This window comes from Pseudomonas sp. SJZ103, assembly GCF_007828335.1.
Lineage (GTDB): Bacteria > Pseudomonadota > Gammaproteobacteria > Pseudomonadales > Pseudomonadaceae > Aquipseudomonas.
This window is the reverse complement of sequence record NZ_VIUN01000005.1, coordinates 112,146-169,433: the sequence shown is the minus strand read 5'-3', so window position 1 is coordinate 169,433 and position 57,288 is coordinate 112,146. Positions and strand designations below refer to the sequence as shown.

Below are 57,288 nucleotides of genomic sequence, written 5' to 3'. Positions count from 1 at the left end.
GCGACTTCTTCAAGTAGCCACGGTCAAACCCAGCTTCCAGACTAACTATGCTGGCTGTCAATTTCGACAGGTTTAATCCCACATGCTCCGGCACAACAGGCTTCCCAACCAAGAGGCGCTGTAAGGCCTTCTCGCAAGCGCCCAACCCTTTGCTCGCTCCGTCATCAGACCTCATCGTTAAACCTCCACTGAGTCAATCAGGCGGGCTTTGAACGCGATTAAACGCTCAATGTCGCCCTTCACAATTTGATACTCGCCCGAGCCTTCCGCGTAATTACACAACTCATCCGTCGCATCCTTAATCGCTGCATTGAGCTTATCGGGCTTGATGATCCCGCCCTCGCAAGACGTGCATTCCGCGTAGTCACCGAGCAAGAACGAGTCACAGCGGCCCACCTTTGAACAGCCACCCAGCAACGTCGGCCGATAACTAATTTCACCATTTTTGACCCGTTGTTCTGTGTCAGCGCGCACATCTTCAATCTGAATCTCACCCGACTTAACCCGCTCCTTCTGTTTCTCCATGTACGAGCCGGTGCCGCCGAACAGTGGCTCCTCATCAAATAGAAGATCGGCAATCAACTGGTTCGCCACGGACATGGGCATGGCCATCTGATACTCGAAAGCGAAGTGACTGCTTGGAAGCACAAAGTCTTTCTTCTTGTCGTCGTAGTAGCCGAAAACGGTGCGCAGATTGTCGTAGCCATTCGCGTAATAGCGTGACATTTCAATCGTCATGTGCTTGAACTGCGCCCGTAGCGTCGGCAAGGAAAGAAAACCGCTGCTGCTGCCATAGAATGCCAGCGAGCGCCGAAACTGATGACTTGTTAGCCGCCAGGGCTGGCCGACAGCAAAAGCTGGCTCATTGTAGAAGTCACGAGAAGTATCGCTTTGCGCCAGTTCCTGCAAGTCCTCTGCCTGGATCGACAGCGCGTGCAAAGCAGTTTCTTGTGTCGCTCTACACGCAAAGCGCGTCACGCCAATCTCGGCACTATTTCGCGTAACACCAACAATGGCAGGATTGAGAAACAGCGGGCAACGAGCGTCTAACTCGACTTTGTAGAGTTTGGCGAGGCCGCGACAAACCGCCTGGGCGACCCCGATCGCCCTGACGACTTCCTCCGGTGCGAACCATATGCTTTCTCGCTTGTAGCCGATGAACTTCGTGGTGGTCGAGAGGACGTTTACTGACTGCGGCTTATCACGTTCAATGCCCTGATCATCGACGACCACCGGCCTGACGACTTGATTGGACAAGCAGTGATAGTGGATGCGCATCACCTCCTGATCACGCATGCCGGTATAGAGGTGGATTACCGTTTTCAGCACATACTGCATCTGGATCAAGACCCGTTGCAGATTCCTCTTACGAGAACACTCAAACTCACCTACAAACACTGAAGTTAAACCGTGATCCTTGATCGCTTGCGCCATGTCGGGCCGCCAGTGTGCCCTGCCACCGATGCCCCGACTTCTCTGAGTTTGATAACAGATGCCGTAATACTCGTCAGCAAAGCAGGCGATAAAAGACTCGAACCCACCAATACCCTCAAAAAGCTGATCGAGCAGGTCGCTAGTAAGATTGATGAGCTTTAAATAGATTCGAGTGGGAATGACTGGATGCTGCTTGTTCTCGGGCCTTTTGCCTTTAAAAGTGGCGGGATTGAGCATGGCATAACCCAGCCGTTCTTCGCCCACCCTGACCAAGCAGTTCAAAATACCTGAAAGCCCCGTCTTTGTATGACTCATCGAGTTACTAAAAGCCGCCAGATAAACCGGCACGGTAAAGAGCTGCCGCAAGGACAGCACGCCAACCATGGGTTTCTGTTTCTGCTCATAGCAGAATTGCATGGCAGCGCGCAGTACTAGCCAATACTGGAGCAGTGTGCTCGCACCCAGCTTGCCGAGTCGCCCGCCACCGGCAAAATAGATTAGGCAATACAGCAGATATTTGGCTTCTTCTATCAGCGCCTGTTGCTCTGACCCACCTTCGTCGAACACCGTGTCAAACAAGATTCTGTGGATTTTTACTGCACTCAGCCGATAAGGATTAAAGTCCCATGTAGGCTCACCGTATACCGCCGTGGCGTTGCCGCTCACATCACGACAAAGAACGAAATCAGCCGCTGGCTTGCCGTAGAGTTGCGGCGCTTTATCTGGCTCACTGACAGGCGGAAACTGATCGTTGGAAAAGAGACTGCCGATGGACTGAACAACAGCGTTCAAAATGATACTCCCATTTTTTCATAACGGCTCAAGCGGCTTTCCCAGAAAGGCGTGAGTTCACCGTATTCAAAAACTTTGGTCTTGATTGCTTCGACCAACTGCTGCACTTCATCCGAACGCTTGCCAAGCGCCTCAAGGATGAACTCGATTCGGATCGACAATTCTTTATAGAGCGCTTCAGCGTGAGTCGTATCGGGCGCGGCTTTACGCACCGCATTAATCACATACTGCAAGCTCACAATCTTGTGCAGGTCTTCTTCATCGCTGTGACAGATATAGTGCTCGCAGTACAAGCAGCCGTATTGGCTGCCGCAGTTTGGCTCGATTGAAACAGCCCCTAAATCGCGCGCAGGGATCGGCTGATTAAACCCGTCACAGTGACCCGCCGCCGTAGGGATCTTGCCTTCTGCGGGCCTCTGGCTACGCTCAAACGCGACTTTGGCGGCACGGCGCATGGCCTGCCAGAACTGTCCGAACTCGGCTTCCTGCTGCTCAGGATTAGCATCGGAATAAGTCGAAAGATTCACCGCCACGCTGTGATTCAAGGTTGCCGCTACCGTGGATGGCGACACAGCAGCGGCGTGCATCCCAAGGCTTTTGTGCTTGCGCATCTTGCGCGGCGAAAGTATGGGCACCTTGGGGTCGAGGAAGGTGCCGTTGAGAGTTTTAAAGAACTTGGGCAGCAAATAAACTGCCCTAAATTCAGAAAATTCTTTACTAGCACTTACTCGTTCACCAGCTGAGGGCATCGAAAAGAACAACCGCTCATGCGTCGTGCCATTCAGAATCCACTCACGGAGCTTCAGGTACTCCTTGAGTAGTGGCAAACCCGTGCTCTGCCCGATGTTGTAGAGGGTTGCTTTCCCCCCGGCACGGAACTTCACAGCCGACAACTCTTTCTTGAGCGGAGACTTCTCAACGTCGAGCGCGTCTGCATAGTTAAACTGTTGAAACTCGGTCGGCGTGGCACCTGTGATCATCAGGAAAAGACTGGCATAGGCTTTCACAGCAAGACCCGCCACGTTAAGCCGGTGCCAATAGCGCTCATCTCGATTAGCCGCATCCAAAAACGCTTTTGCCTCTGCTAGGGCGCACTTTACTGTCGATTTAAAGGGTCGCTTTCGCCCCAGTTTTTCAGAAGCCGCCAGGTATTCCTCGGTCGTCGCAATCCGTCGCGCGCCGGCATTGTATCCAAGCGGCGATTCCTTGAATGGACCAACCCAACCGTGGTTTGATGGGAACCCAACCACCTCATAATCCCTAATACTCACAACCAAGGGATATGACTGCCTGGTCAGAACGAAAGCGCTGCATTGCCGGGCAATGGCTAAACAAACGTCCCGGTACACCTCAACATGGGCAGTTCTGGCGGGCTTCTCAGAGCCTCTCTCGGCAATGATCGAGACCGCACCCGCTAGAATATGGTGGCTGCTTTCTGGGTAAAGCAGTTCAATAATCATAGAAAAAAAGACCTGCATATTTTTCCCTGTGGCAGGCTTCAACTTCTGATGATTTATTTGATGATTCAGGTGCGCGGTATAGTCTCGATAGGCTTGCTGGGCTTGCGCAGCACTGGCAAAAAACTCCCTGTAGCCTTTCGCATTCAGCCAGTCGATAAGGTATTCGGTATTTCTCAATCGGGTTAGCACAGTCAGTTCACGCTGACCGACAAAGGTCTCCAGCAGCCTCATAATCAGTTCACGGCGGTTTTCAACAAAAGACTCAATCCCTACCGGTGTGCCGCGATCATCAAAAATGCTTTCATTCTTGCCACGGATGACATACGCAAAACTGCCAATATCAAACGGTTTCTTCAGCACCTTCGGAGAAAGTTGCAGACGCAAACGCTCAGGCTCGAAAAACTCATGGGTGACTTCACTCAGCGTAATAATCTGCGTATTGGCACGATACTCGAATTGCTGACGGCTATTCATCGTGCGCCTCCAAATTTAGCAACGCGTAGCCGCCATTGAACAGTTTTCCCTCCCAAATCTCTTGGGCAATAATCTTTTCGTGAGTCATTTTGAACAACTTTAGGTAGTTCTCTGTCGTTCCCCTAGACTCGTGGTGCAAGCGCTTCTGAATGAAGTCAATATCTTCGCCCGGCTTCAGCATTCCCTCCCGAACCAATGCTTGCAAGCGCTGGTAGAGTTGATAGGCAAAGGTCGCTCGCAGCCAGTGATATGAAAAGTCTTTCGGGAATGGGCTAGAGGCTTTTGTGATCAACTTGCGTTTAATCGTTTCCGTTACCTGTCCTGTCTGCGGCGATTTCACAATCGTATAGCGCGGATCGTTTTTGGCCATGTAGTAGCAGTTACCTTGATCGGAAAGAAACAAATACATATCGTCTTCAGCCACCAGCAGGCCGGGATGAATTGCCTCTAACTGAGCTAGAAATTTCTCCCTCCGCTTCTTCATCATTGGGCTTTTGGCAAGCGTGACCAGTTCTTCTGCAAGTTGCTTAGGAACGTGCAGGACTTGCGGCTTGTCGTATTTCGTATCAATGCCTGTGCGGGGGCCAGCATGTAATTTATAGGCACCCTCCCGCTCTAGTTTATCCTCTGTAAAGCCTTTCAAACTCTTCAAGCGCATGGTCAGAACAGTTTGCTTGCGGGCGCCCGTCATTAGCGAGGTCATCAGGATCAATCGCTCAACCGCAGACCATTCTTTTTCATTGCGAATGGCGGACAAAAAAGCACCCAACTCAAGATTAGAAAGCGGCCTAAGATCCTCGCCGTCTTCCCGAATGAACCCTAGCTGCACTGAACTAATCGGCGGCGTGCGTCGCGTTTGGCTGCGTTTTTCCGCATCTACAAACTTGACGCCTTTAAACCCCTGCACGATGAACCGTACCTGCTTGATCGTATCGACACGTTTCATGTCGAGATCATGCCAATGCTCGGAAACATACTTGTAAAATTGGTAGACAACGCCTGTGTATTGATTGATTACCTGATTACTGCGCGTGCCGTCGTTGATCAGGTGGTAGAAATATTTATATGTCGGACGAAGTGGAGGTCGAGCACCGGAGAAGTCGAGCCAATCAAAATTGTTATCCTCACAGAACAACAGGTAATCAAGCAGTTTGCTGGCACGCCGCCGAACATCGTCAGTACGCCGATTGATCGGAACCTTGTCACGCATTAGGCTCAGCAGATAATCATTAGCCTCTTTCCACGGATATCCATTTGAGTGAAACAGAAACGGGAAATTATATAAATCAGGGTAGTTATCTCCGCCAACCTCACCAACTTGATACACATTTTCAGAGCCACTCCCTTCAAGCATGATTTTTTTTGCGTCGGGCGTGTCACTGACGCAGAGACTTGAGAAGGCGTTTCGAAGGGACGAAAGAAGAACCAGGCGCGCTTCGTGCAGAGGATTTCGATAAGACATGACTCACCTTTAAAGTAGATGAGACGACAGTAGCGATTAGGCGTTTTCGATGCATCCCTACTAACTGCACTTCCTCACCCCGCCGCAGTGGGGTTGAAGGCCGTATTGCAACTGAAGCCGCTGTAGGCTGCCTTCTACCTCAAAGCAGGGAGTAGCGCGGTCATGAACAAAGAGCTTGAGAACGAGCTGCAAAAGCCCTATCCGCGCGATCACTTCTCAGGCTGTATCCCCGCTCACTAAGATTTTCAGAGGCGATCTGTCAACGATCCATGTTACAGAAGGAGGTCTTTGCGAAAACTGTCAATCACTTCTTGTTAAGTGACTCCACCCATGGGTCCAACTTATGGAATAGCTTGGGATACCTGCCCTTCAGATCCTTCTTCACTTCGGCATAGGTACTGCGCCAGAAGTTCGCCAGATCCTGCGTCACCTGCACCGGCCGCCGCGCCGGCGACAATAGGTGCAACTTCACCACCTGGCGCCCGCCGGCAATGCGCGGGGTGTCGGCCAGGCCGAACAGTTCCTGCAAGCGCACCGCCAGGATCGGCGGATGTTCGCTGTAGTCCAAACGCACCGATGAGCCAGACGGCACTTTCACATGCAGCGGCGCCAGCTCGTCCAGGCGTTGGGGCAGCGGCCAGGGCAACAGGTTGTGCAGGTAGCTGGAAATATCCAGGTTGGCGAAATGGCTCAGGCGCGAGACTTTGCCCAGGTAGGGCATCAGCCAGTGCTCCAGGCCGGCGAGCAAGGCGCTGTCGCTGACATCGGGCCATTCGCTGCTTTTGCCGGCGTCCAACTGGCGCAGCAGCAGGACGCGGGATTGCCATTGGCGCAGTTCAGGGGTCCAGGGCAGCAGCTCCAGACCTTTGCGCCGCACCAGGTTGACCAGCGCCTGGCTGCGTGCGGATTCGTCGAGACCGGTGAGCGGTTCGCGGCTGAGCACCAGCTCGCCGACTTTGCGCTGGCGTTCGGCGCGCAGCACGCCTTCGCGCTCGTCCCAGTCCAGTTGGTCGACGTTGCGCACTTGCTCGGCGAGGACCGTGTCGAACAGCGTCGGGTCAAAATCTGCCGCGAGGTAGATGCGTTCTTCGCGCTGGCCCTGGCGGCTGCCGAGGTCGGCGATCACCAGCCAAGGTTGTTTCATCAGGCTGTCGGCCTCGGCGAACAGTGCGGCGCGGCCGTTGGCCAAACGGTATTCGGCACCACCGGGGCGGCGTTGCTGGGCGACACGGTCCGGGTAGGCCAGCGCCAGCAACGCACCGAGCCAGCGCGGGTGGTCGGGGTTGGCCACCGGCCGGGTCGCCTGGCCTCTTAAATAGCCACGGTATTGCCGCGCCAGTTGCTTGGCGCGCTGCACGCCACCTTGAGTACCGCGCGCACGCTCTTCGCCGGACATCAGCGCCAGGCGGCTGTGCAGATCCGCGCCGCCACCGCGCAAAATATCGCGCTCGCCCAACAGTGCAGCGACATCACAGGCGGTGGCCGCAAGCCCCAGGTCCTGGCCGCGCAGCAGTAAATGGGCGATGCGTGGATGGGCCGGCAACTCGGCCATCTTCTGGCCATGAGCCGTGAGTCTTTCTTCATTCAAAGCCCCGAGGCGCACCAGCAAGTCCTGGGCCTGGGCATACGCAGCGGTCGGTGGAACGTCGAGCCACACGAGCTGCGTGGGCGTGACGCCCCAGCGCGCCAGCTGCAAGGCCAACCCTGCCAGGTCGGCCGCAAGGATTTCCGCACTGCCATACGCGGCCAGCCCTTCATGCTGGTCTTCGGACCACAACCGGTAACACACCCCCGGCTCCAATCGCCCGGCCCGACCCGCGCGCTGGGTGGCGCTGGCGCGGGAGATGCGCTGGGTGTCGAGGCGGGTCATGCCGCTGCCGGGGTCGAAACGCGGCACCCGCGCCAACCCGGCATCGATCACCACGCGCACGCCGTTGATGGTCAGGCTGGTCTCGGCAATGTTGGTGGCGAGCACCACTTTGCGTTTACCGGCAGGGGCAGGATCGATGGCTGCGCGCTGGGCGTTGAGGTCCAGTTCGCCATGCAGCGGGCAGAGCAACACGTCAGGGCTATTCCCCAGGGCGTCGGCCAGTTGCTGGTTGACCCGGCGAATTTCCGCCTGGCCCGGCAGGAACACCAGCACGCTGCCGGTTTCATCGTGCAGGGCTTCCAGAATGGTTTGCACCACGCGCGGCTCGATGAATTCACCCGGCTGGTACGGCCGCCCCCAGCGCATCTGCACCGGGAACATGCGCCCCTCGCTGCGCAGGATCGGCGCGTCGTCCAATAGGCTGGCCAGGCGCTCGCCTTCGAGGGTGGCGGACATCAGCAGGATTTTCAGCGGTTGCTCGTCGCGAAACACATCGCGGCCGTTCAGGCTCAGGGCCAGGGCCAGGTCGGCGTCGAGGCTGCGCTCGTGGAATTCGTCGAAGATCAGCAGGCCCACACCGTCCAGTGCCGGGTCGTCCTGCAGGCGGCGGGTGAGGATGCCTTCGGTGACCACTTCGATACGCGTAGTGGGCCCGACTTTGCTGTCGAGGCGGATGCGATAGCCGACGGTCTCACCGACTTTCTCCCCCAGTTCGCTGGCCAAGCGTTCCGCGGCGGCGCGAGCGGCCAAACGCCGGGGTTCGAGCATCAGGATGGTCTGCCCGGCCAGCCAAGGCTCATTCAACAAGGCCAAGGGTACGCGGGTGGTTTTACCGGCGCCGGGCGGCGCTTCCAGCACGGCTTCATGGCGATTCGCCAAGGCGTCACGCAGGGCGGGTAAAACATCATCGATCGGCAACGAATTCATACTGGCTCCAAAGCAGAGCGGCGAGTATAACGGCGAACTGCCGGATGCCGACGCTGGTCTCAATGGCAGTGCTATATAGTCCCGTATCAACCGTGTTCAGGAGAGTCTCCATGCGTATCGCTTCCCGTGTCATCGGCGGTGTCCTCGCCATCACCCTGCTGAGCCAACTGACGGCCTGCGGTTCGATTTTCTACCCGGACCGCCGTGGCCAGATCGACGGCAAGATCGACCCGACCATTGCCGTGCTCGATGCCGTAGGCCTGTTGTTCTACGTGATCCCTGGCTTGATCGCGTTCGGCGTCGACTTCGCCACGGGCGCGATCTATTTCGAACCCGGCAAGACTGCCCAGGTCGCCCCGGAAAAACTCCACGAAGCCATCGGCGCCGACGGCAAGGTCGACAACGCCAAGCTGCAAAGCATCATCCAGAAGGAAACCGGCCGCACCCTGCCGCTGGACGACCCGCGCATGATCCAGTTCAAGGGCAGCGTGCAACAACTGGCGTCCCTGGGCCTGCAACCCGCCGGCTAAGGAACGTTTATGACCAGCAGTCCCGAACACGCCCGGCTGTTACGCCTGGCCACCCGCGCCTCGGTGGGCGTGGCCTGTGCGCTGATCGTTACAAAGGCCATCGCCTGGTGGCTCAGCGGCTCGGTGAGCATGCTCGCCGGGTTGACCGACTCACTGCTCGATGGCGTGACCTCGCTGCTGAACCTGCTGGCAGTGCATTACGCCCTGCGCCCGGCCGATGACGATCACCGTTACGGCCATGGCAAGGCAGAGTCACTGGCGGGCATGGCCCAGGCGTTGTTCATTGGTGGCAGCGCGGTGTTGATCGCCTTGCAGGCGTACGAGCGTATGCAGCATCCGGAACCGGTCGGCGCGCCGTGGCTGAGCATTGGGGTGATCGTGTTTTCCCTGGTGCTGACCGTGGCGCTGCTGATGCTGCAACACCGGGTTGTGCGCGAAACCGGCTCCAATGCCGTGCGGGCGGACTCGTTGCACTATCGCTCAGACTTGCTGCTCAACGGCAGCATCCTGGTGGCGCTGGTGCTGGCGGGCATGGGCTTTCATCAGGTCGACGCCTGGTTCGGCCTGGGCATCGCTGCCTACATTTTGTGGAGCGCGATCCACATCGCCAAGGAAAGCTTTGCGGTGTTGATGGACGAGGAACTGCCGCCGGACGTCAGCCAGCACATGCTGGAACTGGCGCGAGGCGTGCCGGGGGTGCTGGGTGCCCATGACTTGCGCACGCGCATCTCGGGCAACCACTGGTTTGTGCAGTTGCACCTGGAGTTGCCGGGGGAGTTGACGTTGTCAGTGGCCCACGGCATCAGCGACCAGGCCGCCGATGCCATTCACGCAGCCTACCCGCGCGCCGAAGTGCTGGTGCACGCCGACCCGCGAGAAGTGGTCACGGGCGCCAAGGCCTAGTACTGCACCTGATACCCGCGACTGCTCAGGCAGTTGCCCTGGGCCTGGCGGTAGGTTTGCACCACCGCCGGGTCAGGGGCGTAGGTGACCGCCTGCGGGTCGAAGCCGCTTTGTTGCACCGCCCAGCGATAACAGTCGTAACCGTCCTGCTGCACTTGCGCCGGTGACTGCCCGTTGGTGGGATAGGCCACCACGTCATAGCCATTGCCTTGCGGTGCTGGCTGCGGCGCCGGCACTTGCGTCGGCGGTTGCACCACCACGTATTGCTGGGTGTTTTGTTCGTAGGCGTAGTAGGCGCCGGCGGCCAGGAACAACAGCGAGCCACCTACCCACACTTCGCGCGCATAGTCCGGCAGGTAATGCGCGCGGATGCCATACGGCGGCGCCACGACCACATAGCGCGGGCCTTGGGGGCGGTACCAGTAGCCGCCGGAGAAGAAGTAATCCTGGCCACGGTACGGCACGCGGTAATTGCGGTCGGGGAAGCGGTCGACGGTATAACCGGGCCGATACTGCGGGCCAGGGCCCCAGCCGTTGCCATGCCCATCGGGGCGACCTGGCCAGCGGTTGTCGTTGGGATGCCCGTTGTAGCCCGGCCGCGAACCTGGGCCACCGGCCTCCCAATTCCGGTTGTCGTCGTTGCGTCGAGGAATGTCACGGTAGTAACCCTGACGCGGCTCCTGGGTCTGGCGCACGGTATCGGGGCGACCCTGGATCGGCAGGTTATTCGCAGGCTGCGGGGCTGGCCGAGGCTGTTCGGCACCTTGCGGGCGACCTTGCCACTGCCCGCCACCGTGTTGTTGCTCGGCGCGATCAAAATGCGGGTTCTGTGGACGCGGCTGATTGTTTTCCGGCCGTGATTGATTGTTCTGCGGCTGCGGGCGCGGTTGGTTATTTTGCGGGCGCGGTTGTTCGTTACCTTGACCTTGCCGACCGCCCTCCGGCCCTCTTTCATGCTGGCCGCCCCCTTCAGGGCGTGGGTCTTCGGCCATCACTTGCGTGCCGACGGTGACCATCAGCAAACCTACACCTGCCATACGCCAGATGCGCTTCATGCTATTCCTCACTGCGGATAGGGCCTGGAAGGTCCGGCCTCATAGATGAGACTGGAAAAGCCTCGCCCGGTTCTGAGACAGGTTATCAGTCACAAGAACAATTTTCTTAAGGCAAAAGAAAAGGGGTGACCCGTCGGCCACCCCTTGAGAACTTCGTCCATGCTCAACGCTTTTGACGTTGGCTCACCTCACGCCGCCTTGTGGACAGTGTGCAGCCTGGAGGCCGGCTCAACCCTGCTGGGGTGGCGGCCGCAGCGCGCCTGATTGGGCGAGCTGCTGTGGACTATTGTCCAGGCGGTGATTCTGTTGATAAAGATACAGGCCCGCGCCCGACAGATGATTGCGAAGATTGCGTCAATAAACAGTGCTTGCGCAATTTTTAACCCTTCATGGATAATTCACCGCAATAGTTACGACAAAGGCCAACCCGATGAGCAAGCTTGACCGATACGACCTGAGTATTTTGGCGGAATTGCAGCGCGACGCGAGGATCTCCAACCAGGAGTTGGCCGAGCGCATCGGCCTGTCGCCTTCGCCCTGCTCGCGCCGGGTCAAGCAGTTGGAAGACGACGGCTACATCTCGCGCCAGGTCGCCCTGCTCGACCGCAAGATGCTCGGCCTGAGCCTCACCGCCTATGTGCTGATCGGCATGGACCGCCACACCCCCGAGCGTTTCGAGAACTTCGAAGCGGCCATCCGCACCCTGCCCCAGGTGCTGGAATGCAGCCTGGTCACCGGGATGGATGCGGACTATCAGTTGAAAGTGGTGGTGCCGGACATGGACCACTATCAGAAACTGCTGCTGGGCCACCTCACTCGGATCGAAGGCGTGACCAGCGTGCGCTCGAGCTTTGTGCTGAACCAGGTATTGAACAGCACCGAGCTGCCACTGACCCACCTGCGCACTTAAGATCGGTGAAGGTCAACTGTGGGAGGGGGCTTGCTCCCGATGACGGTGTGTCAGCCACAGATTAGCTGACTGACACACCGCCATCGGGAGCAAGCCCCCTCCCACATTTGGAACGCACTTCGATCCAGGTCAATGTTGCACCTGTGACGCTGCCGTATACTTGCCGCCTGCCCCGTTGGAAGAGCCCATGAACAACATCGACCCCGCCCTGTTCGAAGAATGGATGATGACCGGCCTGGTCACTATCCTGATCATTTTCATGGGCTTTATCGTCTGGGACCTGGCGAAGAAATCCAAGGCCGGGCGCTTTGGTTCGTTCATCCTGTTTTTCGTGCTGGGCCTGGGCGTGGCCGCGTTCATCATCAAGAGCGTGGTGATCGGCCTCATCGAGTCCGGCGCTTTATAAACGCGCGGGTACTTCCTTCCATTGGCCTTGGTCCAGGCCGTCGATTGTCCAATCGCCAATGCGCACCCGCACCAGACGCAAGGTCGGCAGGCCCACGGCGGCGGTCATGCGCCGCACCTGGCGGTTACGCCCCTCTCGAATCACCAGTTCAAGCCAGTACGTCGGTAGGTTTTTGCGAAAGCGCACCGGCGGGTTGCGCGGCCATAACTCGGGCTCATCCAAACGCCGGGCCTCGGCGGGCAAGGTTTTGCCATCGTTGAGTTCTACCCCGTCGCGCAGGCGTTGCAGCAATGCTTCGGTGGGTTCGCCTTCCACCTGCACCCAGTAGGTTTTCGCCAGCTTGTGCTTGGGGTCGGCAATACGCGCCTGCAACTGGCCATCGTTGGTCAGCAGCAACAGGCCTTCGCTGTCACGGTCCAGGCGACCGGCAGGGTAAATGCCGGGGATATCGATAAAGTCCTTGAGCGTCGCCCGCCCGCCCTCGTCGCTGAACTGGGTCAGCACATCGAAAGGTTTATTGAACAGGATCAACTTCGGCTCGGCCGGCGGCGCCTTGGCAACACGGCGCGCAGCAGAATACGGAGGTTTCACACCGGGGCGGCGCGAATCGGGACGGGTGGGACGGGACATGGCAAAGGAACATCTAACGGTCAGGACCGACAATGCTAGTGGCCTGACCGCTAAATGACCATCCCAACCGCTTAGCGGAACGGCGGCTCGTCGAAGCTGCGCAGCTTGCGCGAGTGCAGCGAGTTGAGTTCGGTGCGCAACAGGTCCACCGCCTCGATGCCGATCTTCAAGTGCTGGCTGACCGCACGTTCGTAGAACGCGTTGGCCGACCCCGGCAGCTTGATTTCGCTGTGCAGCGGCTTGTCCGACACACACAACAACGTGCCGTACGGTACGCGCAAGCGATAGCCCTGGGCGGCGATGGTGCCGCTTTCCATGTCCACCGCCACGGCGCGGGACAGGTTGATCAACGGCCGTTCCTGGGCCCAGCGCAGCTCCCAGTTGCGGTCGTCGTAGGTCAGCACGGTGCCGGTACGCAGGCGTTTTTTCAGCTCTTCGCCTTTCTCACCGGTGACATTCGCCGCCGCCTGCTGCAAGGCCATCTGCACTTCAGCCAGGGCCGGGATCGGGATGTTCGGCGGTACCACGCGGTCGAGAATCCCGTCGCGGCGCATATAGGCGTGGGCCAGTACGTAGTCGCCGATGGTCTGGGATTGGCGCAGGCCGCCACAGTGGCCAATCATCAGCCAGCAGTGTGGACGCAGCACCGCCAGGTGATCGGTGATGTTCTTGGCGTTGGACGGGCCGACACCGATGTTCACCAGGGTCACACCGTGGCCATCGCTGGCCTGCAGGTGATAGGCCGGCATTTGGTAGCGGTGCCACACCACGCCCGCGGCAATCGCCGACGCTTCACCGTGGTCCATGCTCTTGTCGATGATCACATTGCCCGGCAGCACCATGCGGATAAAACGCGGGTCGCTGCGCAATTGTTCCAGGCCATGCAGGATGAACTGGTCGACATAGCGGTGATAGTTGGTCAGCAGGATCCACGGCTGCACATGGCGCCAGTCGCTGCCGGTGTAATGCACCAGCCGACGCAGGGAAAAGTCCACGCGCGCTGCATCGAATAGCGCCAGGGGCAGCGGATCGGTGTTTTCCCAATCGTACAGGCCATCGGCGATGCCGTCGGTGGCGGCCGACAGGTCGGTGCTGGGGAACACGCGCGCCAAGGTCGCGGCGGTCACACCGGAGCCGGCCAGTTCGTCGCCCTGCTCCACCACGTACGGGTACGGAATGTTCTGCTGGCTGACGCCCACTTCCACCGTCACGGTGAAGTCGTGCATCAGCGGTACCAGTTGTTCCAGCAAATACTTACGAAACGCCGCCGGATGAGTAACGGTAACGCTGTAGGTCCCCGGTAACTGGACCTTGGCATACGCCCGGGTAGTCTGTGGGACTTCACCGTGGCAGTGGTAAGTCAGGCGCAGTTCCGGATAGCGAAACAGCGCGCGTTGTTCGGCGTCGGGTTCGACGCGGTCCTTGAGGTACTGCTTGAGGGCTTGATTGAGCGCGCCGGTAGCCCGCTCATGCAGGGCCGCCAGCCGATCCACGGCTTCTTCGGCGGTTTGAACGACAACAAAAGCTTCGGTCACGGTAAGCATCCTGTGTTCTGACTTGCAGGCCTTTATCTTGCCTGTATCCCTGTCAGACGCAAACCTTGAATTGGAGTGCCCTCGCAAGATGGCTGCAATCCCTTTGGGAGGGGGCTTGCTCCCGATAGCGGTGGGTCAGTTTATAGATAGGCTGACTGACACTCAGCCATCGGGAGCAAGCCCCCTCCCACATTTGGACCGTGTTTATTCAGATACATTGGGGCTTGAGCGCGCGACGATGGCCCCGACATCGACGCCACGCGGCAAGGTGCCGTAGACGCGGCCAGACGACTGGCCCAAACGGCTGGCAATAAAACCATCGCTGACCGCCCCATGACCGGCTTCCAGCAGCAACTTGGCCTGCAGCGCCACGGCGATGTCCTCGGTCAACTGCCGCGCGCGGTACTGGATGTCCTGGGTGTCCATGAACGCCGACTTCAGGTGTTCGATATGCCGCGCCAGTTGCTTATCACCATGCCCGTCACCGAGTTCGACAAACAGCGCTTCCAGCACGCCGGGCTCCTTGGACAGTGCGCGCAGCACATCCAGGCATTGCACATTGCCGGAACCTTCCCACGTCGAATTCACCGGTGCCTCACGGTACAAGCGCGGCAGGATGCTGTCCTCCACGTAGCCCGCGCCGCCCATGCATTCGGCGGCTTCGTTGATCATCGCCGGGGCGCGCTTGCAGATCCAATACTTGCCCACCGCCGTCACCAGCCGAGCGAACTTGGCTTCGCGCTCATCGCCCAGGTTGTCCAGGGCGCAGCCCATGCGCATGCTCAAGGCCAGCGCGGCTTCGCTTTCCAGGGCCAGGTCGGCCAGCACGTTTTGCATCAAGGGTTGCTCGCTGAGTACGCGGCCACCGACCAGACGATGGGCGCAATGATGACTGGCCTGGGTCAGCGCCTGGCGCATCAAGGCGCTGGAGCCGACCATGCAATCGAAACGCGTCATGGCAACCATCTCGATGATGGTCGGCACGCCACGCCCCTCTTCGCCGATCATCCAGGCCAGGGCGCCGCGAAACTCCACTTCACTGGAGGCGTTGGAGCAGTTACCCAATTTGTTTTTCAGGCGCTGGATGTAGAACTCGTTGCGGGTGTCATCCGGGCGGTGCCGGGGTAGCAGGAAACAGGTCAGGCCTTTGTCGGTCTGGGCCAGGGTCAGGAAGGCATCGCACATCGGCGCCGAGCAGAACCACTTGTGGCCCACCAGCTCATAGGCTTGCCCGGGCCCGCCCGCGCCCACTGGATAGGCGCGGGTGGTGTTGGCGCGCACGTCGGTGCCGCCCTGTTTCTCGGTCATCGCCATGCCGATGGTTACACCGGCCTTGTGGGCAATGCCGACATTGCGCGGGTCGTATTGGGTGCTGAGGATTTTCGGCAGCCAGGTCTGCGCCAGGTCGGGTTGCAAGCGCAGGGCCGGGACACAGGCGAAGGTCATGGTCAGTGGGCAGCCGGTGCCGGCCTCCGCCTGGCTGTGCAGGTAGGTCATGGCTGCGCGCGCCACATGGGCGCCAGACTGTGGATGGGCCCACGGCAGCGACGGCAGGCCATGCTCGACTGCCGTGCGCATCAGCTCGTGGTAGGCCGGGTGAAACTCCACCAGATCGATACGATGCCCATACCGGTCATGGCTGCTGAACAGCGGTTTGTTCTGGTTGGCCAGGAACCCGGCCGCCATCAGCGGCCCGCCGGCCAACGCTCCGTATGCATCGATGCGCGCCTGCGCCCAGCCGGCGCCAAAGCGCCGCGACCATTCTTGCAGGGGCACGTCGATGCGGTACAGGTTGGTGCCGTCCAGGGAGGGCGGCTGGTTGGTGACGTCGTGGGTTTCGGCGAACTGGTGCAGGTTCATGACGGGCCTCCTGGAAAAAGGCCCTGTCGAATGCGCACCTACCCATGAAGGCGCAGATCGATTGAGGCCGGTTTTTTCAGTTAAGCACCGTCATCCGGGTTAAAAAAGTGGCATACGCGCCGAATGCCCGGCGCTTTCGCCCTCTAGCGCGCTCAACAAGTGGCGTTCCAGTACCGCCTGCAACGCCTCGAAGCGCACCGGCTTGGCCAGGCGGTCGGTGATGCCGATGCCATGGCAGCGCTCGCGCTCAGACGTATTCAGCGACGTACTCAAGGCGATCACCGGCAATTCACCACAGCCCGGCAGTGCACGAATCTGACAGCACAACGAGAAACCGCCTTCAGGTATATCCAACAAGACGGCGTCGAAGTTTTGCCCCTGCAAGGCCGCCAACGCCGCCGGACCGCTCTCCACGGTTTTCACCCGGTAGCCCAACTTAAGCAACATGCCGCGCACCACCAACTGGCCGACGCTGTGGTCATCCACCAGCAATACCGCGCAATCCTGGGGCGCGCGTTGCCGGTCGGACGCCGGTTCTGCCTCGGGCGGCACCGGGCTGACTTTCACGTCCAGCTGGAAGCGGCTGCCCTTGTGCGGCTCGGAATGATGGGTAAGGCGTCCGCCCAACAGCTCGATCAATTGCCGGCAGATGGCCAGGCCGATACCCAGGCCGCCGTATTCGCGGGTCATGGAGCCATCGAGCTGGAAAAAGCGCTGGTACAAGGTCGCCTCGTCGAGGAAGGCGAAGCCAATACCGGTGTCGGTAACAATAAAGCTCAGGCGTACGCCGCCATCAGTGTGAGGTACACCCACCACTCGCAGGCGCACGGAGCCTTCGCGGGTGAACTTGAAAGCGTTGTCCAGCAAGCAATCCAGGCACTGGATCAGTTTGTCGACGTCACCCACCACGCGGTCCGGCAGCTCCTCGGCCACATCGATGGAAAATGCCAGGCCTTTGCCTTGGGCGCTGGCGTTGAATTGCTGGCGCAAGGTGTCGAGCACACCGCGCAGGCTGAACACCCGAGGCTGGGCACTCAGGCGGCCGGCCTGCAATTCGGTAAGTGTGAGGATGCCATCGACCATGCGCATCATGTCCCGTGCCGAACCGGCGGCAGTTTGCTGGTACTGCGTCAGGTCGTCGTCCAGCGGTACCGTTTGCATCAGTTCAAGGGAGCCGATCACACCGTTCATGGGCGTGCGCAGTTCATGGGTCAGGGTTGCGAGGAATTCATCCTTGAGACGATTGCTGCGGGCCAGTTGCTGGTTGAGCACTTCGAGCTTCTGGCTGGCATCGAACAGGATCTGCGCCTGCTGCTCACGCATGGCATTGATGCGGTCGGCGAGGGCCAGGGATAACAGCGCCACTTCAATCGCTGAGCCGATCTGGCTGGCGTACATGGTGAGGAACACATTGGGCAAGTAGCCCAGCACCATCAGCGTATTCACCACCCCACCCAACAGGAACGCCGACCAGGCGATGATGAAATACCGCGCCACCCGCTGGCCACAGTACCAGGCCTTGATGGCGGCGACGAAGATGGTCACGGTGAATACCAGCGCCAAACCGGTCGCCAGGCGCAAGGCCAAGGCGTAGCTGGTCAGCAGCGCCAGCGCCATCACTACGGCGCCGCATACCGCCAGTGTCAGCAAGACCCGGTTGAGCCAGCGGCTGTGCTGCGCGGTATGCAGGAAGCTACGGGCGAACAGGCTGCCGAACAGCGCCGCCGAACCGATCAGCAGCGGTACCGCTGCATTCGCCCACCACGGGTTGTTCGGCCAGAAGTACTGCACGGCCACGCCATTGACCGACAGTTGGTACAGGCCAAACGAGGCGATATAGAGGATGTAATACAGGTAGCTGGTGTCGCGCACGCTCAGGTAGATGAACAGGTTGTAGACCAGCATCCCCAGCAATACGCCGTAGATCACGCCAAGCACAGACAGGCGCAGCGGTTGTTGCTCCAGGTAAGCGGTGCCGGACCAGAGCGTCAGCGGCGCCTGGATCGAGCCTTCACTTTGCAGGCGCAGGTAGAGCGTCTGTTGCTGGTTGGGCACAAAGTTGAGCTTGAACAGATAGTTGCTCTGGCTGACGTCACGACTGGAAAAAGGCAGCGCACTGCCGGTGCGGCTGGCCAGCCGATAATTGCCGGTGCCATCGTTCTGGTACAGGTCCAGATGATTGAGCGGTGGATAAGCCAACTCCAGGAACCAGGTGCGGGGGGCACGGGGGTCCTTGGCCATGTAATGCAGGTCGACCTTGAGCCAGAACACCGAGCGCGAATAGCCGGCGTTGAGGGTGGCTTTGTCATGGTGCTTGAATTGAGCAGCGTAGGCGGGAGAGCTTACTTCGGCGATGGTGAGGGCATCGGTCGGGTCTTCGAGCACTTGCATGGCTCGGCCCAGCGGCAGGCTTCGGGTGTCCTGATTGAACTCGATGGCGCTGGCGAGCATCGGCAGCCCGCACAACAATAAGATCAGCAAATAGCGCATAGAGCCCCAGCGTGGCCTGTCCGGTTATGTCAAAAGCCCCCCATCCTTTTGAGAAGACGTACACCGGCGGTACAGTAAGTTGTTTGGATCCACTTTAGCATAGCCACCAAAGGCCATTGGACACCATTGAAATAATTTTCCTTAACGCTCTAGAACAAGGCTTTCAGCGCTTTTTGCGAGAAGAAAAGCGCCAAAAAATCGTCATTCTTTGGACAAAATTCAACCATCGCCCGAAGGCCCCGCCAAAAGCGTTTGGTGGTAAGCTCGCGCACCATGAATATCTACAGCTCTCGCCCCGTTGTCCTCTGTCTCTCCGGCCATGATCCCAGTGGTGGCGCCGGCTTGCAGGCAGATATCGAAGCCCTGCTCGCCCAAGGCTGCCACGCGGCTCCGGCCGTCACTGCCCTGACTGTGCAGAACACCGTCAATGTCAGCGATTTCCGCGTGCTCGACCGTGAGTGGGTACTGGCCCAGGCCAATGCCGTACTCGACGACTCCGAAGTGGCGGCGGTCAAGCTGGGCATGCTCGGCTCTACCGCAATGGTCGACACCGTGGTCGAACTGCTGCAGGCGCACCCGCACCTGCCGGTCGTGTGCGACCCGGTGCTGCGCGCCGGCGGCGGCGGCAGCCTGGGCAAGGACGAAGTCGGCTATGCCATGCGCGAGCGGCTGCTGCCGCTGTCGCTGATCGCCACGCCGAACCTGCCTGAAGCCCGTATCCTCGCCGAGCTGCCCGAGGGCACCGCCGACGAATGTGCCGAGAAGCTGTTGCCGTTTATCAAGCATCTGTTGATCACCGGCGGCCATGGCGATGAGCACGAAGTGCACAACCGCCTCTACAGCCGTGATGGCACGCGCCAGACCTTTACCTGCCAGCGCCTGCCCGGCAGCTATCACGGTTCGGGCTGCACCCTGGCCAGCGCCCTGGCCGGACGGATCGCCCAAGGCGAAGGGCTGGTGAGTGCGGTGCAGTCGGCACTTAACTACACTTGGCGCACCCTGCGTGACGCCGAACAACTCGGCCAGGGCCAGTTTGTACCGCGCCGTCTGCCGCTGGATTTCTGTTCGTAACTTTCTGCTCTTAAAAGCAAGAGGCCTGCCCGATGAAACTACGTGGCCTTTACGCCATTACCGACAGCCAACTGTTGGCCGGCAAGTTCCTCGCCTACGTCGAAGCGGCATTGGACGGTGGCGTGACCCTGCTGCAGTACCGCGACAAAAGTAGCGACGAAGCCCGGCGCCTGCGCGAAGCCGAAAAACTGCGGGAGCTGTGCTCGCGCTACAAGACCCAGCTTATTATCAATGATGACTTTGACTTGGCCGCGCGCCTGGGCGTCGGCGTGCACCTGGGCCAGACCGACGGCCCACTGACGCCGGCCCGTGCGCTGCTCGGTTCCAAGGCGATCATCGGCGCCACCTGCCACGGCCAGATCGAACTGGCCGAACAGGCGGCAAAAGAAGGCGCCAGTTATGTCGCCTTCGGCCGCTTCTTCAATTCCAACACCAAGCCGGGCGCTCCGGCCGCCACCGTTGAAATGCTCGCCGAGGCCCGCAAGCGCCTGCATGTGCCGATCTGCGTGATCGGCGGCATCACCCTGGAGAACGCCGGACCGCTGGTGGCTCATGGTGCCGACCTGCTGGCCGTGGTCCACGGCCTGTTCGGTGCCGACAGCACCCAGGAAGTCACGCGCCGCGCCCGCGCCTTCAACGAACTCATCAAATCCTGAATTCAGAGAGCCCTCACCATGTCTCGTTCCGAAACCCTGTTTGCCAATGCCCAGAAACACATCCCCGGCGGTGTGAACTCCCCCGTGCGTGCGTTCAAGAGCGTGGGCGGCACGCCGTTGTTCTTCAAGCATGCCGAAGGCGCCTACGTCACCGACGAAGATGACAAGCGCTACGTGGATTACGTCGGTTCCTGGGGGCCGATGATCCTCGGCCATAGCCACCCGGACGTGCTGGACGCCGTGCGCAAGCAACTGGAACACGGCTTGTCCTACGGCGCGCCGACCGCCATGGAAACCGAGATGGCCGATCTGGTCTGCAGCATCGTGCCGTCGATGGAGATGGTGCGCATGGTCAGCTCCGGCACCGAAGCCACCATGAGCGCGATCCGCCTGGCCCGTGGTTTCACCGGCCGCGACAGCATCATCAAGTTCGAAGGCTGCTACCACGGCCATTCCGACAGCCTGCTGGTCAAAGCCGGTTCCGGCGCGCTGACCCAAGGCGTACCCAGCTCGGCCGGCGTACCGGCAGCGTTCGCCAAACACACCCTGACCCTGCCGTTCAACGACATCGGTGCCGTCGAGCAGATGCTCAGTGAAGTCGGCCAGGACGTGGCGTGCATCATCGTCGAGCCGGTGGCCGGCAACATGAACTGCGTGCCACCTGCCCCTGGCTTTCTGCAAGGCCTGCGCGAACAATGCGACAAGCACGGCGTAGTGCTGATTTTCGACGAAGTGATGACCGGCTTCCGCGTTGCCCTCGGCGGTGCCCAGGCGCACTACGGCGTCACACCGGACCTGAGCACGTTCGGCAAGATCATCGGTGGCGGCATGCCCGTGGGCTGCTTCGGCGGCAAACGCGAAATCATGCAGCACATCGCGCCGCTGGGCCCGGTGTACCAGGCCGGCACACTCTCGGGTAACCCTCTGGCCATGGCGGCCGGCCTGACCACCCTGCGCCTGATCAGCCGCCCGGGCTTCCACGCCGAGCTGACCGACTACACCACCCGCCTGCTGGACGGCCTGCAACAGCGCGCCGATGCCGCCGGTATCCCGTTCGTGACCACGCAAGCGGGCGGCATGTTTGGCCTGTACTTCAGCGGCGCCGATGACATCGTCACCTTTGATGATGTGATGGGCAGCGATGCCGACCTGTTCAAGCGCTTCTTCCACCTGATGCTGGAGGGCGGCGTGTACCTGGCGCCGAGTGCCTTCGAAGCCGGTTTTACCTCGATCGCCCATGGCGATGCCGAGCTGAAACTGACCCTGGATGCCGCCGAGCGCGCGTTTGCCGCACTGAAATAGCCGCTGAAAAATCTGGCGTTGCTGTAGGCGGCGTCAGATTTGCTACTTTGCTGACAGGCATTTCCTTATTTTTCCGAGAATTTACCTGCAATCCGGCAGATAACTTGCCCAAGCAGCAGAAAAACGAGTAAAGACTTTGTAAGCAGAGGCCTGCTTATTTCATAATGCGCGCTTATTGGATCCCGAGAGGATCCGCGCGCCCCGTCAGAGGTAAGTCGATTCCCATGAAACGCACCGGCCGCGCCCTGGTACTGGGCTGCCTGTTGCTCCTTCAGCCGCTGCTGGCACATGCCCAGGCAGGCGGCAACTCGTTGTTAATTCCAGCGATGGGTCGTTGCACCCTCAATACCCAGCCAGACAGCCAGGCCGAAGCCCTGAGCGCGTGTCAGAAACAGGCCGACGGCGGGGATGCGCAGGCGCAATACGAGTTGGGCGAGTACTACCACGACAGCAAAAACCCGGCCCGTGACCTCAACAAAGCCTTGAGCTACTTCGAGAAAGCCTCGTTGCAAGGCCACGCCCAGGCGCAATTCCAATTGGGTACCATGTTCTTCAAAGGCGAAGGCGTGCCCGCCAATAACGTCCAGGCCTATATCGTGCTGAAAATGGCCGCGGTCAACGGCGCTGAAGACGCGCTGGACACCGCCGACGAAGTCGCCGAGCACATGCAACGCGATGAATTGGAAGTGGCCACCCAGGTCCTGGGGCAGATTTTCCGCAACTACCTGCTGGAGCTGCAGAGTGCCGATGGGCGCTCGCCCTTCTCACCCCTGCCCTGATCAAGGCGATAACAGATAACCCTGTCGATATGCCTTCGGGCCTGCGACATGAGCAATCGTCATACCAGCGGTAGCCATTCGCCGTAGTGACCGAACATACAAAAGCCCCCCGCGCGTACAAATGACCGGAGTTACGTGGTCGGTGATCGGATCAATGATTTCGGCCAGGACTTGCCCCGCCTCCAGGGAATCGCCCACCTGCGCGCAAAACACAATCAAACCTCCCACCGGACTGATCACGGGCTCTACCCCGGCCAACGGCGTCGGCGCGTGGAGTAATGGCGGCGGGGGCGGCGCATGGCCATCAATGGCTCCGCGCTGAATCAGGTAGTTAATCAGTGCCTGGCAATCCTGCCGCGCCAGGCCGTGGTCCACATCGGCAACACCTCGCAATTCCACCGTCACCGCGAACCCCGGCGCTGTAAAGCGCCCGGTAAACCGCGCCTGCATCTGCGCCCAGAACAACGTAAAGCACTCATCGAACGACTGCCCTCCTGCCTCCTTGGTGAGAAAGCATGCCCTGGCGCCCAGGTAGCGAGCCAAGGGCTCCACCTGTGACCAGAAATCCGGTGACAGGTACAAGTGCTGCACGGCTTCGAAATCACAATGCAGGTCCAGTACGATATCAGCGTCACAGGCCAGCGTTTGCAGGACCAAGCGCATCGATTGCAACTGCGTCGCCGGTACTTGGCAGGCAAGCGTTTGCCGCAGGCTGGAACGGATCAGTTGCAGATTGTTGGCAGGATCATCGGTCAACAGGTCTTGCACGCAATCACCGACCTGCTGGCTCACATCAAGGAAGAAACGGTTGAAGTTCTCCCGGCTATCGTTATCGAAGCGCCCCTGAGGCACGTCCATCAGCACCTGTTCCAACCCCAGCGGATTGGCCAACGGCACCAGCACAACCGACCAACGCAACAATCCGGCCGCCTCCAGCTGCGCCAACCGTTGCTTCAGATGCCATAGGACCAGCATCCCCGGCAACTCATCGGCATGCAGCGAGGCCTGGAGGTAGACCTTGCCAGGCGCATTGTCTGGACCGTAATGAAAGCTATGGATCTGTCGTGCCGTACCCGGCACAGCCGCCAGTAACTCGTGTATGTGAGCCTGCATATCGGCCTCCTATCGGCCTGGATCAAGAAAGCGCAGCCAACGCCGTTCTGCCAGGCGAAACAGACCGACCAAGGCAAAGGTGATGCACAGGTAAAGGACTGCGGCGAGGCCGAAGGATTGGAAGGTCAGGAAGGTGGCAGCGTTGGCATCCCGGGCCACTTTGAGGATGTCCGGCACGGTGGCCGTAAACGCCAACGTGGTGGAATGCAGCATGAAAATCACTTCATTGCTGTAGTAGGGCAATGCGCGGCGCAGGGCCGAAGGCATGATCAAGTGGACATACAGCTTCCAACCATCGAACCCCAAGGACCGCGCAGCCTCGATTTCACCGCGCGGCATCGCTCGAATCTCACCCGCCAGTATTTCCGTGGTGTAGGCCGCGGTATTCAGGGCGAACGCCAACAGCGTGCAGTTCAGTGCCTCGCGGAAAAACCCATCCAGCAGTGGTTGCTCACGAACCGCAGCAATGCTGTAGATACCGGTGTAGAAGATGAGCAACTGGATATACAGCGGCGTGCCGCGAAACAGATAGGTGAAGCTTTGCACCGGCCAACGCCACCGGCGCCGGGAGGACGCCCTGGCAATGGACAGTGGCAGTGCAAGCAGCAGGCCGAAACACAGCGAGGCACTGGTCAGCCACAGGGTCATGGCCAGGCCTGTCAGTTGTTGACCGTCGGAATAGAGCAACGGCCGCCAGTACTCCTGGATCAACTCGATCATCGTGATGACTCCTGCACACCGCCGCAGTAGCGACGCGCCAACCAGCGCAACGCGAGGCTTGAAACGCTGCTGAGCAACAGGTAGACCGATGCCGCCATCAGCAAAAAGGCCAACACCTGTTGGCTGCTCTTGCCCGCTACCTGGGCCACCTTGATCAAATCCGCCAGGCCGATGATCGATACCAGCGCAGTGGCCTTGAGCAAAACCATCCAGTTATTGCCCAGCCCTGGCAGGGCGAACCGCATCATTTGCGGGAATATCACGTGCACGAAAGCTTGGCTGAAAGTCATGCCCAAGGCCTTGGCGGCTTGGAACTGACCGCGAGGCACGGCCAGCAAGGCGCCGCGAAAGGTTTCGGTGAAATAGGCGCCGTAGATAAACCCCAAGGTGAGCACTCCTGCGCTGAAAGGGTCGATTTCGATGTAGGCCCAGCCCAGTTCCTGCGTCAGACGACTCAAGCCGGTTTGTGCCCCGTAGAAAATCAACAACATCAAAAGCAGGTCCGGCACCCCACGGATCAGGGTGGTGTAGAGCTGTGCGCAGAAGCGCCAAGCCCTGCACCCGGACAGCTTGGCGCCTGCACCCACCAGGCCGAATACCAGCCCCAACAGCAGTGATAACAACGCCAGTTGCAGTGTGATCCAGACACCGTGCAACAACAGCGGCGCGAAATCGTCCAAGGTTGCAGCGAATTGCGTGAAGGTCGGTAGCATGGTTGGGGCCTCGCCGATCATTGACCGCTGAACATATCCACACCCGGAAAGTACTGTTCTTGCAGCCGGGCATAGGTGCCATCGACGTGCAGGGCGGCCAACCCGTTGTCTAGCAAGGCTTTCAACACGTGGTTGCCCTTGGCGATACCGATAGCACTTTGGGAGGGCATCAGTTCGCTTTCAATCAACGGCCCCAGCACGAACCCCGCGCCTTGGGGCAGGCGCAAAAATCCGCTTTGCGCCTGCTGGGCATCCTGCAGCGAAGCCTGCAAACGTCCCGCTACCAGATCGGCGTAGACCTGCTCCTGATCGGCGTACGCCACGACCTTCATGCCCTGTTTAACGAGCACTTGGCGGGCGTAAGTTTCTTGAGTACTGCCCTGCAAATAGCCCACGGCCGTACCCTTGGCCAGCTCAGTGCCGGGGCGGAATACCATGGCAGTAGGGCTGGAAAACACCTCTGAGGAAAAATCGATCACCTTTTGCCGTGCTTCGGTGACCGTCATTGAAGCCAGGATCGCGTCGATCTTGCCGGCGTTCAGGCTCGGGACCATTCCGTCGAAGTCGCTCTCGACCCACTGGCAGCGAATATTCAAATGTGCGCAAACAGCATTGCCTATATCAACTTCGAAACCAGTCAAAGTTCCCGTCCGGTCCTTATAGGCAAACGGAGCATAGTTGGGGTCGACACCGAAACGAATTACCGTATATTCGTCGGCAACGAGTGGCGCGCTTATAAAGAACAGAGCAAATAACATCAGGATTATTTTTTTCATTATTGTATTCCTCGTTATTAATGAAACAGCAATATCCGCTACACCTCGATCAACGGAATTTCTCGACGTACAAATAAAGAATCAGCAGGCGCATCGAACTCTCGTGCCATTCGATGCCCCGAATAGACCGCAGCGGCTATCGTGCCGGGTGCCATGCAGTCGCCGATCAACGACAGCGTGCTGATGCCGGCCGCACGCAGGTGCTCGGGCGCGTTATTCAACGCGTTAAACAGCGTCTGCTCGGGTTCGCGGGACGTGACCAACAACAGGGACGCTGCTGGAATAAAGCGAGTTCGCTCGGTGTAGACGCACCCGGCCAGCACACCTTCCGGCATACCGCTGACCAGTGTGTGGGACGGGATGATCGTGACATTCAACTCCAGCAGCCGACGCTGGATGCGATGCTGCTCCAGGGTGTTGTGGGTCCACGCCGCCACATCCGCCGCCGGGGTGACGAATACCACGTCCACGCCCCGCGCCACCAAGTGCTCGGCCAATACACTGCCCATGTAATAGTGATCGTCGTCGAACAGCAGCACCGGTGAAGGCGGCAGTACACCCGCCATCAGATCGTCCGGCGTCAGCACGGGCAGGCATTCCAGACCCGGTAAGGTGCACCGCAGGGCGCGCCCCAGCCCGTCCCGCCGCCAGCGAGAGCCGGTGGCGATAAACACATGTTCGGCAGCAAAGTCGAGGATGTCCTGGGCCTGCAATGGGCTTTCCCGATATATCTCGACCGATGCCAGGCGGCTCAAGGCATCCAGTCGATAGTCGATGACTCGCGCCCAACTCGCCAGCCCCGGAAGCCGGGCCTCCAAGGCTACGCGTCCGCCCAGCGTGCGCTGGCTGTCTACAAGCGCAACGTCCATCCCTCGCGCGCCCAGTATCCGCGCGCACTCAAGCCCTGCAGGGCCGGCGCCGACCACCAGGGCGCGCCCAGGCTCATACGTACGCTTCACCGACTCGGGGTGCCAGCCGCGCCGCCACTCCTCGCCCATGGTTGGATTCTGAGTACAACGCAAAGGCGTGCTGGTGTGATCGCCACTGACACACACATTGCAGCCAATGCATTCACGGATCTCTTCAGCGCGCCCCTCTTCAATCTTTTTTGGCAGGAAAGGATCGGCAATCGAAGGGCGGGCCGCGCCAATGAGGTCGAGAACGCCACGGCGGACCATGGAGACCATAGTGTCCGGCGAGGTGAACCGCCCGACGCCGACTACCGGCTTGCAAGTCAACGCCTTGAGCCCCAGCAGGAAGGCCTCTTGATAACCTTCCGAGGCAAAGCGCGCGGTGACGCTGTCGTTGGCCCAATCGGCGACATTTACATCCCACAGGTCCGGCAAGTTCGCCAGCATCGAGAAAATTTCAGTACCTTCGCCCTCGCGACACAGACCGCCGGCCATCTGCTCATCCACCGCCAGGCGCACCGCCACGGCGCACCGATCACCGACCGCATCGCGGGTGTCTTCAATCAATTCGCGCAACAGGCGCACGCGGTTTTCCAGTAGGCCGCCGTACTCATCGGTGCGCCGGTTATTACGCGGCGTGAGGAAATGGAATGGCACGCTCAGGTCATGCCCGGCATAGACATAAATGATGTCAAAACCCGCGTCCCGCGCCCGCAGGGCGGCTGCGCGGTGCATGGCGCGTAACTGCTGGATATCGGCACGACTCATGGCCCGCGCCTGCACGGGGTCATAACCACGCACTGGCGTATTGGAGGGCGCCCAGGGGATTTCACGGCTGTAGCGGTTGGGCGCGGAGTAACCATTGAACGCCAACTCGACGCCGGCCAGTGAACCGTACTCGTGGACCGCCTCACACATCCGAGCGAGTGCCGGAATGTCGCGTTCATCCCACAAACGCGCCTCTATGTAGGGAGAGAACTCGCTCAGCGGGCTGATCTCACATTCTTCGGTACAGACCACGCCCCACCCTCCCTCGGCTTTTACGCCGCGCATACGGGCCATGGCCGACGGATGCACATGACCCATGCCATTACAGTGGGGAACTTGATAAAAACGGTTGCGGGTGCGAACCGGGCCTATTTGTACCGGTTCAAACAGAATGTCATAACGAGGATCGCGCACAAGGCTACTCCCGAACAGATAAGTCCGTTGATGACTGCGTGAAAAGAAACTCGGCGTTAACTAATAGCGTGGCGTAATAGTGCAACAGTGCGCTAATGCCCACGCGCTTCAAAAGCAAACTTTTTTGACGGCTCATTAATGAACAAGCGAAACTAAAACGCCACTGAAACAGGGGAAACGTCGAGGCACTTTCTTATTGGTATATTCATGACGCCCTCTCTGCATAAACAAAATCTGCTATTTTTCAAACAAAATGTCTATGCACGAGAGAGCAAAATCAGAAACGCCCTACAAAATAGTTGAAATTCACTTTTCAGGCATCGGCATCGGAAACGGCATGACATTGCTCACGCCCCGGGCTTCGCTGATTTTCGGCGTGCCCAGGCGCTCGACTTCGTCGATGCGCACAATCGAATGCATCGGCACAAAACTGCGCACCACACCTTCGAACTGGGCCTTGAGTTTTTCCTCGCCCGGATCGACGACCAGCTGCGTGCGCTCGCCAAAGACGAACTCTTCCACTTCCAGGAAGCCCCACAGATCACTTTGATAGATCTGCTTGGCGTACATTTCGAACACCTGGCCCTGGTTGAGGAAAATCACCTTATAGATTGGAGCTTCACGTTTGGTCATGGTGGGTGAGGAACACATGGGGGATATAAAAGAGGGCGCGAACTATAGCATGGCACCCGATGCACAGCGCTAGGAACCGATGGGCATGACCCCTATAATGCGCGGTTCTTTACCACCAGTTGACGATTCCCATGGCCAAGAAGCTTTATATCGAAACCCACGGTTGCCAGATGAACGAGTACGACAGCTCGCGCATGGTCGACCTGCTGGGTGAACACCAGGCCCTGGAAGTCACCGCCCGCGCCGAAGATGCCGACGTGATCCTGCTCAATACCTGCTCGATCCGTGAGCGAGCCCAGGACCGTGTGTACTCGCAGCTGGGCCGCTGGCGCGAATTGAAACTGGCCAACCCCGACATGGTGATCGCCGTCGGCGGTTGCGTGGCCAGCCAGGAAGGCGCCGCGATCCGCGACCGTGCGCCGTATGTCGACGTGGTCTTCGGCCCACAGACCCTGCACCGCCTGCCGGAAATGATCGACGCCGCACGCATCACCAAGCTGCCCCAGGTCGACGTCTCGTTCCCGGAAATCGAAAAATTCGACCACCTGCCCGAGCCGCGCATCGACGGGCCGAGCGCCTACGTGTCGGTGATGGAAGGCTGCAGCAAGTACTGCACCTTCTGTGTGGTGCCCTACACCCGTGGTGAAGAAGTCAGCCGGCCGTTTGACGACGTGCTCGCAGAAATCATCCACCTGGCCGAAAACGGCGTGCGCGAAGTGACCCTGCTGGGCCAGAACGTCAACGGCTATCGCGGCCTGACCCACGACGGGCGCCTGGCTGACCTGGCGGAGTTGATCCGCGTGGTCGCTGCGGTGGATGGCATCGAGCGCATTCGCTACACCACCTCGCACCCGCTGGAATTCTCCGACAGCCTGATCCAGGCCCATGCCGAAGTGCCGGAACTGGTCAAGCACCTGCACTTGCCGGTGCAGTCGGGCTCGGACCGCATCCTCTCGGCGATGAAGCGCAACCACACCGCCCTGGAATACAAATCCAAACTGCGCAAATTGCGCGCAGCGGTGCCAGGCATCTGCATCAGCTCAGACTTTATCGTCGGCTTCCCCGGCGAAACCGAGAAAGACTTCCAGCAGACCATGAAGCTGATCGAAGACGTCGGTTTCGACTTCTCCTACTCGTTCGTCTACAGCCAGCGCCCAGGCACCCCGGCGGCGGACCTGTTGGACGAAACGCCGGAAGCGCTGAAAAAAGAGCGCTTGAACGCGCTGCAACATCGCCTTAACCAGCAGGGTTTCGAGATCAGCCGACAAATGGTCGGTTCGATCCAGCGCATCCTGGTCACCGACTACTCGAAAAAAGACCCTGGCGAATTGCAGGGCCGCACCGAGAACAATCGGATCGTCAACTTCCGTTGCGATAGTCCAACCCTGATCGGCCAATTTGCCGATGTGCACATCGATGCGGCGCAACCGCACTCGTTGCGTGGGTCGCTGGTGCAATAAGCGTGGGAGGGGGCTTGCCCTCGATGGCGGCGAATCAGAGCACTCATTGATTGCCGGCACACCGCTATCGGGGGCAAGCCCCCTCCCACATTGGAACCGTGCAACATTCCAATGACGTAAGTGCTTTCGTACCCGCGTCACTGGCGTTATCCTCTCTTTCACTTAAACAGCCAAAGGGCGGCTAAAAGCAACCTTGAACGCACCCATAGCAGAACCCCATCGTTTTCTCCTCGAGCCCTTTGAGGCTCGCCGTTTCGCCAACCTGTGCGGACAGTTCGACGAGCACCTGCGCCTGATCGAACAACGCCTGAGCATCGAGATCCGCAATCGCGGCAATCAGTTCGAGCTTATTGGCGACCCCCAACACACCACGTCTGCAGAAAACCTGCTGCGTCGCCTCTATCGCGAGACCAAGGGCAGTGAACTGTCGCCGGAAACGGTGCACCTGTACCTGCAGGAGTCCGCCGTGGAAGACCTGGCCAACAACCCGGTGGCCGAAGCCAGCGTGGCCCTGCGTACCAAAAAAGGCATGATTCGCCCTCGCGGCTTGAATCAGCAGCGCTACGTCAAGGAAATCCTCGGCAACGACATCAACTTCGGCATCGGACCCGCCGGTACCGGCAAGACCTACCTGGCCGTGGCCTGTGCGGTCGACGCTCTGGAGCGCGAGCAAGTACGCCGTATCCTGCTGGTGCGCCCAGCGGTGGAGGCCGGTGAAAAACTCGGCTTCCTGCCCGGCGACCTGGCCCAGAAGATCGACCCGTACCTGCGCCCGCTCTACGACGCGCTGTACGAGATGCTCGGCTTTGAATACGTGGCCAAGCTGATCGAGCGCCAGGTGATCGAGATCGCTCCGCTGGCCTACATGCGCGGCCGCACCTTGAACAACAGTTTCATCATCCTCGACGAAAGCCAGAACACCACCGTCGAGCAGATGAAGATGTTCCTCACCCGGATCGGTTTCGGCTCCACCGCCGTGATCACCGGTGACGTCACCCAGGTCGACCTGCCCAAAGGCACCAAGTCCGGCCTGGCCCAGGTGATCGAGGTGCTCAAGGATGTGCCGGGTATCAGCTTCACGCACTTCATGCCCAAGGACGTGGTCCGCCACCCACTGGTGCAGCGCATTGTCGAAGCCTATGAGCGCTTCGACCACCGCGATGACGCACCGGCCAAGGACGTTCGCCGCGATGCTTGAGCTTGACCTGCAGCTGGCCACCGAAGCGCCCGCCCCCAGTGAAGAACAGTTCCGGCAATGGTGCGCCCTGGCCCTGCGCCAGCGCACCGCCGACTCGGAACTGACCATCCGCCTGGTGGACGAGCCCGAGGGTCGCGAACTGAATCACACCTGGCGCCAGAAGGACTACGCGACCAACGTGCTGTCGTTTCCCGCTGACGTACCCGATGAGTTACTGGACATCCCCTTGCTGGGCGACCTGGTGATCTGCGTCGAGGTGGTCGAGCGTGAAGCGAAGGAACAAGGCAAGGAACTCGAGGCTCACTGGGCCCATCTAGTCATCCACGGCTGCTTGCATCTCTTGGGTTACGACCATATAGACGATGAAGAAGCCGAGGAAATGGAAGCGCTGGAACGAACGTTGCTTGCAGAATTGGGTCACCCTGATCCGTATGCAGACGACGAAAACTGATCAACACTCAACTGTCACATCAAAGGATTTAGAGTAATCGCTATGAGCGAAGACCGATCGAGCAACGGGCAAAAGTCATGGCTGGGTAAACTGACCCAGGCTTTTGCCCACGAGCCGAAAAACCGCCAGGAGCTGCTGGAGCTGCTGCGCGAGGCCCATCAGAACAAGTTGCTGGACAGCGAAGCGCTGGCCATCGTCGAAGGCGCCATCCAGGTGGCTGACCTGCAGGTTCGGGACATCATGGTCCCGCGTTCGCAGATGATCAGCATCAAGGCGACCCAGACCCCACGGGAATTCCTCCCGGCCGTGATCGACTCGGCGCACTCGCGCTACCCGGTGATCGGTGAAAGCCATGACGACGTCATGGGTGTCCTGCTGGCCAAGGACCTGCTGCCGCTGATCCTCAAGGAGAACGGTGACAGCTTCAACATCAAGGACCTGCTGCGTCCGGCCACCTTCGTGCCCGAATCCAAGCGCCTGAATGTGCTGCTGCGCGAATTTCGCGCCAACCACAATCACATGGCCATTGTGATCGACGAATACGGCGGCGTGGCGGGCCTGGTGACCATCGAAGACGTGCTGGAACAGATCGTCGGCGACATCGAAGATGAGCACGACGTCGAAGAAGACAGCTACATCAAGCCGCTGCCCAGTGGTGACTTCCTGGTCAAGGCGCTGACGCCGATCGAGAACTTCAACGAGTTCTTCGACAGCGAATTCTCCGACGATGAGTTCGACACCGTCGGTGGCCTGGTAATGAGTGCGTTCGGGCATCTGCCAAAGCGTAACGAAACCACCGAGATCGGCGCCTATCGCTTCCGCATCCTGAATGCCGACAGCCGCCGCATCCACTTGATTCGCCTGACACCTATAGCCCGCTAAGGATTGATATGCGCCGTCTGACCCGCCCCGGCTGGCCCGGTAATTTGCTGGCCGTGGTGGCCGGCGCCATCACCACCCTGGCGCTGGCGCCGTTCGACCTGTGGCCATTTGCACTGGTCGCGGTCGGATTGTTCTATATCGGACTGCGGGAACTGACGCCGCGTCAGGCCTTGGGCCGTGGTTGGTGCTTCGGTTTCGGGCTGTTTGGCGCCGGTACCAGCTGGATCTATTACAGCATCCACCACTTCGGCGGCGCTTCGGTGCTGCTGGCGGGGTTCCTGATGCTGTTGTTCACCGCCGCCATTGCCTGGTTCTTCGCCCTGCCCGCCTGGCTATGGGCGCGCTGGTTGCGTCGCAATGAAGCACCGTTGGCAGATGCGCTCACGTTTGCCGCATTGTGGGTCGGCCAGGAAGCCTTTCGCGGCTGGTTCCTCACCGGATTCCCGTGGCTGTACTCCGGTTACAGCCAGCTCGACGGCCCACTCACCGGCCTGGCGCCAGTGGGCGGCATGTGGCTGATTTCGTTTGCCCTGGCACTGACGGCGGCCCTGTTGTGCAACCTGCCGCGCCTGCTGGCGTCCAAGCGCAATGCATTTATCGGCGCTGGCCTGGTGTTGCTGGTAGCGCCCTGGGCCATCGGCCTGGCGCTCAAGCATCATGCCTGGACCACGCCTTCCGGCGCGCCGCTGACCGTCGCTGCGATCCAGGGCAACGTCGAACAAAGCATGAAGTGGGACCCTGAGCAGCTCAATGCGCAGCTCGCGCTGTACCGCGACATGAGCTTCAGCTCCAAGCCGGTCGACCTGTTGGTGTGGCCGGAAACGGCGGTGCCGGTGCTCAAGGAGTCCGTCGAGGGCTACCTGGGGATGATGGGCAAGTTTGCGGCCGACCGGCACACCGCGTTGATCACCGGCGTGCCGATACGCCAGGAAGTGCATCACCAGAAGCGCTACTTCAACGGCATCACCGTGGTGGGTGAAGGTGACGGCACCTACCTCAAGCAGAAGCTGGTGCCGTTTGGCGAGTACGTGCCGCTGCAGGATATGTTGCGCGGCCTGATTGCCTTCTTCGACCTGCCCATGTCGGACTTCGCCCGCGGCCCTGCCGACCAGCCGATGCTGCAAGCCAAGGGCTATCAGATTGCGCCGTTCATTTGCTACGAAGTGGTGTACCCGGAATTCGCCGCCGGCCTTTCAGCCCAGAGCGACCTGCTGCTGACCATCAGCAATGACACCTGGTTCGGCCGCTCCATCGGCCCCTTGCAGCACCTGCAAATGGCGCAGATGCGTGCACTGGAGGCTGGCCGTTGGATGATCCGCGCCACCAATAATGGCGTGACCGGGTTGATCAACCCGTTTGGGCAGATCACCGTGCAGATCCCGCAGTTCGAACGCGGCATTCTCTACGGCGAAGTGGTGCCAATGCACAACCTGACGCCGTACCTGCAATGGCGCTCGTGGCCGCTGATCATCGTGTGCCTGGGGTTGTTTGGTTGGGCGTTGCTGGCAGGCCGGATGTCAAAAACCGTCTAACAGACAATGCACAACCAATGTGGGAGGGGGCGGTGTTATCAATAGAACAACCGATACCCCACCTGCCCCACCGCCTCGTTGATCAATTGCCCGCTCTGCCACACCGACTTGAACTCCGGCAGCCAGCCGCCCAGCGGCCGGGCGTTATCCACGCCCAGGAACCCCACCGGCGCCGGCACCACGGTGAAGCCGGCCTGTTCAAAACTCCACACCGAACGCGGCATGTGCCAGGCCTGGGTCACGACCACCACACGCTTGATGCCCTCAGGCAATAGAATCTCGGCACTCATCTGCGCGTTTTCCCAGGTGGTGCGGCTGCGCTCTTCCCTCCAGCGCACAGCAACGCCGAAGTCATCCTGCATCGACACCGCCATCAATTGCGCCTCGCTGGGCGGCGTGCCGTAATGCAGGCCGCCGGTCGTCAACACCGGCAGCCCGGAGGCCTTGGCCAATCGCGCGGCATACCGTTGGCGCTCCAGGCCGATACCGGTCGGCTGATCAGAACCCCATGCCGGGTCGCCGCGCTCGCGTCCCGAGCCCAACACCACAATGGCGTCGGCGCGCTGGGCCAGGGTCGACCAGTCTTCACGGGCCAACGGCGGTTCGGCCTCCAGGGCACGCGCGCCCCACTCCACCGTCACCGGCAGGCTGATCAACCACATGCCGCCAAACCCCAGGGCAAAGCAACAGCCGGCCAAACGTGGGCGACTGCGACGAAACCACCAGGCAAGGGCCAGCAGCAGCAAGAGGATGCCGGGTGGCAGGAGCAGTTGTTTGATGAAATAACGAATAGGCATCGGGCATCTCCAAAGATGCCCGAAGCCTAAGGTGTAACGGGGTTCAGCGACACTCTTTACAGTGACATGGCACGATGACGTGATTCAGGCGAGTGAACTACTTGAAGCGGGCGGACCGGAGCCTTTCCGGGCCACGACCGGCCGACAAGTCCTTGAGCCACACCACCTTGGCTGAGTGCGTAGGTTCTTTGGCTGGCGGGGTTGCCACCCAAGGAGGCGCACTGCGCTTGTTACGTTCCAGGTAAGCTTTGATCAGTTCCAGCTCCGCACGGCTCAAACCGCGCAGTTCCAACTCGACGGGCCGTTCATCACGCAATCGGCCCGCGGTCCTCGCTGCATCCAATGCACGACCCAATCGGTCGATCAGTCCTTCGTAGATTTCCGGTTTCGTTGCGATTCGCTGCGATTCGACCATCCCCTCACCTCATTGAAGAAAGACTTGCTCCCCAATAAACAGCGTAGTCCCCGTGGCTGCGCCTGCCCGGCGCCGCGACAGACGGCCCTCGCCGCGCAATCAGGGTTTCCCTCGATAGAGTGGGGTCATGTATGCTACGGCGCTTCCTGTAACTCCACTTCCCGCAGGGTTTGGGCACGGACGCGCCGCTTTTTGGTGTCGAACAACCTGAACGTTGCACCGAAGAGGATTAGGCCACCCCTATTCAGTTCAAAAGTAGCCATGCACGAACAATATCAGCCCCGTGAAATAGAAAATGCCGCCCAAACCTTCTGGGACGAGCAAAAGTCCTTTGAAGTCAGTGAACAGCCAGGCAAGGAGACTTTCTATTGCCTATCGATGTTCCCTTACCCCAGCGGCAAGCTACACATGGGGCATGTGCGTAACTACACCATCGGCGACGTGATCTCCCGCTACCAGCGCATGCAAGGCAAGAACGTCCTGCAGCCCATGGGTTGGGACGCCTTCGGCATGCCGGCGGAAAACGCCGCGATGAAAAACAACGTGGCCCCCGCCAAGTGGACCTACGAAAACATCGCCTACATGAAGACCCAGCTGCGCAGCCTGGGCCTGGCGGTGGACTGGTCCCGCGAAGTCACCACCTGCAAGCCGGACTACTACCGCTGGGAACAATGGCTGTTCACCCGCCTGTTCGAAAAAGGCGTGATCTACAAAAAAAGCGGCACCGTGAACTGGGACCCTGTCGACCAGACCGTCCTGGCCAACGAACAGGTGATCGACGGTCGCGGCTGGCGCTCCGGCGCGCTGATCGAAAAGCGCGAAATCCCGATGTACTACTTCAAGATCACCGCCTACGCGGATGAACTCTTGTCGAGCCTCGACGATTTGCCGGGCTGGCCTGAACAGGTCAAGACCATGCAGCGCAACTGGATCGGCAAGTCCAAGGGCATGGAAGTGCAGTTCCCGTACAACGTCGACTCCATCGGCGAAGCGGGCGCACTCAAAGTCTTCACCACCCGTCCCGACACCCTGATGGGCGCGACCTACGTCGCCGTGGCCGCCGAGCACCCGCTGGCCACCCAGGCCGCACAGAACAACCCCGAGCTGCAGGCGTTCATCGCCGAATGCAAAGGCGGCAGCGTGGCTGAAGCCGACGTCGCCACCCAGGAGAAAAAAGGCCTGCCGACCGGCCTGTTCGTCGAGCACCCGCTGACCGGCGAGAAGTTGCCGGTATGGGTCGCCAACTACGTGTTGATGCACTACGGTGATGGCGCAGTAATGGCTGTGCCGGCCCACGACGAGCGCGATTTCGAATTCGCCACCAAGTACAGCCTGCCGATCAAGTCGGTGGTGCGCACCAGTTCGGGCGACACCAACCCGGCGCCGTGGCAAGACGCCTACGGCGAGCACGGTACGCTGATCAACTCCGGTGAGTTCGACGGCCTGGACTTCGCCGGTGCCTTCGACGCCATCGAAGTTGCACTGATCAAGAAGAACCTCGGTGCCTCGCGCACCCAGTTCCGCCTGCGCGACTGGGGCATCAGCCGCCAGCGCTACTGGGGCTGCCCGATCCCGATCATCCACTGCGAAACCTGCGGTGACGTGCCGGTGCCGGAAGACCAACTGCCGGTCGTCCTGCCGGAAGACGTGGTGCCGGACGGCGCCGGTTCGCCATTGGCACGCATGCCTGAGTTCTACGAGTGCGACTGCCCGAAATGCGGCCAGCCGGCCAAGCGTGAAACCGACACCATGGACACCTTCGTCGAGTCCTCGTGGTACTACGCTCGCTACGCGTCGCCTCATTACGAAGGCGGCCTGGTGGAAAAATCCGCAGCCGACCACTGGTTGCCGGTAGACCAGTACATCGGTGGTATCGAACACGCCATTCTGCATCTGCTGTACGCGCGCTTCTTCCACAAGCTGATGCGCGACGAAGGCCTGGTGAGCTCCAACGAACCGTTCAAGAACCTGCTGACCCAGGGCATGGTGATCGCCGAGACCTACTATCGTCGCGAAGCCAATGGCGCCTACACCTGGTTCAACCCAGCGGACGTCGAGCTTGAGCGCGACAGCAAAGCCAAGGTCATCAGCGCCAAACTGATCGCTGACGGCCTGCCGGTGGAAATCGGCGGCACCGAGAAGATGGCCAAGTCGAAGAACAACGGCGTCGACCCTCAGTCAATGATTGATCAGTTCGGCGCCGATACCTGCCGCCTGTTCATGATGTTCGCTTCGCCGCCTGACATGAGCGCCGAATGGTCCGACTCCGGCGTCGAAGGTTCGCACCGTTTCCTCAAGCGCGTCTGGCGCCTGGCGCACGCCCATGTCAGCCAGGGCCTGCCGGCCAAGCTCGACGTAGCGTCGTTGAGCGACGAGCAGAAACTCATTCGCCGCAGCACTCACCTGGCCATCAAGCAAGCCAGCCAGGACGTGGGCCAGAACCACAAGTTCAACACCGCCATCGCCCAGGTGATGACGCTGATGAACGTGCTGGAAAAAGCCCCGCAAGCGACCGAACAGGATCGCGCACTGGTGCAGGAAGGCCTGGAAACGGTCACCCTGCTGCTGGCGCCGATCACGCCGCACATCAGCCACGAACTGTGGAGCCGCCTGGGCCATAGCGACGCGGTCATCGATGCACGCTGGCCGGTGCAGGATGACAGCGCCCTGGTACAGGACACGCTGCAACTGGTCATCCAGGTCAACGGTAAACTGCGCGGCCAGATCGACATGCCGGCCAGTGCCAGCCGTGAAGAAGTCGAAGCGGCCGCACGGGTCAACGAGAACGTGCTGCGTTTTACCGAAGGCCTGACGATCCGCAAAGTGATCGTGGTGCCTGGCAAACTGGTCAATATCGTCGCTAGCTAATCGGATCGGGCGTGGGGCTCAAGCCCTGCGCCGAACAAAGCCTTCAGGGCCTCGATAAGGCCCACATGGTTTCAAGGGGAGCAACAAAATGATCAAACGCAATCTGCTGGTTATGGGCCTTGCCGTACTGCTGAGCGCTTGCGGCTTCCAGCTGCGCGGCACCGGCACCAATGACCTGACGATCAAGGAACTGGACGTCAGCGCTCGCGACGCCTACAGCGAAACAGTGACCCAGCTGCGCCAGGTCCTGGAAAACAGCGGCGTGCACGTCTACACCGGCGCCACCTACAAGCTGTTCCTGGCTAACGAGAAAGAAACCCAGCGCAACCTGAGCTACGCCAGCGCCGGGCGCGCGTCCGATATAGAACTGAGCACCGTGCTCAGTTTTGAAGTCCAGGGCCGCGATCGCCTGCCCTTGATGAACGACGACATTCAGGTGCAGAAGATTGTCAGCCACGATGGTAACAACCTGGTGGGTTCGGACTCCGAAATCATCCAGGTGCGCAAGGAGATGCGTCGCGAGCTGGTGCAACGCATGGTCCTGCGCCTGTCGCTGCTGACTCCGCAACAACTCGAAACCTTGCAGCAACGCGCTGACGACAAGGCCAAGGCCGATGCCGACGCGCTGAAAGCAGCGAAAGAGTACGAAGACAACACGCCGAAACAGTCGCCTGTTGAAGTACCTGTCGAGTAAGCCAGACGGGGCGCCCCAGGCGCCCCGTTCACCCTGCCTATGAAACTCGCCCCCGCCCAACTCGCCAAACACCTGCAAGGTGGCCTCGCGCCTGTCTACATCGTCAGCGGTGATGACCCGCTGCTGTGCCAGGAAGCCGCCGACGCCATCCGTACCGCCGCACGCCAGCAGGGCTTCGATGAACGCCAGGTATTCAGCGCCGACGCCAGTTTCGACTGGGGCACGCTGCTGCAAGCCGGTGCAAGCATGTCGCTGTTCGCCGAAAAACGCCTGCTGGAGCTGCGCCTGCCTTCGGGCAAGCCCGGCGATAAGGGCGCGGCGGCACTGATGGAATACTGCTCGCGGCCCGCCGAAGACACGGTGTTGCTGATCAGCTTGCCCAAGCTCGACGGCAGCGCGCAGAAGACCAAGTGGGGCAAGGCCCTGGTGGAGGGGGCGCAGACCCAGTTCATCCAGATCTGGCCAGTGGACAGCAATCAGTTGCCGCAATGGATTCGCCAGCGCCTGTCCCAGGCGGGGCTGTCCGCGACACAGGATGCAGTGGAGCTGATCGCCGCGCGGGTCGAAGGCAACTTGCTTGCCGCCGCCCAGGAGATCGAAAAGCTCAAGCTGATGGCCGAAGACGGGCAGATTACCGTCGAGACCGTCCAAGGCGCAGTAGCAGACAGTGCACGTTTTGACGTGTTCGGGCTGGTGGATGCGATCCTCAACGGCGAGCCCGCCCATGCCCTGCGCATGCTCGAAGGCCTGCGCGGCGAAGGGGTGGAGCCACCGGTGATTCTCTGGGCCCTGGCCCGGGAGCTACGGGTATTGGCCAATATTGCCCTGCAATACAGCCAGGGCACGCCGCTGGACAAGTGCTTCAGCCAGGCTCGGCCACCGGTGTGGGACAAGCGCAAACCCCTTATGAGCAAAGCCCTGCAACGGCACTCGGCGCAACGCTGGGCGCAGCTGTTGCTGGAGGCGCAGCGCATTGATGCACAGATCAAGGGCCAGGCGGCGGGTTCACCGTGGATGAGCCTCAGCCGTTTGTCGCTGTTGATGGCCGGTCAGCGCCTGACATTACCAGCGGAATAACCCTAGTTTCCACACACCACAGAACCAATGTGGGAGGGGGCTTGCTCCCGATGGCGGCGCTGAAGTCGACACATGTATTGACTGAAACACCATCATCGGGGGCAAGCCCCCTTCCACACTTTTGATTGCGTTTACAATTCATGGGCTTTACAGCGGCCTGACTTCGGCAGATTATTTGCGCCGCATCCCCCCCATCAAGAGCATCGACCATGAGCAAAAAGCCATCCAAGCATGGCCCCAACAAGGCCAAATCCACCATCGCCCAGCCACTGTTCCGCAGCCGTCAGGAACGCGCCGGCAAGGGCAAAGGCAGCTACCGCCGCGAAGCCTTCCAGTCTAATAGCTGGGAGGCTTCTTACTTTCTGGCTGCCTGAAGGCAAGCGCCCCTCTGGCATGATAAGGTCTGTGCCTGATTTGTAATTCCTGGACCTGTGCATGCCCTCTTGTCTTTCCCGTCGTTGGCACCTTCGCCAATTGATCGCTGCCTCCAGCCTCATTCTGCTTGTCGCCTGCGCGGAAAAACCCACCGCCGCCGATGCCCAACCCTTGCCGAAGCTCCAGACCGCACCCGTGGTAGCACCTGCCGTCGTGGCCCCCCTGGCCGTGGACAATCTCGACATCCAACCGACCCAGACCTTTGCTGAATGGCAGGCTGGCTTTCGCGCGCAAGCCCTGCAGGCCGGCATCACGGCCGACGTTTTCGACACTGCATTCGCCAATGTCACCCCCGATATGGCGGTGATCCGCGCCGACCGCAGCCAGCCGGAGTTTTCCCGACCGGTGTGGGAATACCTCGACGGCGCCCTGTCGCCGCTGCGCGTACGTAATGGCCAGGCGTTGCTGGTCAAGTACGCCGACATCCTGCAAAGCATCGAGCAGCGTTATGGTGTCGACCGCCAGGCGCTGGTCTCGGTGTGGGGCATGGAGAGTAACTTCGGCCAGTTCCAGGGCAACAACTCGGTGATCCGCTCCCTGGCGACCCTGGCCTATGAAGGCCGCCGCCCGGCCTTTGCCCAGGCGCAATTGCTCGCGGCGTTGCAGATCATCCAGCACGGCGACATCGCCGCCGACCAGATGAAGGGCTCCTGGGCCGGGGCCATGGGCCAGACCCAATTCATTCCGACCACTTACAACACCCACGCGGTAGACTTCGATGGCGACGGTCGCCGCGACATCTGGAACAGCCCGGCCGACGCCCTCGCGTCCACCGCGCACTACCTGCAAAGCTCCGGTTGGCAGAAAGGCCAGCCGTGGGGCTTTGAAGTCAAGCAATTGCCGGCGAACTTCGACTACACCCTGGCTGACGGCGGCGTGCGCAAGAGCATTGCCGATTGGATGAAACTGGGCATTCAGATGCCACCGGGCGCGAGCATGCCGCCGAACGTCGACCAACTGTCCGCCGCCCTGCTGCTACCGGCAGGCTACCGTGGCCCGGCGTTCCTGGTGCTGGATAACTTCCGCGCGATCCTCAAGTACAACAACTCGTCGTCCTATGCACTGGCAGTGGGTCTGTTGTCGGAGCGCTTTGGCGGCGGTGGTGTGATTCGTGGCGATTGGCCAAAGGATGAACTGCCACTGAGCCGTTCCCAGCGCATTGACCTGCAGACGGCGCTGAGCGCCAATGGCTACGACGCCGGCAACCCGGATGGGATTATTGGCGCAAACACGCGCAAGGCGATTCGGGCGGCGCAGCAGACGCTGGGCTGGCCGGCGGATGGGTATCCGACGGTGAAATTGCTGGAGTCGCTGCAAAACCGATAGATCCGCGTATGGCGACTACCGCAATCGGGTGCTTGCCCCCGATTGCGGTGTCTCAAACGCCAACAGACTCAGGACCTGAGCACCACATCCTGCTCCAACACCACCCGCTGCTCCCCCGCATCCAACCGTACCAATGCGCCCATCGGCAGCGTCAGGTTCGGATCGCAATGCCCGCTGCGCCAGCCGGCCAGTACCGGTATGTGCAACGGCTCGAACGTCTGCTTCAGCAGGCGCTCCAGCGCAACGTTATCCACACCCGCCACATCCCCTGCCAGCACACCCGCGACCTGCGCCAACTTGCCCGCCAGACGCAGGTGGGTCAGCAGACGGTCAATGCGGTAGATCGGCTCATTGACGTCTTCGATAAACAGGATGATGCCTTCAGCATCTATTTCGTAAGGCGTCCCCATGACCGCCGCAATCATCGACAGGTTACCCCCCAGCAAGCGCCCACAGGCAATGCCAGGCTCAATCGTGGTCAGCGGGTACGCCACCGGGTGCGCCAGCACACTGCCGGCGCCCAGCTGGCCGCGCAAAAGGCCGAACAATGATGACTCGGTAGGTTGTTGCTTGCCGCCGAGCAGGTCGGCATTGAGCATCGGCCCGTGGAAGGTCACGAAACCGGCGTAGCGGTTGATCGCCAGATGCAACGCGGTGATGTCGCTGTAACCCACCAACGGCTTGGGATTGGCCCGCAGCAGGTCGAAGTCCAGCGCGTCGAGCAGCCGTGGTGTGCCGTAACCACCGCGCAGACAGAAGATAGCGTCGATGTGCGGATCGGCAAAAGCCGCGTGCAGGTCACGCAGGCGCACTGCATCGCTGCCGGCGAGGTAGCCGTCGCGTTCATAGACTCCGGGGAAAATTCGCAGGTCGTAGCCGCGCGTACGCATCCATTGGCCGGCCTTTTCAACGTCCAGCACGGCGGGGCCGGCGGGGGCGATCAGGGCGATGGTGCCTTCAGAACGAAGGGCTGGAACGGCTGCAGTCATACACAACTCTCCCTAACTAACGCAGAACGAAATGTGGGAGGGGGCTTGCCCCCGATAGCGGTAGATCAGCCAGCACATGTAGCGACTGACATACCGCAATCGGGGGCAAGCCCCCTCCCACACTGGATCTAAACCCCTATCAGGAAACCAGGCTAGCCTTGACCAGCTTGGCCTGCTCGTCGGCGTGGTACGAAGAGCGTACCAAAGGGCCCGAGGCGACGTTCTTGAAGCCCATCTTGTAACCTTCTTCGGCGAACCAGGCGAAGGTGTCCGGGTGCACAAAACGCTGCACCGGCAAGTGGCTGCGCGACGGTTGCAGGTACTGGCCCAGGGTCAGCATGTCGATGTCGTGTTCGCGCATGCGCTTCATGACTTCGATCACTTCTTCATCGGTCTCGCCCAGGCCCAGCATCAAGCCGGATTTGGTCGGGATGTGCGGCATCATCTGCTTGAATTTCTGCAGCAGGGTCAGCGACCACTGGTAGTCCGAACCTGGACGCGCGGCCTTATACAGGCGTGGCACGGTTTCCAGGTTATGGTTGAACACATCCGGCGGCTCGGCAGCGGTGATTTCCAGCGCGACGTCCATACGGCCACGGTAGTCCGGCACCAGGGTCTCGAGCATCACGTTCGGCGACAATTTGCGGATTTCGCGGATGCAGTCGGCAAAGTGCTGGGCACCGCCGTCGCGCAGGTCGTCACGGTCAACCGAGGTGATCACCACGTATTTGAGTTTCAGGTCGGCGATGGCGATGGCCAGGCTTTCCGGTTCGTTGACGTCCAGTGGCTTCGGCCGGCCATGGCCGACGTCGCAGAACGGGCAACGACGGGTGCAGATGTCCCCCATGATCATGAAGGTGGCGGTGCCGCCGGAGAAGCATTCGCCCAGGTTCGGGCAGGACGCTTCTTCGCACACGCTGTGCAGCTTGTGTTTGCGCAGCAAGGCCTTGATACGGTCGACTTCCGGCGAAACCGGGATGCGCACGCGGATCCAGTCGGGCTTTTTCGGCAACTCGGTGGTCGGGATGATCTTGACCGGGATGCGTGCAACCTTCTCGGCGCCGCGCAGCTTGACGCCGGCTTCCACCTTGGCACGCGGGGCCGGGGCCGGACGCTCGGTGATGTCCAGCGTCGGGATCATGGTTTGCACTGCATCAGTAGTCATAATCAGTCGATTCCGCCCGTGAGGGTCGTCTGCTCAGCATAGTCGAGGTGTTTGACGAGCTGCGCACGCAGCCGGGCACTTACCTCGGCAAATTTAATCGGTGTGGCGTGGTCGCTCAGTTGGGTCATCGCCAGCCCGGCATAACCGCACGGGTTGATCCGCCGGAACGGTGCCAGGTCCATGTCCACGTTCAGGGCCAGGCCATGAAAGGAACAACCGTGGCGAATGCGCAAACCGAGGGACGCGATTTTCGCGCCATCCACATACACACCGGGTGCATCGGGCTTGGCCGCGGCACTCACGCCGTAACTGGCCAACAGCTCGATCAGGCAAGCCTCCATACGGCTCACAAGGTCGCGCACGCCAAAACCCAGCTTGCGCACGTCCAGCAGCAGGTACGCCACCAGTTGACCGGGCCCATGGTAAGTCACTTGGCCACCTCGGTCGACCTGCACCACCGGAATATCCCCCGGCAGCAGCAGATGTTCGGCTTTGCCGGCCTGGCCCTGGGTGAACACCGGCGGGTGCTCCACCAGCCAGATTTCATCGGGTGCCGAAGTGCCGCGTTCATTCGTGAACCGCTGCATGGCATGCCAGACGGGCTCGTAGTCCATCCGGCCGAGCTCGCGAAAGCCCAGGACCTGTGACATCACAGCACCATGTGCACGAAGCCGGTGGCCCGCAGTTCGCTATTGATGTCGTAGAGCTGGTCTTGACCGGTCGCAACGATGTGCAACTGGATCGTGGTGTACTTACCGTTGGTGCTCGAACGCTCGTCCACCCGGTTGTCATTGATCGTCGCGTGTTTACGCACGATATCGAGAATCTTGTCTTTGTTGCCTACACCGGTATCGCTGATCACCTTGACGGGATAATCCGTCACCGGGAATTCGATCTTTGGCGCCTTTACTTCTTTATCGGTCATGGCAGAACGGCCTCGTAAGCGGTAAGCCGTGGCGACGGCAAAGCCCCGCGTCGGATCAACGCGGGGCTTTGCAGGTGCACACAATCAGTTGAACAAGCCGTAGAAGAATAGACGGATGCTATCCCACACGCGGCGGAAGATACCACCTTCGTCGACGGCGTCCAGCGCGATCAGGTCGGCGCTGTGTACCACCTTGTCGTCCAGCTTCACTTCGACTTTACCGATCACGTCGCCCTTGGCGATGGGTGCAACCAATTGCGGGTTCATGGTCATGCTGGCAGCGAGCTTTTTCAGCTGGCCTTTAGGCATGGTCAGGGTCAGGTCTTCAGCCAGGCCAGCCTTGACTTGCGAGGTCGCGCCTTTCCACACCGGCGCGGTCGCCAGTTCAGCACCCTTCTGGTAGAAGGTCTGGGTTTCGAAGAAGCGGAAACCGTAGGTCAGCAGTTTTTGCGTCTCGGCCGCACGGGCCTGCTCGCTGTTGGTGCCAAAGACTACGGCGATCAGGCGCTGGCCATCACGTACCGCAGACGACACCATGCAGTAGCCGGCTTCTTCGGTGTGGCCGGTTTTCAGGCCGTCGACGGTCTTGTCGCGCCACAGCAACAGGTTGCGGTTAGGCTGCTTGATGTTGTTCCAGAAGAACTCCTTCTGGGAGTAGATCGCATAGTGAACCGGGTCGATACGAATGATCGCGCGCGCCAGGATCGCCATGTCGTGAGCCGACGAATAGTGCTCAGGGTTTGGCAGGCCGGTGGGGTTCATGAAGTGGCTGTTGGTCATGCCCAGGTCGGCCACGGTTTTGTTCATCATGTCGGCGAATGCGTCTTCGCTGCCGGCGATGTGCTCGGCCAGGGCGACGCTGGCGTCGTTACCGGACTGGATGATGATGCCGTGCAGCAGGTCGCTGACGGTGACTTGCGAGCCCACCTTGATGAACATCCGCGAACCGCCGGTACGCCAGGCGTTTTCGCTGACGGTCACTGGGTCGTTTTCGCCGATCTGGCCGCGACGGATTTCCAGGGTCGCGATGTAGGCGGTCATCAGCTTGGTCAGGCTGGCCGGTGGCAGGCGCTGGTCACCGTTGCTCTCGACCAGCACGTTGCCACTGGCGGCATCCATGAGGACCCAGGACTTGGCAGCCAGTTGCGGTGAAGCCGGCACCATTTCAACCGCCCAGGCGGCCGGGGTGATGATCAGCGAGATAAGCAGGCACGTGCGTTTGGCTAAGGTGGTGATGTTCATCCGTCTCTCGAAATTGCTTATGGAAACTTGCCCTCGCGGGCAAAACTTATTCAGACAGCCCGCTACCAGACTGTCACGTGTTCGGTTGCACGCTCACCCCTTGCCCCTGGGTTTTTATTGTTCAACGAGCCAACAACCACGGCTCACACCCGCGCACGGACCTGAGCCATCAATCCTTTTTTATTCAGCGGTGACCACGCTGGGTTGCCCCAGGTTGGCCAGACGCACGCTGTTCTGCACTTGTGCAACCTCGCTCGGCGAACCGATCGGGCCCATACGCACACGGTGCAACGTTTGCTGGTTACGCACGATGGAGCTGATAAACACTGGCGCGCTGACCATGCTGCTGAGCTTGGACCTTAACAGTTCTGCCGCATCCGGGTTGGCGAAAGCGCCCACTTGCAGGTATTGCCCGCCCGCGACCGCGGCGCCTGGCGCCGCATGGGGCACGACCACGGTATCCGGTGCATGCTGCTGCGGTGGCGGTGTCCACTGTTCGATCTTGCCGGTTGATGCCGTCACTTGCGGCTGCGCACTCTGGGGCTCGTTGAGCATCAACGGCGCTGGTTTGCCACGCTGGGCCCAGTACTGCGCCGGATCGATGCCTTCGACCTTGACCCGCGCGGTACCGATTTCGGCATAGCCGAGTTTTTTGGCGGCGGCGTAGGACAAGTCGATGATGCGATCCGAATAGAACGGTCCACGGTCGTTGACCCGCAGGATTACCGTGCGGTTGTTGTCCAGGTTGGTCACGCGGACATAGCTGGGCAGCGGCAGGGTCTTGTGGGCCGCGCTCATGCCGTACAGGTCGTAGACCTCGCCGTTAGCGGTGTTCTGACCGTGGAACTTGGTGCCATACCAGGACGCCGTGCCCGATTGCACGTAGGTCTTGGAGTCCTGCAACGGGAAGTAGGACTTGCCCAGCACCGTATAGGGGTTGGCCTTGTATGGGCCGGTGTGCAGGGTCGGCGTGGCATCCGGGATCTTCGACACGTCGACATCCCACCACGGCGCGCCGTCTTTGTGCGCGCGGTTGATGTCCAGTCCTGGCTGGGAACGCACAGCCGTGCCGCCGGACTTCTGTACCGGGCCACGGCTGGTGGAACAACTGACGACGAGCAGGGACAACGCGGCGAACGCCACCAGCTTGAGCGGTTGATTGAACGGCGATGCCCGCATTACTTGTTGCCCCGTGCTTGGACCAGCATGTCTGACAGCTGATGCACGGCCATGGCGTACATCACACTGCGGTTATAACGCGTGATTGCGTAGAAATTCTTCAGGCCCATCCAGTATTCAGGGCCGTTTTCACCTTCGAGGCGGAACGCCGTCACCGGCATATCGTCGCGTGGCGCATTCTGACTCGACCAGCCCAGCGCCCGCAACTCCCCAACCGTCTTGGCCGGCTCGATGCCCTGGGTCAGGCCTTCATCGGCGTGCTCCCCGGTGACATCGGCGCGGATCACCACCGGCTCGCCACCGACCCAGCCATGGCGCTTGAAGTAGCTGGCCACACTGCCGATGGCATCGTCCGGGTTGCTCCAGATATTGATGTGCCCGTCGCCGTCGAAATCAACCGCGTAGGCGCGAAAGCTGCTCGGCATGAACTGCGGCAAGCCCATCGCACCGGCGTAGGAGCCTTTGAGGGTCAGCGGGTCGACCTGCTCTTCACGGGCCAACAGCAGGAACTCACGCAGTTCCTTGCGGAAGAAGTCGGCGCGCGGCGGGTAATCGAAGCCCAGGGTAGACAGGGCGTCGATCACCCGGTAACTGCCGGTATTGCGCCCGTAGAAGGTTTCAATGCCAATGATCGCGACAATCACCTGGGCCGGCACGCCGTATTCCTGCTCGGCGCGGGCCAATACGGCCTCGTGCTGGCGCCAGAAGTCCACACCCCGGGCCACGCGGGCGTCGGTGAGGAACATAGGGCGATATTCGCTCCACTGTTTCACGCGCTCAGCGGGGCGAGAGATAGCATCGAGGATCGCCTGCTTGCGCTGCGCTTCGCGAAACACGCCCATCAGCTGTTCACCGGCGAAACCGTAGTCGCGGGTCATTTCACCGACGAACTCGGCGACCTGGGGTGAGCCATCGTAGTCACCGGCCTGCGCCTCCTGCGTTGCGCCCAGCAGCCCAATCAGGCCCATCCAGGACGCATGCCGAGTCGCCCAGCCGCGCATTACTTGCATTGACATCTTCACCTTATTCAAACCTGTGCGATCCACTTGCGATGCGTATGAATCGACATCAAAACCCCAAACGCTGACAGCAATGTCACCAGCGAAGTTCCGCCGTAGCTAATGAACGGCAACGGCACCCCAACCACCGGCAGCAGGCCACTGACCATACCGATGTTGACGAAAACGTAAACAAAAAAAGTCATGGTCAGGCTGCCGGCGAGCAATTTGCCGAACAGCGTCTGCGCCTGTGCGGTAATCACCAGGCCACGACCAATCAATAACAAATAGATCAGCAACAACGCGCAAATGCCTACCAGGCCGAACTCTTCGCCCATCACCGCAATAATGAAGTCGGTGTGGCTCTCGGGCAAAAAGTCCAAATGCGACTGGGTGCCCAGCAGCCAGCCCTTGCCAAATACACCGCCGGAACCGATGGCCGCCTTCGACTGGATAATGTTCCAACCGGTGCCAAGCGGGTCGCTTTCGGGATCGAGGAAAGTCAGGATTCGCTGCTTCTGGTAGTCGTGCATAAAGAAGAACCACATGGCCACGGCCACCGGTACTGCCGCCGCCAGCACGCTGAGGATCCAGCGCCAGCGCAACCCGCCCATGAACAGCACGAACGCACCGCCAGCCAGGATCAGCAGCGACGTGCCGAGGTCAGGCTGGCGCACGATCAGAATGAACGGCACCCCGATCAGGATCAGGCTGATCCCCACATGCTTGAGCTGCGGCGGTAAGGTGCGCTTGGACAGGTACCAGGCGATAGTCGCCGGCATCAGGATCTTCATGAATTCCGACGGCTGGAAGCGAATCACCCCCGGAATGTTGATCCAGCGGGTCGCGCCCATGGCGTTGTGGCCCATGACGTCCACCACCACCAGCAGCAATACGCCGGCGACATAGCCGAGCGGCACCCAGCGCGCCATGAAACGCGGCTCCAGCTGGGCGATCACGACCATGGATAACAGGCCCAGGCCGAACGACGACGCCTGCTTGATCAGCAAGTCCCAGTTCTTGCCGCTGGCCGAATACAGCACGAACAGGCTGCCGGCCGCCAGGGTCAGCAGCAGGATCAGCAACGGACCATCAATGTGCATGCGCTGCAGCAGCGTGGCGCGACGACGCATCACATCCTCGCTGGAGAGGATGCGGTCAAAATTACTCTTCACTGGCCGTAACCTCTGGGGTTGAAGGGGGGCCGCCATATTCGGGCTTGAGCCTGCCGTCGTCGGCCAGCAACCAGGCGTCCATCACCTGGCGCACCACAGGCGCCGCCACACCGGAGCCGGACTCGCCGTTCTCGACCATCACCGCCACCACGATTTTCGGGTCGTCGGCCGGGGCAAAACCCACAAACAAGGCGTGGTCGCGGTGGCGTTCCTGGACCTTGGAGCGGTCGTATTTCTCGCCCTGCTTGATCGCGACCACCTGGGCGGTACCACTTTTGCCGGCGATACGGTATTGCGCACCGATCGCCGCCTTGCGCGCGGTACCGCGTGCGCCGTGCATCACCTGCTGCATGCCGTGGTTGACCTTGGTCCAGTCGGACGGGTCGCGCAGCACGATGTCGGGGATGGGGTTTTCATCCAAAGGCTTTTCGCCTTCGATGGTCCGGGCCAGGTGCGGGCGGTTCCAGATGCCTTTGTTGGCCACCAGCGCCGTGGCCTGGGCCAGCTGCAAAGGCGTGGCCTGCATATAGCCCTGGCCGATGCCAAGGATCAGGGTTTCGCCCGGGAACCACGCCTGGCGGCGGGTCGCACGCTTCCACTCCCGCGATGGCATCAGGCCAGGGGATTCTTCGAACATATCCAGGGAGACTTTCTGACCGAGGCCGAACTTGCCCATGTAGGCGGACAAGCGGTCGATCCCCAGCTTGTGGGCCAGGTCGTAAAAATAGGTGTCGTTGGAACGCATGATCGCGGTATCCAGGTCGACATAGCCGTCACCGGTGCGGTTCCAGTTACGGTATTTGTGATCGTAGTTGGGCAGCATGTAGTAACCAGGGTCGTAGACCCGACTCGATGCAGTCACCACACCGGCGTCCAGGCCGGCAATCGCCACCGCCGGCTTGATGGTCGAACCCGGCGGGTACAGGCCGCGCAGTACGCGGTTGAACAGCGGCCGGTCGATGGAATCACGCAGCTCGGCGTAGGCCTTGAAGCTGATCCCGGTGACGAACAGGTTGGGATCGAAACTCGGCTGACTGACCATCGCCAGCACTTCGCCGGTCTTCGGGTCCAGCGCCACCACCGCGCCACGCCGGCCGCCCAGCGCCATCTCGGCCGCTTCCTGCAGCTTGATGTCCAGGCTCAGCACAATGTCCTTGCCCGGCACCGGGTCGGTACGCTTGAGCACCCGCAGCACGCGGCCGCGAGCATTGGTCTCGACTTCTTCGTAACCCACCTGGCCGTGCAACTCGGGCTCGTAGAAACGCTCGATGCCGGTCTTGCCGATATGGTGGGTGCCGCTGTAATTGACGGGATCGAGGCTTTTCAGCTCTTTCTCGTTGATCCGTCCCATGTAGCCGACGGAGTGGGCAAAGTGCGGCCCTTGGGGATAGTGGCGCACCAACTGTGCCACTACTTCCACTCCCGGCAGGCGGAACTGGTTCACCGCGATCCGCGCGATCTGCTCTTCGGTCAGCTCGAACAGGATCGGCACCGGCTCGAATGGCCGACGCCCCTGCTTCATGCGTTTCTCGAAGATCACCCGGTCTTCCGGGGTCAGTTGCAACACCTCGACGATCACATCGAGGACCTGCTGCCAATCACCGGAACGTTCGCGGGTCATGCTCAGGCTGAAGCTGGGCCGGTTATCCGCCACCACCACGCCATTGCGGTCGAAGATCAGCCCACGGGTAGGCGGAATCGGCTGCACATGCACCCGGTTGTTCTCCGACAGCGTGGAGTGATAGTCGTACTGGATCACCTGCAGGAAATACAGGCGCGCAATCAGCACCCCGATCAAACCCACCACCATAAAAGCGCCAAACACCACACGCGCGCGTACTAGACGTGCGTCTTTCTCGTGGTCCTTGATGCGGATCGGCTGGGTCATCGGGAGGGGCGCAGATTATTTGTGGTAAGGGTGCCCGGACAGAACTGTCCAGGCGCGATACAGCTGTTCACCGATCAGGATCCTTACCAACGGGTGCGGCAGCGTCAGCGCCGACAGCGACCAGCGCTGGTCCGCCCGCGCGCAGACTTCCGGCGCCAGCCCTTCGGGGCCGCCGACCATGAAGTTGACGGTGCGCGAGTCCAGGCGCCAGCGATCCAGTTCCACCGCCAGCTGCTCGGTGCTCCAGGGCTTGCCGTGCACTTCGAGGGTGACGATGCGCTCGTTGGGACCGACCTTGGCCAGCATGGCTTCGCCTTCCTGACGGATAAAGCGCGCCACGTCGGCATTCTTGCCCCGGGTGTTGAGCGGTATCTCTACCAGTTCCAGCGACAGCTCGGCGGGCAGACGCTTGGCATACTCGTGCCAGCCTTCTTCCACCCACTTGGGCATGCGTGAACCGACAGCAATCAGACGCAGGCGCACAGCCGTTCCTTATTCCTGGTCTTTGTTGAGCTTGTCGAAGTGCGCGTGGCCCACTTCCGGGCTGTGGTGCTTGCCATCGGCGGCACGGCTCTGCTCGGCGCCTTTCCACAGACGCTCCAGGTCGTAGAACTGACGGGCGTTGGAAGTCATCATGTGAACGATTACGTCGTCCATGTCCAGCAGCACCCAGTCGCTGTCGCCCTTGCCTTCTTCACCCAGCGGCTTCACGCCTTGGGCTTTGACGGCTTCGCGAACCTTGTCCAGCATCGCGCCGATCTGGCGGTTGGAGGTACCGGTGGCGATGATCATGAAGTCGGTGATGCTCTGCTTGTCGCGCACGTCCAGGACCTGGATGTCCTGGGCCTTCACGTCTTCCAGGGCGGCAACGGCGACTTTTACCAGCTCTTCGCCAGCCAGTTCAGGGCCAACGTGGGCTTCAACCGGCAGCGGGGCGCTTTTGAACGTGCCTTTGCGTTTTACTTTGCTTACGTCTTTGTTCGTCATAAAAAACTCGTTTTGCTCGTATGTTCGGGCGCTCGCTGCACGACTGTTCGTGCGTTCAAGCGCGCCTTTTCAGTTCGACGCACGGTAAAGCCCGTGCGCATCGATGTAGGCCAGGACCGCGTCAGGCACCAGGAAACGTACCGACTTCCCGCTGGCCAGCAGTTGACGGATCTGGGTGGCAGACACCGCAAGCGGGGTCTGCCAGACGAATGCAATATTCCCGTTTGGCCCGGTCAGGGCCAAGGGGTCACTTACCGACCGCGCGGCCAGCAGGTTGCGCAAGGCATCCGGCGGTTCGCTGTCGGCATCCGGGCGTTGCAAAACCAGGATGTGGCAGTGCTGGAGGAGTTCCTCCCAGCGATGCCAAGAGGGCAGGCCGCAAAATGCGTCCCAGCCCAAAAGCAGAAACAACTGGTCATCCGCGGCCAACTCGGCGCGCATCAGCTCCAGGGTGTCGACAGTGTAGGACGGTTTATCGCGCTTGAGCTCACGATCGTCCACCACCAGCGGCGGTATGCCCTCTACGGCCAGGCGTACCATTTCCAGGCGCTGCTGCGGCGACACCTGCGGGGTATCGCGATGGGGCGGCCGGAAATTAGGGATCAGGCGCAGCTCATCCAACGCCAAGGCATCCGCGACTTCCAGGGCACTGCGCAAATGGCCGATGTGCACGGGGTCGAAGGTACCGCCGAGCAGCCCGATGCGTTTAGCCATCAAGTGCGCACATGACCGTCGCCGAACACCACGTACTTCTCGCTGGTCAGGCCTTCCAGGCCAACCGGGCCGCGTGCGTGGAGCTTGTCGGTGGAGATGCCGATCTCCGCCCCCAGGCCATACTCGAAGCCGTCGGCAAAGCGCGTCGAGGCGTTGATCATCACCGAAGCGGAATCCACTTCTGTGAGGAAACGCCGGGCGTCGCTGAAATGCTCGGAAACAATGGCGTCGGTGTGCTTGGAGCCGTACTTGTTGATGTGTTCGATGGCCTGGTCCAGGTCGTCGACGATGCGGATCGACAGGATCGGCGCCGTGTACTCGGTGTACCAATCCTCTTCGGTGGCTTCGATCACGTCCGCGCCCAACAGGGCACGGGTGCGTTCGCAACCGCGCAGTTCCACACCCTTGTCACGGTAGATGGCAGCCAACGGCGGCAGCACGCGCTCGGCAATGCCGACGTGCACCAGCAGGGTTTCCATGGTGTTGCACGGCGCGTAGCGGTGGGTCTTGGCGTTGTCGGCGATGCGGATCGCCTTGTCGATGTCGGCGGCGATGTCGATGTACACGTGGCAGACGCCGTCCAGGTGCTTGATTACGGGCACCTTGGCATCGCGGCTGACGCGCTCGATCAGGCTCTTGCCACCGCGCGGTACGATCACGTCGACGAATTCCGGCAGGGTGATCAGCGCGCCGACAGCGGCACGGTCGGTGGTTTCGACCACTTGCACCACGTCGGCCGGCAACTCGGCCACGGCCAGGCCCTGCTGGATGCAGGCGGCAATGGCGCGGTTGGAATTGATCGCCTCGGAACCGCCACGCAGGATGGTGGCGTTACCCGACTTGAGGCACAGGCTCGCGGCGTCGATGGTCACGTTCGGGCGCGACTCATAGATGATGCCGATCACGCCCAGGGGCACGCGCATCTTGCCGACCTGGATACCGGACGGCAGGTAACGCATATCGCGGATTTCACCGATGGGGTCAGGCAGCTTGGCCACCTGACGCAAGCCTTCGATCATGTCGTCGATGCGTGCCGGGGTCAGCGCCAGGCGGTCCAGCAGGGCGGGCTCGAGGCCATTGGCGCGGCCGTTGGCCAGGTCCAGTTCGTTGGCGGCAGTCAGCTCGGAGCGCGAAGCGTCCAGAGCATCGGCGGCGGCCAGCAGGGCACGGTTCTTCTGCGCGGTGCTCGCACGGGCGATCAACCGCGAGGCCTGACGGGCAGCGCGACCCAGGCGGGTCATGTAGTCAAGAACGGACTCAGTCATGGTCAGGGAGTCTTGGCAAAGAGGAAAGCGGCAGATTATAGCTGTGACGCCGCCCGACTGACAGCGGTGAGGGGCGGAAGGTCGAAATGAACTGTAAAAACCTGGGGTTCAGCCGTAATTAAGGTGGGAGTTGTTATTATTCCGTCACATTTAGCCGTATTAACCCTAGACCACCATGCCCAGTTCGTCGCCCCAACTCCCAGCCAGCGCCCTGCCCGACAGCTTCTTCGACCGTGATGCGCAAATACTCGCGCGAGATTTGCTCGGAAAAGTCATACGCCATCGTGTCGGCGATATCTGGCTTTCGGCACGAATTATTGAAACCGAAGCCTATTACGTGGCCGAAAAAGGCAGCCACGCCTCACTTGGCTACACAGAAAAGCGTAAGGCTTTGTTTCTGGATGGTGGGCATATCTATATGTACTACGCCCGTGGCGGGGATTCGCTGAACTTCAGCGCTCAGGGGCCGGGCAATGCCGTGCTGATCAAATCGGCCTATCCATGGGTCGATGAAACCTCCGGGCCGGCCAGCCTGGCGCAGATGCTACTGAACAACCCGAATGCCGATGGCAGCCCGCGCGCGTCGCAAAAGCTGTGTGCCGGCCAGACGTTGCTGTGCAAGGCGCTGGGCCTGAAGGTGCCGATGTGGGATGCCAAGCGCTTTGATCAAGAATTGCTCTATGTGGAAGACGTCGGCCAGACACCGACGCACATCATCCAGACCACCCGATTGGGCATCCCCAGCGGCCGTGACGAGCACTTGATGTACCGCTTCGTCGATGCTGGCTATGCGCCCTATTGCACGCGGAACCCACTGCGCCGGGGCCAGGTCGAAGGCCGCGACTACTTTTTGATTTGAATCTGTGGCGTTGGAGTGAAGATTTATGGGCCAGTGGCTCGATAGCATTACCGGCTGGCTGACCCTCAACCCGCAATGGCTGGCGGCGGCGGTGTTTATCGTCGCGTGCGTGGAATGCCTGGCCATTGCCGGACTGATCGTGCCGGGCACGGTGTTGCTGTTTGCCATTGCGGCACTGGCTGGCAGCGGCGCCTTGTCCCTGAGTGAAACCCTGCTGATGGGGTTCCTGGGAGGCTTGTTGGGCGACGGGGTTTCCTACTTCCTGGGGCGACACTTCCATCAGAACATCCGCCGCCTGCCCGGCCTGCGCCACCACCCGGAATGGATGAACGGCGCGGAAACCTACTTCCACAAATACGGCATCGCCAGCCTGCTGGTGGGCCGCTTCATCGGGCCATTGCGGCCGATGCTGCCGATGGTCGCCGGGATGTGCGACATGCCGTTCCCGCGTTTCGCCCTGGTCAGCCTGCTGGCAGCAGCGGGTTGGTCGGTCGCCTACCTGCTGCCGGGCTGGGCGACCGGCGCTGCATTCCGCTTGCCATTGCCGGAAGGGTTCTGGCCTGAGGCGGGGGTTGTTACAGCCTGCCTGGCGGTCATGCTGGGGCTGAGTCTGAACACCAGCGTGCGCGGCCATCGTCGCGCGACCTTGTGGATAGGTTGCGCCAGCCTGACGTTGTTGATCGCCCTGTTTATCGGCTATACCCACCTGGACGACTTCGACCACGGCCTGAGTGCGCTGGTGCAGGAGCATCGCAGCCCCTGGCTGGACCAGACCATGGTGATGGTGACCCAGTTGGGCGAGTTCAAGAAAATGTTCTTCGCCAGCGCCGTATTCACGGGTCTGCTGCTACTGGCGCGGCAATGGCGTCATGCCATGTTTGTCGGTGCAACTCTGGCCGGGGCGGCGGTGATCAATACCGGGACCAAACTGTTTTTCGCCCGCGGCCGCCCGGAGATCCTCACCGACCCATTGACCAGCTTCAGCATGCCCAGCGGCCACGCCTCTGGTGCGTTTGCGTTTTTTCTGGCGTTGGCGGTGCTGGCCGGTCGCGGACAACCCACGCGCCTGCGCCTGACCTGGATGCTGCTGGGCTGTATTCCTGCGGCCTTCATCGCGCTGTCACGGGTCTACCTCGGCGCCCATTGGCCCACCGACATCCTGGCTGGCACGCTGCTGGCAATGACCGTCTGTGCATTCAGCCTCACCGTCTGCCAGTACCGCAGCCCATTGCCGCCGATGCCGCAGAAGGCCTGGTGGCTGGTATTACCCGCCGTGGTGGCGGTGCTCGGTTTCATTGCCTTTACCGGCACCCCCCACGCGCTGCTCAGGTACGCCTACTGATCCTGGGCCGGGCCGAGCCAATCAACTGGCGCGGCGCGGCGTTCAATACACCGCTCGCGTCGCTCCAGCAACATCTCATCAGCTATTTCCGCGGCGCGTTCAGCGATGTATTCCGGACCGCGCTTGGCGTCCAACCGCAGCAATTGCGCGGCAATACTGCCAAAAAAAGCGTCCCAGGCTGCCTGCTCCGATTGCACTAGCCGAATCATGTTCATCCCCGATCATTGTTGAGTGATCGGCGACTATTTCAGCCCACACACCGGGAGCAACGAAGAAACATCTGAAAGTGGTGCAGGACTGATCCGAAACTCAGGTGAACAACTCACCCTGAAGTTCATCGAGCAGCATCTGGATCGCATCCAGCCGCTGCTGCGGGTCGTCGAGTTGCAGCAGGTCGATCTTGTCGGCCTCGGTGAACGGTAACAGATAAGCCAGTTGATTGCCCAAGGCTTGCTGGCCATCGGCATGGGTGCCCATGTCCAGCGACGCGACCATCGGATGTTCGGCCAGGGCCTGGAGCAAAGCCAGCAGGTCGGCATCCTCTTCTTCCAGCGCCTGGTCCGGCAGCTCTTCCAGCCATTGCACCTCGGCTACCAGCAACTGGTCCTTCTGCACCCCGGCGTCACGCACGCGGAAGCGCCGCCCGCCTTCGACGCGAATCCCCAGCAGGCCGTTGTCCTGCTGCTTGAAGTCGCGAATCAACGCTTCGCAGCCGATCAGCGCATAGCCATCCGGGGCCATGCCCACCTCCTTGCCATCGAGGATGCACACCACGCCGAAGCTTTCGCCCTTTTTCATGCAGCGGCTGATCATGTCCAGGTAGCGCGCCTC

General features: G+C 60.6%; 53 protein-coding genes (2 of these 53 running past the window's edge). 20 read left to right on the top strand and 33 right to left on the bottom strand.

From position 1 onward, the window contains the following. From FBY10_RS13940 to hrpB, 5 genes are all read right to left on the bottom strand, one after another. Window positions 1-175, bottom strand: partial view of a hypothetical protein gene (locus FBY10_RS13940; RefSeq protein WP_057439029.1) — the 5' portion only. It extends 287 nt beyond the left edge of the window; only the first 175 of its 462 coding nucleotides appear in the window; it begins with the start codon at window positions 173-175; its stop codon lies off the left edge, out of view. A 2-nt stretch (window positions 176-177) separates the two neighbouring features. Further along, on the bottom strand, window positions 178-2,226 hold the full coding sequence (locus tag FBY10_RS13935; protein ID WP_145336701.1) for an integrase: 2,049 nt from the start codon (window positions 2,224-2,226) through the stop codon (window positions 178-180). Next, complete coding sequence (locus FBY10_RS13930) at window positions 2,223-4,160, bottom strand: hypothetical protein (RefSeq protein ID WP_145336703.1); 1,938 nt, start codon at window positions 4,158-4,160, stop codon at window positions 2,223-2,225. The genes FBY10_RS13935 and FBY10_RS13930 overlap by 4 nt, the downstream gene beginning before the upstream one ends. Next, window positions 4,153-5,622 carry a site-specific integrase gene (locus tag FBY10_RS13925; protein ID WP_145336705.1) on the bottom strand — a complete coding sequence of 490 codons (1,470 nt, stop codon included), beginning with the start codon at window positions 5,620-5,622 and terminating at the stop codon, window positions 4,153-4,155. Before FBY10_RS13925 ends, FBY10_RS13930 begins: the two co-directional genes overlap by 8 nt. Before the next feature lie 304 nt (window positions 5,623-5,926). Then, entirely contained in the window at window positions 5,927-8,419 is a 2,493-nt protein-coding gene (gene hrpB / locus FBY10_RS13920; protein ID WP_145336707.1) for an ATP-dependent helicase HrpB, read from the bottom strand. A 110-nt stretch (window positions 8,420-8,529) separates the two neighbouring features. Between hrpB and FBY10_RS13915 the strand changes: the two genes are divergently transcribed. Next, window positions 8,530-8,949, top strand: coding sequence for a polyribonucleotide nucleotidyltransferase (locus tag FBY10_RS13915; RefSeq protein ID WP_131700121.1), 420 nt, complete (start codon window positions 8,530-8,532; stop codon window positions 8,947-8,949). 9 nt (window positions 8,950-8,958) lie between these two features. Beyond that, window positions 8,959-9,852 carry a cation diffusion facilitator family transporter gene (locus tag FBY10_RS13910; RefSeq protein WP_131700120.1) on the top strand — a complete coding sequence of 298 codons (894 nt, stop codon included), beginning with the start codon at window positions 8,959-8,961 and terminating at the stop codon, window positions 9,850-9,852. Here FBY10_RS13910 and FBY10_RS13905 read toward each other — a convergent pair. After that, window positions 9,849-10,907, bottom strand: a complete 1,059-nt coding sequence (locus FBY10_RS13905; RefSeq protein WP_145336709.1) for a DUF6515 family protein — start codon at window positions 10,905-10,907, stop codon at window positions 9,849-9,851. The genes FBY10_RS13910 and FBY10_RS13905 overlap by 4 nt on opposite strands. Window positions 10,908-11,337: 430 nt before the next feature. Between FBY10_RS13905 and FBY10_RS13900 the strand changes: the two genes are divergently transcribed. Beyond that, window positions 11,338-11,817: an Lrp/AsnC family transcriptional regulator gene (locus FBY10_RS13900; RefSeq protein WP_003176264.1), complete on the top strand. Its 480-nt coding sequence runs from the start codon at window positions 11,338-11,340 to the stop codon at window positions 11,815-11,817. A 196-nt stretch (window positions 11,818-12,013) separates the two neighbouring features. Next, a complete protein-coding gene (locus FBY10_RS13895) occupies window positions 12,014-12,223 on the top strand; it encodes a DUF2788 domain-containing protein (protein ID WP_025999909.1) in 210 nt (69 codons plus the stop codon). Here the strand turns inward: FBY10_RS13895 and FBY10_RS13890 are convergent. From FBY10_RS13890 to FBY10_RS13875, 4 genes are all read right to left on the bottom strand, one after another. Then, window positions 12,218-12,853, bottom strand: coding sequence for a pseudouridine synthase (locus FBY10_RS13890; protein WP_131700118.1), 636 nt, complete (start codon window positions 12,851-12,853; stop codon window positions 12,218-12,220). The genes FBY10_RS13895 and FBY10_RS13890 overlap by 6 nt on opposite strands. Before the next feature lie 71 nt (window positions 12,854-12,924). Next, the gene (amn, locus tag FBY10_RS13885; RefSeq protein ID WP_024077553.1) at window positions 12,925-14,397 is read right to left on the bottom strand and encodes an AMP nucleosidase; all 1,473 of its coding nucleotides are present in this window, start codon (window positions 14,395-14,397) and stop codon (window positions 12,925-12,927) included. Between the two features lie 195 nt (window positions 14,398-14,592). Next, window positions 14,593-16,248, bottom strand: a complete 1,656-nt coding sequence (locus FBY10_RS13880) for an acyl-CoA dehydrogenase family protein (protein ID WP_145336711.1) — start codon at window positions 16,246-16,248, stop codon at window positions 14,593-14,595. 99 nt (window positions 16,249-16,347) lie between these two features. After that, window positions 16,348-18,738 carry a hybrid sensor histidine kinase/response regulator gene (locus FBY10_RS13875; RefSeq protein WP_145336712.1) on the bottom strand — a complete coding sequence of 797 codons (2,391 nt, stop codon included), beginning with the start codon at window positions 18,736-18,738 and terminating at the stop codon, window positions 16,348-16,350. Window positions 18,739-19,011: 273 nt separating this feature from the next. Between FBY10_RS13875 and FBY10_RS13870 the strand changes: the two genes are divergently transcribed. The 4 genes from FBY10_RS13870 (at window position 19,012) to FBY10_RS13855 (ending at window position 22,546) form a co-directional block, all read left to right on the top strand. Then, entirely contained in the window at window positions 19,012-19,809 is a 798-nt protein-coding gene (locus FBY10_RS13870) for a hydroxymethylpyrimidine/phosphomethylpyrimidine kinase (RefSeq protein WP_145336714.1), read from the top strand. A gap of 32 nt (window positions 19,810-19,841) precedes the next feature. Further along, window positions 19,842-20,465, top strand: coding sequence for a thiamine phosphate synthase (gene thiE, locus FBY10_RS13865; RefSeq protein ID WP_131700114.1), 624 nt, complete (start codon window positions 19,842-19,844; stop codon window positions 20,463-20,465). A gap of 18 nt (window positions 20,466-20,483) precedes the next feature. After that, window positions 20,484-21,767 (top strand): glutamate-1-semialdehyde 2,1-aminomutase, encoded by a 1,284-nt coding sequence (hemL, locus tag FBY10_RS13860; RefSeq protein WP_131700113.1) that lies wholly within the window; start codon window positions 20,484-20,486, stop codon window positions 21,765-21,767. 224 nt (window positions 21,768-21,991) lie between these two features. Next, window positions 21,992-22,546 carry a tetratricopeptide repeat protein gene (locus tag FBY10_RS13855; RefSeq protein ID WP_131700112.1) on the top strand — a complete coding sequence of 185 codons (555 nt, stop codon included), beginning with the start codon at window positions 21,992-21,994 and terminating at the stop codon, window positions 22,544-22,546. Here FBY10_RS13855 and FBY10_RS13850 read toward each other — a convergent pair whose 3' ends face one another. From FBY10_RS13850 to FBY10_RS13825, 6 genes are all read right to left on the bottom strand, one after another. Beyond that, complete coding sequence (locus FBY10_RS13850; protein ID WP_145336716.1) at window positions 22,547-23,659, bottom strand: succinylglutamate desuccinylase/aspartoacylase family protein; 1,113 nt, start codon at window positions 23,657-23,659, stop codon at window positions 22,547-22,549. It lies immediately after the preceding gene. A gap of 9 nt (window positions 23,660-23,668) precedes the next feature. After that, window positions 23,669-24,379 (bottom strand): ABC transporter permease, encoded by a 711-nt coding sequence (locus tag FBY10_RS13845; protein ID WP_145336718.1) that lies wholly within the window; start codon window positions 24,377-24,379, stop codon window positions 23,669-23,671. Next, a complete protein-coding gene (locus FBY10_RS13840) occupies window positions 24,376-25,092 on the bottom strand; it encodes an ABC transporter permease (protein ID WP_145336720.1) in 717 nt (238 codons plus the stop codon). Before FBY10_RS13840 ends, FBY10_RS13845 begins: the two co-directional genes overlap by 4 nt. Window positions 25,093-25,109: 17 nt before the next feature. After that, window positions 25,110-25,868, bottom strand: a complete 759-nt coding sequence (locus FBY10_RS13835) for a transporter substrate-binding domain-containing protein (protein WP_131700108.1) — start codon at window positions 25,866-25,868, stop codon at window positions 25,110-25,112. Window positions 25,869-25,906: 38 nt separating this feature from the next. Continuing rightward, a complete protein-coding gene (locus tag FBY10_RS13830; protein ID WP_145336722.1) occupies window positions 25,907-27,961 on the bottom strand; it encodes an FAD-dependent oxidoreductase in 2,055 nt (684 codons plus the stop codon). Window positions 27,962-28,267: 306 nt separating this feature from the next. Beyond that, the gene (locus FBY10_RS13825; RefSeq protein ID WP_003236992.1) at window positions 28,268-28,594 is read right to left on the bottom strand and encodes a DUF1820 family protein; all 327 of its coding nucleotides are present in this window, start codon (window positions 28,592-28,594) and stop codon (window positions 28,268-28,270) included. 131 nt (window positions 28,595-28,725) lie between these two features. Between FBY10_RS13825 and miaB the strand changes: the two genes are divergently transcribed. The 5 genes from miaB to lnt all read left to right on the top strand — a co-directional run bounded on the left by miaB (window position 28,726) and on the right by lnt (window position 34,117). Continuing rightward, on the top strand, window positions 28,726-30,054 hold the full coding sequence (gene miaB, locus FBY10_RS13820; RefSeq protein ID WP_145336724.1) for a tRNA (N6-isopentenyl adenosine(37)-C2)-methylthiotransferase MiaB: 1,329 nt from the start codon (window positions 28,726-28,728) through the stop codon (window positions 30,052-30,054). Between the two features lie 193 nt (window positions 30,055-30,247). Continuing rightward, window positions 30,248-31,252 carry a PhoH family protein gene (locus tag FBY10_RS13815; RefSeq protein WP_131700106.1) on the top strand — a complete coding sequence of 335 codons (1,005 nt, stop codon included), beginning with the start codon at window positions 30,248-30,250 and terminating at the stop codon, window positions 31,250-31,252. Further along, window positions 31,245-31,703 (top strand): rRNA maturation RNase YbeY, encoded by a 459-nt coding sequence (ybeY, locus tag FBY10_RS13810; RefSeq protein WP_053138075.1) that lies wholly within the window; start codon window positions 31,245-31,247, stop codon window positions 31,701-31,703. The genes FBY10_RS13815 and ybeY overlap by 8 nt, the downstream gene beginning before the upstream one ends. Window positions 31,704-31,745: 42 nt before the next feature. Beyond that, window positions 31,746-32,585: an HlyC/CorC family transporter gene (locus FBY10_RS13805; RefSeq protein WP_005791724.1), complete on the top strand. Its 840-nt coding sequence runs from the start codon at window positions 31,746-31,748 to the stop codon at window positions 32,583-32,585. Between the two features lie 8 nt (window positions 32,586-32,593). Next, entirely contained in the window at window positions 32,594-34,117 is a 1,524-nt protein-coding gene (lnt, locus tag FBY10_RS13800; protein WP_145336726.1) for an apolipoprotein N-acyltransferase, read from the top strand. A gap of 38 nt (window positions 34,118-34,155) precedes the next feature. Here lnt and FBY10_RS13795 read toward each other — a convergent pair whose 3' ends face one another. Next, window positions 34,156-34,914 (bottom strand): YdcF family protein, encoded by a 759-nt coding sequence (locus FBY10_RS13795; RefSeq protein ID WP_145336728.1) that lies wholly within the window; start codon window positions 34,912-34,914, stop codon window positions 34,156-34,158. 97 nt (window positions 34,915-35,011) lie between these two features. After that, entirely contained in the window at window positions 35,012-35,329 is a 318-nt protein-coding gene (locus tag FBY10_RS13790) for a hypothetical protein (RefSeq protein ID WP_053138081.1), read from the bottom strand. Between the two features lie 261 nt (window positions 35,330-35,590). Here FBY10_RS13790 and leuS point away from each other — a divergent pair, with 261 nt between their 5' ends. The 5 genes from leuS (at window position 35,591) to FBY10_RS13765 (ending at window position 41,729) form a co-directional block, all read left to right on the top strand. Beyond that, on the top strand, window positions 35,591-38,197 hold the full coding sequence (leuS, locus tag FBY10_RS13785) for a leucine--tRNA ligase (RefSeq protein ID WP_145336730.1): 2,607 nt from the start codon (window positions 35,591-35,593) through the stop codon (window positions 38,195-38,197). 88 nt (window positions 38,198-38,285) lie between these two features. Beyond that, window positions 38,286-38,891: an LPS assembly lipoprotein LptE gene (gene lptE, locus FBY10_RS13780; RefSeq protein WP_131700101.1), complete on the top strand. Its 606-nt coding sequence runs from the start codon at window positions 38,286-38,288 to the stop codon at window positions 38,889-38,891. A 39-nt stretch (window positions 38,892-38,930) separates the two neighbouring features. Beyond that, entirely contained in the window at window positions 38,931-39,968 is a 1,038-nt protein-coding gene (holA, locus tag FBY10_RS13775) for a DNA polymerase III subunit delta (RefSeq protein WP_131700100.1), read from the top strand. A 209-nt stretch (window positions 39,969-40,177) separates the two neighbouring features. Next, the gene (arfA, locus tag FBY10_RS13770; RefSeq protein ID WP_145336732.1) at window positions 40,178-40,342 is read left to right on the top strand and encodes an alternative ribosome rescue factor ArfA; all 165 of its coding nucleotides are present in this window, start codon (window positions 40,178-40,180) and stop codon (window positions 40,340-40,342) included. Between the two features lie 61 nt (window positions 40,343-40,403). Next, a complete protein-coding gene (locus tag FBY10_RS13765; protein ID WP_145336734.1) occupies window positions 40,404-41,729 on the top strand; it encodes a lytic murein transglycosylase in 1,326 nt (441 codons plus the stop codon). Window positions 41,730-41,797: 68 nt separating this feature from the next. On the opposite strand, the gene FBY10_RS13760 is transcribed toward FBY10_RS13765, so the two are convergent. From FBY10_RS13760 to FBY10_RS13700, 13 genes are all read right to left on the bottom strand, one after another. Beyond that, on the bottom strand, window positions 41,798-42,718 hold the full coding sequence (locus tag FBY10_RS13760) for an LD-carboxypeptidase (RefSeq protein ID WP_145336736.1): 921 nt from the start codon (window positions 42,716-42,718) through the stop codon (window positions 41,798-41,800). 139 nt (window positions 42,719-42,857) lie between these two features. Further along, window positions 42,858-43,859: a lipoyl synthase gene (lipA, locus tag FBY10_RS13755; RefSeq protein WP_057444888.1), complete on the bottom strand. Its 1,002-nt coding sequence runs from the start codon at window positions 43,857-43,859 to the stop codon at window positions 42,858-42,860. Window positions 43,860-43,885: 26 nt separating this feature from the next. Next, window positions 43,886-44,533: a lipoyl(octanoyl) transferase LipB gene (gene lipB, locus FBY10_RS13750; RefSeq protein WP_027605241.1), complete on the bottom strand. Its 648-nt coding sequence runs from the start codon at window positions 44,531-44,533 to the stop codon at window positions 43,886-43,888. Further along, window positions 44,533-44,808, bottom strand: a complete 276-nt coding sequence (locus FBY10_RS13745; RefSeq protein WP_017848340.1) for a DUF493 domain-containing protein — start codon at window positions 44,806-44,808, stop codon at window positions 44,533-44,535. Before FBY10_RS13745 ends, lipB begins: the two co-directional genes overlap by 1 nt. Window positions 44,809-44,892: 84 nt before the next feature. After that, a complete protein-coding gene (locus tag FBY10_RS13740; RefSeq protein ID WP_131700097.1) occupies window positions 44,893-46,050 on the bottom strand; it encodes a D-alanyl-D-alanine carboxypeptidase family protein in 1,158 nt (385 codons plus the stop codon). Between the two features lie 180 nt (window positions 46,051-46,230). Continuing rightward, complete coding sequence (locus tag FBY10_RS13735) at window positions 46,231-47,229, bottom strand: septal ring lytic transglycosylase RlpA family protein (RefSeq protein ID WP_092488466.1); 999 nt, start codon at window positions 47,227-47,229, stop codon at window positions 46,231-46,233. After that, entirely contained in the window at window positions 47,229-48,239 is a 1,011-nt protein-coding gene (gene mltB, locus FBY10_RS13730) for a lytic murein transglycosylase B (RefSeq protein WP_131700096.1), read from the bottom strand. The genes FBY10_RS13735 and mltB overlap by 1 nt, the downstream gene beginning before the upstream one ends. A 17-nt stretch (window positions 48,240-48,256) precedes the next feature. Further along, on the bottom strand, window positions 48,257-49,360 hold the full coding sequence (gene rodA, locus FBY10_RS13725) for a rod shape-determining protein RodA (RefSeq protein WP_050442794.1): 1,104 nt from the start codon (window positions 49,358-49,360) through the stop codon (window positions 48,257-48,259). Window positions 49,361-49,391: 31 nt separating this feature from the next. Then, entirely contained in the window at window positions 49,392-51,290 is a 1,899-nt protein-coding gene (gene mrdA / locus FBY10_RS13720; protein ID WP_145336738.1) for a penicillin-binding protein 2, read from the bottom strand. A 15-nt stretch (window positions 51,291-51,305) separates the two neighbouring features. Beyond that, complete coding sequence (gene rlmH / locus FBY10_RS13715; protein ID WP_003176297.1) at window positions 51,306-51,773, bottom strand: 23S rRNA (pseudouridine(1915)-N(3))-methyltransferase RlmH; 468 nt, start codon at window positions 51,771-51,773, stop codon at window positions 51,306-51,308. Between the two features lie 9 nt (window positions 51,774-51,782). Next, on the bottom strand, window positions 51,783-52,277 hold the full coding sequence (gene rsfS / locus FBY10_RS13710) for a ribosome silencing factor (protein WP_003176298.1): 495 nt from the start codon (window positions 52,275-52,277) through the stop codon (window positions 51,783-51,785). Between the two features lie 69 nt (window positions 52,278-52,346). Next, window positions 52,347-52,991 (bottom strand): nicotinate-nucleotide adenylyltransferase, encoded by a 645-nt coding sequence (gene nadD / locus FBY10_RS13705; protein WP_065910068.1) that lies wholly within the window; start codon window positions 52,989-52,991, stop codon window positions 52,347-52,349. Next, window positions 52,991-54,256: a glutamate-5-semialdehyde dehydrogenase gene (locus FBY10_RS13700; RefSeq protein ID WP_131700094.1), complete on the bottom strand. Its 1,266-nt coding sequence runs from the start codon at window positions 54,254-54,256 to the stop codon at window positions 52,991-52,993. Before FBY10_RS13700 ends, nadD begins: the two co-directional genes overlap by 1 nt. 175 nt (window positions 54,257-54,431) lie before the next feature. Between FBY10_RS13700 and FBY10_RS13695 the strand changes: the two genes are divergently transcribed. Beyond that, window positions 54,432-55,115 (top strand): DNA-3-methyladenine glycosylase, encoded by a 684-nt coding sequence (locus FBY10_RS13695; RefSeq protein ID WP_131700093.1) that lies wholly within the window; start codon window positions 54,432-54,434, stop codon window positions 55,113-55,115. Between the two features lie 25 nt (window positions 55,116-55,140). After that, on the top strand, window positions 55,141-56,457 hold the full coding sequence (locus FBY10_RS13690) for a bifunctional DedA family/phosphatase PAP2 family protein (RefSeq protein WP_145336740.1): 1,317 nt from the start codon (window positions 55,141-55,143) through the stop codon (window positions 56,455-56,457). Here the strand turns inward: FBY10_RS13690 and FBY10_RS13685 are convergent. Both FBY10_RS13685 and FBY10_RS13680 read right to left on the bottom strand, forming a co-directional pair. After that, window positions 56,451-56,666, bottom strand: a complete 216-nt coding sequence (locus FBY10_RS13685) for a hypothetical protein (RefSeq protein ID WP_131700091.1) — start codon at window positions 56,664-56,666, stop codon at window positions 56,451-56,453. The genes FBY10_RS13690 and FBY10_RS13685 overlap by 7 nt on opposite strands. Window positions 56,667-56,766: 100 nt before the next feature. After that, a protein-coding gene (locus FBY10_RS13680) for an LON peptidase substrate-binding domain-containing protein (protein WP_145336742.1) crosses the window boundary here: on the bottom strand, window positions 56,767-57,288 show its 3' portion. 69 nt of this gene lie beyond the right edge of the window; only the last 522 of its 591 coding nucleotides appear in the window; the start codon falls outside the window, past its right edge — the gene reads right to left on this strand; the stop codon is at window positions 56,767-56,769.

Bases quoted from the DNA above. Each gene is read 5' to 3' on its own strand.
- lipB (WP_027605241.1), bottom strand. From the start codon at position 44,533: ATGTCACAGGTCCTGGGCTTTCGCGAGCTCGGCCGGATGGACTACGAG.
- mltB (WP_131700096.1), bottom strand. From the start codon at position 48,239: ATGCAAGTAATGCGCGGCTGGGCGACTCGGCATGCGTCCTGGATGGGC.
- FBY10_RS13890 (WP_131700118.1), bottom strand. From the start codon at position 12,853: ATGTCCCGTCCCACCCGTCCCGATTCGCGCCGCCCCGGTGTGAAACCT.
- FBY10_RS13790 (WP_053138081.1), bottom strand. From the start codon at position 35,329: ATGGTCGAATCGCAGCGAATCGCAACGAAACCGGAAATCTACGAAGGA.
- FBY10_RS13900 (WP_003176264.1), top strand. From the start codon at position 11,338: ATGAGCAAGCTTGACCGATACGACCTGAGTATTTTGGCGGAATTGCAG.
- nadD (WP_065910068.1), bottom strand. From the start codon at position 52,991: ATGGCTAAACGCATCGGGCTGCTCGGCGGTACCTTCGACCCCGTGCAC.
- miaB (WP_145336724.1), top strand. From the start codon at position 28,726: ATGGCCAAGAAGCTTTATATCGAAACCCACGGTTGCCAGATGAACGAG.
- FBY10_RS13855 (WP_131700112.1), top strand. From the start codon at position 21,992: ATGAAACGCACCGGCCGCGCCCTGGTACTGGGCTGCCTGTTGCTCCTT.
- FBY10_RS13880 (WP_145336711.1), bottom strand. From the start codon at position 16,248: ATGAACCTGCACCAGTTCGCCGAAACCCACGACGTCACCAACCAGCCG.
- FBY10_RS13685 (WP_131700091.1), bottom strand. From the start codon at position 56,666: ATGATTCGGCTAGTGCAATCGGAGCAGGCAGCCTGGGACGCTTTTTTT.
- FBY10_RS13700 (WP_131700094.1), bottom strand. From the start codon at position 54,256: ATGACTGAGTCCGTTCTTGACTACATGACCCGCCTGGGTCGCGCTGCC.
- FBY10_RS13805 (WP_005791724.1), top strand. From the start codon at position 31,746: ATGAGCGAAGACCGATCGAGCAACGGGCAAAAGTCATGGCTGGGTAAA.
- rsfS (WP_003176298.1), bottom strand. From the start codon at position 52,277: ATGACGAACAAAGACGTAAGCAAAGTAAAACGCAAAGGCACGTTCAAA.
- FBY10_RS13905 (WP_145336709.1), bottom strand. From the start codon at position 10,907: ATGAAGCGCATCTGGCGTATGGCAGGTGTAGGTTTGCTGATGGTCACC.
- holA (WP_131700100.1), top strand. From the start codon at position 38,931: ATGAAACTCGCCCCCGCCCAACTCGCCAAACACCTGCAAGGTGGCCTC.
- rodA (WP_050442794.1), bottom strand. From the start codon at position 49,360: ATGCGTCGTCGCGCCACGCTGCTGCAGCGCATGCACATTGATGGTCCG.
- FBY10_RS13875 (WP_145336712.1), bottom strand. From the start codon at position 18,738: ATGCGCTATTTGCTGATCTTATTGTTGTGCGGGCTGCCGATGCTCGCC.
- lnt (WP_145336726.1), top strand. From the start codon at position 32,594: ATGCGCCGTCTGACCCGCCCCGGCTGGCCCGGTAATTTGCTGGCCGTG.
- mrdA (WP_145336738.1), bottom strand. From the start codon at position 51,290: ATGACCCAGCCGATCCGCATCAAGGACCACGAGAAAGACGCACGTCTA.
- FBY10_RS13915 (WP_131700121.1), top strand. From the start codon at position 8,530: ATGCGTATCGCTTCCCGTGTCATCGGCGGTGTCCTCGCCATCACCCTG.
- hemL (WP_131700113.1), top strand. From the start codon at position 20,484: ATGTCTCGTTCCGAAACCCTGTTTGCCAATGCCCAGAAACACATCCCC.
- FBY10_RS13695 (WP_131700093.1), top strand. From the start codon at position 54,432: ATGCCCAGTTCGTCGCCCCAACTCCCAGCCAGCGCCCTGCCCGACAGC.
- amn (WP_024077553.1), bottom strand. From the start codon at position 14,397: ATGCTTACCGTGACCGAAGCTTTTGTTGTCGTTCAAACCGCCGAAGAA.
- FBY10_RS13745 (WP_017848340.1), bottom strand. From the start codon at position 44,808: ATGACCGATAAAGAAGTAAAGGCGCCAAAGATCGAATTCCCGGTGACG.
- FBY10_RS13795 (WP_145336728.1), bottom strand. From the start codon at position 34,914: ATGCCTATTCGTTATTTCATCAAACAACTGCTCCTGCCACCCGGCATC.
- FBY10_RS13845 (WP_145336718.1), bottom strand. From the start codon at position 24,379: ATGATCGAGTTGATCCAGGAGTACTGGCGGCCGTTGCTCTATTCCGAC.
- FBY10_RS13840 (WP_145336720.1), bottom strand. From the start codon at position 25,092: ATGCTACCGACCTTCACGCAATTCGCTGCAACCTTGGACGATTTCGCG.
- FBY10_RS13835 (WP_131700108.1), bottom strand. From the start codon at position 25,868: ATGAAAAAAATAATCCTGATGTTATTTGCTCTGTTCTTTATAAGCGCG.
- FBY10_RS13870 (WP_145336714.1), top strand. From the start codon at position 19,012: ATGAATATCTACAGCTCTCGCCCCGTTGTCCTCTGTCTCTCCGGCCAT.
- lptE (WP_131700101.1), top strand. From the start codon at position 38,286: ATGATCAAACGCAATCTGCTGGTTATGGGCCTTGCCGTACTGCTGAGC.
- FBY10_RS13690 (WP_145336740.1), top strand. From the start codon at position 55,141: ATGGGCCAGTGGCTCGATAGCATTACCGGCTGGCTGACCCTCAACCCG.
- FBY10_RS13850 (WP_145336716.1), bottom strand. From the start codon at position 23,659: ATGCAGGCTCACATACACGAGTTACTGGCGGCTGTGCCGGGTACGGCA.
- hrpB (WP_145336707.1), bottom strand. From the start codon at position 8,419: ATGAATTCGTTGCCGATCGATGATGTTTTACCCGCCCTGCGTGACGCC.
- FBY10_RS13760 (WP_145336736.1), bottom strand. From the start codon at position 42,718: ATGACTGCAGCCGTTCCAGCCCTTCGTTCTGAAGGCACCATCGCCCTG.
- thiE (WP_131700114.1), top strand. From the start codon at position 19,842: ATGAAACTACGTGGCCTTTACGCCATTACCGACAGCCAACTGTTGGCC.
- FBY10_RS13825 (WP_003236992.1), bottom strand. From the start codon at position 28,594: ATGACCAAACGTGAAGCTCCAATCTATAAGGTGATTTTCCTCAACCAG.
- FBY10_RS13735 (WP_092488466.1), bottom strand. From the start codon at position 47,229: ATGCGGGCATCGCCGTTCAATCAACCGCTCAAGCTGGTGGCGTTCGCC.
- FBY10_RS13925 (WP_145336705.1), bottom strand. From the start codon at position 5,622: ATGTCTTATCGAAATCCTCTGCACGAAGCGCGCCTGGTTCTTCTTTCG.
- FBY10_RS13740 (WP_131700097.1), bottom strand. From the start codon at position 46,050: ATGAACATCACCACCTTAGCCAAACGCACGTGCCTGCTTATCTCGCTG.
- leuS (WP_145336730.1), top strand. From the start codon at position 35,591: ATGCACGAACAATATCAGCCCCGTGAAATAGAAAATGCCGCCCAAACC.
- arfA (WP_145336732.1), top strand. From the start codon at position 40,178: ATGAGCAAAAAGCCATCCAAGCATGGCCCCAACAAGGCCAAATCCACC.
- ybeY (WP_053138075.1), top strand. From the start codon at position 31,245: ATGCTTGAGCTTGACCTGCAGCTGGCCACCGAAGCGCCCGCCCCCAGT.
- FBY10_RS13930 (WP_145336703.1), bottom strand. From the start codon at position 4,160: ATGAATAGCCGTCAGCAATTCGAGTATCGTGCCAATACGCAGATTATT.
- FBY10_RS13765 (WP_145336734.1), top strand. From the start codon at position 40,404: ATGCCCTCTTGTCTTTCCCGTCGTTGGCACCTTCGCCAATTGATCGCT.
- FBY10_RS13910 (WP_131700120.1), top strand. From the start codon at position 8,959: ATGACCAGCAGTCCCGAACACGCCCGGCTGTTACGCCTGGCCACCCGC.
- lipA (WP_057444888.1), bottom strand. From the start codon at position 43,859: ATGATCCCGACGCTGGACATCACCGAGCGTCCGGCCCCGGCCCCGCGT.